We start from the raw sequence: 55,633 nt of genomic DNA on the forward strand, positions 1-55,633 counted from the left end.
GCATCGCGCTCGGGGTCGATGCGCCAGTTGCCTTCCGCGTCCTGCTGCCAGAGGTTCTCCTTGGCGCCGGCTGCGGAGGCGTCGTCTGCGCAGAATTGCCGCATGCCCGCACTGCGGCGGATGTTGCCGGCCACGATCGTGACGGCCGCCTCATCGATCAGCAGGCAGCATTCCACTGAGCTGAGCTGGCGGCCATGGGCCTTGTTGAGGATCTCGGCGACGCGCCCGTAGAGGTCTTTGAGCTTCACCGGGTTGGCCATGCCGCCGAACCCCTTGAGCGTTTCGCCCACAGGACGCACATCGGAGAGGTCAACGCTGACCGTCACCTCACCGTCGAAGCGGACATCGCTGCTGAGCTCCAGCAGGAGCTGGTAGCTGTCCACCCAGCCGCGGCGGGTGTCGCCCACCTTGATCGCCACGTCGTGGCCCGTAATCGTGTGGGTGGTGTGCTCCTGGCGCTGGCCGGCGGGAGTGGCGCCGATGTCGGTGACGGAGGTGATCCGCAGGCGGTTGCGCACCGCAGGCAAGCGATCGATCAGCCGAGGCTCGATGATGGCGCCCGTGCCGCAGCCCATCATCGCCAGGTCCATCATCAGACCGAAGGCTTCCCAGTCGATCAGGTTGGTGGAGGTGCAGTTGTAGGCGCCGGAGAAGTTCTGGGGCTGCTCGATCCAGTCGGTGCCACCGATCCACAGCCAACGCCCTGAGGGCAGAGCCTGCTGCCGTTTATGCATCCGGCGCAACAGGGCCACTTCCTCGGCGTTGAGGTTGCCGAGCCTGCGCAGCCCTTCGAGGTTGCGCTCGCTCACCTCCTGCCAGCTTTCGCGCCCGTTCGGAGTCTTGCGGCTGTAGGTGCGGTAGAAGACCGGGTTCGCCGCCGGCGCCGTGACGGGGAAATCCGCAGCGGCGGCTTCTGGCAGGCCAGCCAGCCGGGTGAGCTCGGCTGCGGTGGCAGGCGTGGCGGAGAGGGTCACGGAAACAGGGGCAGCGTGGCGCGTGGAGAAACCTTAACCCCACCTGTGGGGTGCGCAAGGTTCATCCTGCACCAGCGGCAGTGTCTGTACGGCTCGCCAGGGGCTGACCGCCCCACCAGCGCCGGCTGCCGCCCCGCCGGGGCTGCGCCAGGCTGGCGGCGCTGCGGTGGTGGCCATGGAGCGGATCTGCGAGCCCGAGCTGATGGACGACGCCGAGCAGGCGCGCGCCTATGCCGACGCCGACTTCGCTGCCGGTGACCGCGCCCTGCTCAAGCGCACCGAGGACCTGTTCGGGCCACAGCTGGGGCCGCGGATCATCGATCTGGGTTGCGGACCCGGCAACATCAGCTTCCTGCTGGCGGAGCGTTATCCCACGGCCCGGGTGCTGGGTCTCGATGGCGCCCCCGCCATGCTGGCGATCGCCGCCGCGCGCCTGCAGGCCACGCCGGACCGCTGGCCAGGGCTGAGCTTTCAGCACCTGTTGCTGACGCCGGGGGGTGCCCTGCCGCAGGAGGGCCGCTGGACGGCGGTGGTCAGCAACAGCCTTCTGCACCATCTGCACGATCCGATGGTGCTGTGGCAGGCGGTGCGCCGGCTGGCGGTCCCCGGAGCGGCCATCTGCATCAAGGATCTGCGCCGTCCGTCGGATCCAGCGGCCCTGGAAGAGCTGGTGCAGCGCCATGCCGCCGGTGCTCCGCCCGTGCTGCGGCGTGATTACGCCCAGTCGCTGCGGGCGGCCTTTCGCCGCGTGGAGGTGGAGGCGCAGCTCCAGCAGGCGGGGATCGAGGGGTTGGCGGTGCGGGAGCTCGACGACCGCTACCTGGAGGTCTGGGGACGATTGGCCTGAACGGCGGGGAGCCACCGGCTGCCGCTAAACCAAAGGGGCTCCTTCGTTGCTGCACTTCTCTCCGTGCTGCCCCACGCCCGCCGTTGGCGCCGGCCCTGGAGGCCTGCCCTGGCGCTGGCCCCAGCCACCGGCGCCGCTACCGCGGCTGTTCTTGCCATCGCGGTAGCCGCCATGGGCCTTGTGCCACTGGCGAGCGCGCCGGTGGTGGCACAGGCTCTGCGCCCTCCCGCCTGGTTGCAGGCGCCTCCGGCCAGCATCGGTCCGATCCAGCCCACCTGGGAAGCGCTGCTGTTCGCCCGGCTCGATGCCGGTGATCAGGCCTGGTTGCCCCGCCCGCAACGGTTGCCCGATGGCCGACTCCGCTACGTGTACCGGCAGCGCCGTGGTGAAAGAGATCTCACCATGGCCCAGATCCACGACCTGCTGCGCAATCCGCCCCGCTATACCGCCGAGCGGTCCGCCATCACTTCCCTGCTCGCCCAGCTGTGGGGCCTGGGGGTGCGGGTGGAGCTGACCACCCCGCGGGTGGCGGCGGCGGCCGGCGAATGGGTGCCCCGTGAGGCGGTGATCCGGATCCGGCCGGATGTGCCCGACCGCGGCACCCTTGATTTCGCCGCTGTGCTCAACCACGAGGCCATCCATGTGGCCCAGAGCTGCCGAGCAGGCGGCCTCAGGCGGCCGCCCACCCCCCTGGGCCTGCCGGTACGCCTGTCGCCGGAAGCGCGGGAACTGCTCGCCCAGCCTCTCTACGCCCGCATCCCCCCCCTGGTGCGCCAGCTGGAGCTGGAGGCCTTCAGTCATCAGCGGGATCTGGCCCTCGGTGCCCACCTGCTGCGCAGCCTCTGCCGGCCGGACAGCCGCCTCGGCCTGGCAGGCTGAGACCATGACCAGCGCCTCCCCCCCACCCGTTTCCCCCAGCGACGACATGGCCGGGGTTGCCCTGGCTGAAGCGGTGGCGAAGCGGCGCAACTTCGCGATCATTTCCCACCCGGACGCGGGCAAGACCACCCTCACCGAGAAGCTGCTGCTCTACGGGGGGGCGATTCAGCAGGCCGGTGCGGTGAAGGCCAAGGGAGAGCAGCGCAAGGTCACCTCCGACTGGATGGAGATCGAGAAACAACGCGGCATCTCGATCACCTCCACCGTGCTGCAGTTCGACTACGCCGGCAGCACGGTGAACCTGCTCGACACGCCAGGCCACCAGGATTTCTCGGAAGACACCTACCGCACCCTCGCCGCTGCCGACAACGCAGTGATGCTGGAAGACGCCGCCAAGGGCCTCGAACCACAGACCCGCAAGTTGTTCGAGGTCTGCCGGCTGCGCAAGGTGCCGATCTTCACCTTCATCAACAAGATGGACCGGCCGGGCCGCGAGCCACTCGAGTTGATCGATGAGATTGAAAGTGAGCTGGGCCTCACCTGCTGGCCGGTGAACTGGCCGATCGGCAGCGGTGATCGTTTCCGTGGCGTGATCGATCGCCGCAGCAAGGACGTGATCCTGTTCGAGCGGGCGGAGCGGGGCCGCCAGTCGGCGGAGAAGCGCTTGGCGGCCGGCAGCCCCGAGCTGGCTCGGCTGGTGGAACCGGAACTGCTGGCGGCGGCGCTGGAGGAACTGGAGCTGCTCGATGGTGCCGGCGCCGAGCTCGATCTCGAGCTGGTGCATGCCGGGGAACTGAGCCCGGTGTTCTTCGGTTCGGCGATGACCAACTTCGGCGTGCGTCCCTTCCTGGATGCCTTCCTGGAGCTGGCGCAGCGGCCGGTGGCGCGGCTGAGCAGCGACGGCCCGGTGGATCCGCTGCGGCCGGAGTTCAGCGGCTTCGTGTTCAAGCTGCAGGCCAACATGGACCCGCGCCACCGCGACCGCATTGCCTTCGTGCGGGTCTGCAGCGGCCACTTCGAGAAGGACATGAGCGTGCGGCATGCCCGCAGCGGCCGCACCATCCGCCTCTCTCGTCCCCAGAAGCTGTTCGGGCAGGACCGTGAGGTGGTGGAGGACGCCTATCCCGGTGATGTGATCGGCCTGAACAATCCCGGCATGTTCGCCATCGGCGACACCCTCTATGCCGGCAGCAAGGTGGAATACGAAGGTATCCCCTGCTTCAGCCCTGAACTGTTCGCCTGGCTGCGCAACCCCAACCCGTCGGCGTTCAAGAGCTTCCGCAAGGGGGTGAACGAGCTGCGGGAGGAGGGAGCCGTGCAGATCCTCTATGACACCGATGCCAGCAAGCGCGACCCGATCCTGGCGGCCGTGGGCCAGCTGCAGATGGAGGTGGTGCAATACCGGCTTCAGAACGAATACGGAGTCGAAACGCGCCTCGAGCCCCTCGGCTTCAGCGTGGCCCGTTGGGTGGTGGGCGGCTGGGCGGCGCTGGAGGCGGTGGGGCGCATCTTCAATTGCAAGACCGTGCGCGACGCCTGGGACCGGCCGGTGCTGCTGTTCAAGAACGAGTGGAATCTCAACCAGCTGCGGGAAGACCACCCCGCCTTCGAGCTCAGCGCCGTGGCGCCGGTGGTGAGCGGCGTGGAGCCGATCGCCCTCTGAGCATTTGCTGATGCGGGTGCCCACGGCGCTGCTCCCGGCCCGCCAGAATCTTTGCAACGAAAGATCACAGCCATGGCCGAGCCCTTCTGGCTGGTTCGCCCCCGCCACGACGGAGGTTCCGACTACGTGCGCTTCCTTCCCAGCCAGGAAGCCGTCGAGGTGCGCGAAGGCAGCCACCTCCCGCCCCAGATGCCTTTACTGAAGCGGCGCCAGTGGTTGCCGCTCAAAGAGGCAGAAGCCTGCCGCCGGCATCTTCAGCAGGAAGGCGGTTTCCACTCCAGCGAACCTTTGTTCTGAAGCACTGGTTCGGTGGCAGCGGAGGCCTCCGGATGGGGCGCGCCTCGATACGCTCGTACCACGACCCTGCTCACCGCACCGGAGGCCATGACCAACGGTTCTGCCCTGCCCCCCGGCGCGACCGGCGGCCCCAGCGATGGTTCCAGCCCCTACGAACGGCTCGGCATCGCTTCTGATGCCAGCTTCGACGAAGTTCAGGGAGCGCGTCAGCAGTGCCTTGATGCGGTAGGAGACGACCCCCAGGCCCGCGCCCGCGTGGAAGCCGCCTACGACGCCGTACTGATGGAACGGCTGCGGGAGCGGCAACAGGGCCGGGTCAGCAGCGCCGCCCTCAGTGCCTCGAAGCGGGAAGAGGTGAAGCCGGCCGTGATCGCCCGGGCCCCCTCCAGGCCTGCCTTGCCGGCCATGCCTTCCCTGCCCCAGCTCTCTGGCGGCAAACTCACGCGGCCGAAGTTCTCGATGCCCCGCCTGGCCCTGGCCGAGGGCCGTGAGCGCTGGGTGCCACTGGCCGGTCAAGGAGCGATCCTGCTGCTGCTCCTGGTGTCCCCCCCGTCCTCCGACACGGTGCTGCTCGCCCTCTCCACCCTGCTCACGGTGGTGAACCTGCAGCGGCGCAACGGCCGGTTTCTGGCGGCGGTGGGCTGGAGCTTCGCTCTGCTGGGCCTCGGCCTGCTGATGGGCGGCGTGCTCGCCCAGCTCGTTGATCCGGCCCTGCCGCTCGGGCTGCCGCTGGCGGGCGAACAGCTCCAGAGCCTGCCGGCACTGATCCTGCTGTTGCTGGGGGCCCTGCTGCTGGCCTGACGGCTGCCGAAGGTTTGTGTCGCCCTGGTTGAGTCTGGTGGGGGCACGCCAGTGATGCCCCTAGGGCACGCTCACAGCCCGTGCAGGCTTCCATGCCTGCCGGGTGCAGACTTTGCCTCCGCACGCCCAGTTGAGGGCTGTGAGGCTGCAGTCCGCTTCCGGCTCAGGCGCCTGTGGCCTTCAGACAGCCGCCAGCTCCTCGATCAGTTCCCGCAGCTCGGGCGCCTCCACGCCGTACACCTCGTTGCAGAAATGGCAGGTGAGCTCGGCGCGGCCGTCTTCGCGCAGGATCGTGTCGAGCTCGTCACGCCCCAGCAGCCGCAAGGCATTGACGCTGCGCCTGCGGGTGCAGGGGCAGTGGAAGGTGACGTTCTGGCTGGCCTCCGCATCCTCCAGGAGCTGGGGATCGAGGTCCGGGAAGATGTCTTCCAGCAGGCGTTGCAGATCGCCGCTGCAGTCGGCGAGCCGCTGGCTGAACCCCTGAATCTCGCGGCAGCGCTCCTCCAGCAGGGCCACCAGCGCCGGTTCCCGGGCCGCCTTGGGCAGCACCTGTACCAGCACCCCACCGGCGCAACGCACACCGCTGCTGTCGATCTGCTCACCGACGAACACCGCCGACGGGGTCTGCTCGGAATGGAGCAGGTAAGAGGCCACGTCATCACCGATGCCGCCGCTCACCAGCTCCACCGTGCTGCTGAACGGCTCGCCCTTGCCCTGGTCGCGCACCACGTGCAGATAGCCGGTGCCCGTGGCCTTGCGGAAGTCGAAGCGGTGCAGGCCCTCGGGCGTTTCCACCAGATCGAGCTCCAGGCCCGGCGCCCCCACGTAGCCGCGCACGGTGCCGTCCCGGCCCGCATCCACCATCAGGCCGCGCAGCGGTCCGTCCGACTGGATGCGCAGGTTCACCCGTCCGTGGGCCACCTTCATCGAACTGGCCAGCAGCAGACCGGCGGTCATCGCCCGGCCCAGCACGGCGGTGGTGAGGTACGAGAGGCCGTGGCGACGACGGGCGTAGCGCGTGGTGACGGTCGTGAGGGCCGCCACCATGCGGATGCCGCCATCGGCGGCCGTGGCCCGTACCAATCGATCGGGCATCGTCCCGCCCCAACTCAGGGCATCGTACGGAGCCTCGGCAGGGGCTGAAGCGCCCCGCCCTGCAGCCGCCAGCCTTCCTTCACCCAGCCCTTGAACAGCTCCGGTTCGTGGGTCACCACCAGCAGCACCCGGTCCCGCGCCAGCAGTTGCAGCAGTTGCAGCACCTCTTCCCGCACCGACCAGTCGAGGCCGGCGGTGGGTTCATCCAGCAGCAGCACGGGCGGATCGCGCAGCAACTGCACCGCCAGCGCCAGCCGCCGCTGCTGGCCGCCGCTGAGCCGCTCCGGCGGCTGCTGCAGCGACAGCCCCTGCAGCCCCACCCGGGTGAGCACCTGTTCGACCCGTTCCGACGCCAGCCGCCGCTGACCCAGCTTCAGCTCCTGGCCCACCGTGAGGCCGAGGAAATGGCGCTCGGGAAACTGAAACACCAGGCCGCAGAGCCCGCGCCGCTGCCTGGCGTTCAACGCCTGCCCTTCCCACAGGATCGCGCCGCCATCGGGGTCCGCCAGACCGCAGATCAGCTCCAGCAGGGTGGTCTTGCCTGAGCCGCTCTGCCCGGCCACCAGGGCGGGCCGGCCCGGCTCCAGGCGCAGCTCCACCCCGTCGAGCAGGGCGGCTGGGGTGGTGGCCGGGTGGTAGCGCAGGGATCGAAGCTCGAGCATGGCGGGTTTCGCTTCCCCCAGCTTGCTGGATGCGTGTTTGATGGGGGCAAGCACGCTGCCTTCTCCCATGGACGTCCGCTTTCGGGATGTGGATCCCTTCAACTGCTGGATCTGGGTGCGTTTTGCTGCTCCGCCCGGGCAGGGGGAGCGCGGCTACATTGATACGACCTTCGAGAGCTGGTTCTTTCTCGGCAAGCTGGGCGGCTTCAATGCTGAGAACCTTCAGGTGCATGAGGAGGGCGTCGATCTCAGCTGGATGACCTACGACGGCGACGACGCTGAACGGGCCCTGCCGGCGTTGATGCACAACATGGGCGAACTGGAATACCAGGAGGACTGGGCCCGCTGCTGGGTGGATCTCGGCACCAGCGATGGCGTTGCCCTTGATGTGCTGATCAACGCCCTTCGGCAGCTCGACAACGACGTGGTGGAGATTGAGGAACTGGTGATCGGCGGTCTCAACGACGACTGGCCGGTGGAAGACCAGCCCGATGCGATGTTCGCCCCCGGGGTCAATTGAGCGCGGTGTGACCCGGGAGCTGCGTCGTCTTTTGATCGAGCCCGGGCGCCTTGCCCGGGCGGCGGCTCAGCCGCCAGATTCCTCGGCTGCGGAAGTCGCTGCCAGCGGTCAAGCTGCAGCGCCCGGCTGCGAGGGTGCTCTGCCTATCCTCCGCTTGGAAGACGGCGAAAGCCACTACCTCACGCGGGTGCTCCGCTATGGCCCCGGCGATCGCTTTGCGGTGGTCGACGGCGTCGGCCAGTTGTGGAGCGCGCTGCTGACCGATCGCAGCAGCGCCCGGCTGGAGCAGCCCCTGGCGGCACCCCTTGCGGTCGAGCCCTTGCCCTCGCCCCTGCTGGAGCTGGCGGTGGCAGTGCCCCGCCGCGATTTCGACACCGTGCTGCGCATGAGCTGCGAACTGGGGGTCGACCGCCTTCAGCCGCTGCTGGCCGAGCGCGGCGTGCGGGGGGCGGAAACCGGTGGGCCGGGCCGATGGGAACGCTGGCAGGCGATCGTGCGGGAGGCCTGTGAGCAGTGCGAGCGTCTGTGGCTGCCGCAGCTGCTGGAGCCCATGGCCGCCGCCGCCTGGCTCCAGAATCCGGCTTCGCTGGCCAATGGCGCCGCGTGCCTGGAGCAAGGTCAGTGCCGATGGCTCGCCACCACCCGGGCGGCCGACCTGCCGCTGCTGAGTGAGCTGCTGGGGACGGGAGCCCTGCCTGCTGGCACAGAGCTGCGCGGCGTGGCAGAGCTGGGTGGTGGAGCAGTACAGCGGACCTGGTTAGAGCTGGGTGGCGCTCAAGCCCCGGGTGCGCATTGTGTTGGCATCGCCCGCCTGGCGATCGGGCCTGAGGGGGGGTGGACGCCGGCGGAGGAGAAGGTGGCGGTGGACGCGGGCTGGCAACCGGCGAGCCTGGGCCCGACGATCCTGCGCACCTCGACGGCGGCTGTGGCCGGCCTGAGCCTGCTGAGTGCCTGGCGAGCGGGATCCAGGCGAGCGAGATCAAGCGGCGGCTGAATCGGCGGCTGGATCCCTGGGGCGCAGATTGCCGCGCTCAGCTCTTCATCAGGCTGGCGGCCATCGCCTTGAACGGGCCGATGTTGGCCCCGGCCAGCCGGCGGCGGCGGGAGAGGGCGCCGGCGGGGGTGAGGCACTCGGGCGAGAAGGTGACCAGCGAAGGAGGCGGCAGGTTGTCCTGTTCACGCCGCAGCTCGGCCGCCATCGCTTCTGCGGTGGTGAGCACGCTGCCCGCTGCAGCGACGCCGGCCTCTGCTGCTGGCCCTGCGGTGGCTGCAGAGGGTTCCGCGCTGGTGGGTGGAGCCACAGGAGCCGCCGGAGCCACCGTCACAGGGGCCACGGTCACCGGCTCAGCGGTGGCGTTCTTGTCGAAGTCGATAAAGAACGAGCCCTTGCGCTTGAACAGCATGGTGATCCGAAGACGGGACGTTGGCTGTGATTATCCGCCGGCACCTGCAGGGGACCGACGCCGCTTAGGGGAGTGCAACAGAGAGCGGCAGCCCACGCCACTGCTGAAGAGACTGGGGCCTGTGCGGTCTGCCCCCTTGAGCGTTCTGCTGCTGTCGGCCGTGCCGGTGCCGGTGTCCCCCTTCACGGGCCTTGAGGCGTTGCTGGGGGCGCCACCGCTGCTGCCGGCCCAGACCCTCCAGCACTGGCTGCTGGCGCTGGCGCTGCATGGCCTGTTGATCAGCGCTGTCCAGCGGTTCCCCCTGCTCACCCGCTCCGGCTGGGTACACGCGGGTGTGCTCGGCACACTGCTGTGGGGCGCGCTCGGCTGGCGCGGCTGGTTTGCGGTGGTGGGCTATCTGGTGCTGGGCTCCCTGGTGACCCGGCTGGGCTTTCGCCAGAAGCAGCAGCAGGGGCTGGCCGAAGCGCGGGGTGGCCGTCGGGGGCCGGAGAACGTGTGGGGCTCCGCAGCCACCGGGGCCGTGCTGGCCCTGCTCACCACCGTGCCTGGAGCGCCGGTGCCGCTGCTGCTGCTGGGTTTCGGGGCCAGTTTCGCCGCCAAGCTTGCCGACACCTGCGGCAGTGAGATCGGCAAGCGCTGGGGGCGTCACACCGTGTTGATCACCTCCCTGCGGCCGGTACCCGCCGGTACGGAAGGGGCGGTCAGTCTGGAGGGGACGGGTGCCAGCCTGGTGGGCAGCGCGGTGATGGTGCTGGTGCTGAAGTTGCTGGGGTTGCTGGGATCGCCCCCCGCGCTGCTGTTGGTGTTGCTGGTGGGGGTGCTGGCCACCCTGCTGGAGAGCTGGATCGGCGCCACCCTGCAGGCGCGGCTCGCCTGGCTGACCAACGAGCTCGTGAACGGAATCCAGACGTTGCTGGCGGCGTTGATCGCCATGGGGCTGGCCTGGGGCGCCGTGGCGCTGGGTCTGGCCGCCTGATTCAGGGGCGCTTGACTCAGGCCTGGGCGAACAGATCCCCCCATTCTCTGCTGAGTTCCTGGCGCAGCCGCGCCGCCAGCCGTTCGAAGCGGCGTTGGGCCACCCGCGCCCGGATCCCCAGCTCCTCGCCCAGCTGGCGCCAGGAGGCCCCATCCAGCACCCGCCCTTCCAGCAATCGCCGCTCGCTGACCTCCAGGTCTTGCAGCCGCTGCCTGAGCCAATGCTGCGGTTCCGGCTCGGAGCAGGAGGATTCGCTCAGACGATCGGCGCGGCAGGGATGGGGGGCTTCCCGGGCGCTGAGCTTCTCCACCAGAGGGGTGCTGGAGGCTTCAGCCGTGCCAACCGGCGCATCGAGGCTGGAGCACTGCAGGGCCCAGTGCAGGCTGCAGGCCTCCTGCCACTGGGCGACAGGGCAGCCCAGGGCGGCCGCCAGCTCCGCGTCGCGGAGCGCGGGCTTCTGCTGGTGAAGGCGTTGCTGCTGGAGGGTCTGCCCGCGCTGATGCAGGTCGCGCAGCAGGCGTGAGGCTTTCAACGGCTGTTCGTTGTCGCGCAGGTGGTGCTGCATGGCCCCGCGGATGAAGGGCACGGCGAAGCTGCTGAGGGATGTGCCCTGGGCCGGATCGAAGGCTTCCACCGCGCGGATCAGACCGATCGAGCCCTGTTGCACCAGATCGTCGAACGGCACGGCGGTGTGGGGCCGGAGGCGGTTGGCCACCTGCCGGACCAGGGGCAGGTTGAATTCCACGATCTTGTTGCGATCACGTGGATGGCCGCTGCGCTGGTATTGCGCCAGCAGCTCGGGATTGCGGCGTTGAAAGATGGTGAGCGTCATGGTGGGGAACCGGAGGTGCCAACGGGAAGTCCTTGGAATCACCTTCTCGCCGGGTGGCCCTTCCCCACCATCCCCACTCCCGGTGATTTCGCCTCCCCCGTAGGGGTGAGATCAAGGAGGTTGCCGCTGGCTCTGGCGGGCAGTCAGGCGGGTGATGAGCAGCTCGCTCAGGCAGGGGTGCGGCTCTGTTGTGGCTCCAGTGAGGCCCAGCGCAACAGGGCCGGCCAGTGTTTCAGACGCTCATAGAGACGCCGGTGTCCGGCGCTGTTGAGGTGCAGCCCGTCGCTGTCGAGCAGCCGCAGCCAGTGCGGATCCTCCAGCAGGCCATCGAGAAGCGGTAGGAACGGCACATCCGCTTCGAGGCAGGCTTCCTCCAGCAGGCCCTCGTAGTGGCGCACGGTGGCCAGGTCGTACCAGAGACAGCCGGCGAAGGGCATCACCGCCTCATCCACTGGGGTGAGGCCGATCACCATCACCGGCGCCAGCTGCCCGGCCTGGTGCAGCAGTTGCTGCAGGCCGAACAGGAACGCCTCCGGGGCCAGTTGGTGGCGCCCATCCGGGCGCCCCACGCGGGCCGTGTCGTTCAGCCCGATGCCCAGCAGGATCCCCTGGGGCCCCTGGCGCCGCAGCTCACCGCGGCAGCGCACTTCCGCCTCCAACCGTGCCGCCAGCCGCTCCAGGCCGTCGCCTCGCACGCCGAGGTTGTAGAGCACGGGCCCGCCCGGGATCTCCATCCAGTGGCGCCGCAGCTGCTCGCACCAGCCGCCCCCATCGGGGTCTCCCCAGCCGTACACCCCGCTGTCGCCCAGCACGATCAGCTTGCGGGGCGGGGGTGAGGCCGCAGTGCCGGGTGCCGGGAGAGTCAGAGACGGTTCAGGAAACGGCTGAGGCGCTGCAGGCCGTCGTCGATGGTGGCTGGAGAGGCTGCACACGAGAGGCGGATGCAGCGGTCGTCGCCGAAGGCCACCCCGGGAACCACCGCCAGCCCCTGGTCCTCCAGCAGCCGGTTGGAGAAGGTCATGGAATCAAGCCCATGGCCGCTGATGTCCGGGAAGGCGTAGAAGGCCCCTTCTGGCTGCTGCAGAGTGAGGCCGGGCAGAGCCATCAGGCCGGCACTCAGCAGCGCCCGGCGCTGGTTGAACTCCTGGGCCATGGCATGAACGCAGTCACGCGGGGCGGTGATCGCCGCCAGCGCGCCGTACTGGGCGAAGGTGCAGACGTTGCTCGTGCTCTGGCTCTGCAGGGCGCTGGCGGCGGCGATCACATCCTTGCGGCCGGCGAGGTAACCCACCCGCCAGCCGGTCATCGCCCAGCCCTTGGCAAAGCCGTTGACGATGAAGATGCGGTCGGCGAGGTCGGGGGCCAGGGCCGCCAGGCTGTGGTGCTCCAGGCCAGGTGCCAACAGGAATTCGTAGATCTCATCGCTCACCACCGCCACCTGCGGATGGCGGCGCAGCACGGCAGCGAGCTGCTCCAGCTCCTGCCGGCTGAGCACCAGACCCGAGGGGTTGGAGGGGCTGTTGATCACCAGCAGCTTGCTGTTGGCCGTGATGGCGGCCTCGAGCTGGTCGGGTTGGAGCCGGAAGCCCTGAGCGGGTGCGGTGGGCAGCACGCGCACCGTGGCGCCTGCCAGGTGCGCCATCTCCGGATAGCTGAGCCAGTAGGGGGCCGGCAGCAGCACCTCGTCGCCGGGGTCGAGCAGCACCTGGAAGAGGTTGTAGAGCGCCTGCTTGCCGCCGTTGGTGACCAGCACCTGATCGGCCGCGGTGGGCACACCGTTTTCCTCGCTCAGCTTCTGGGCCAGGGCTTGCCGCAGCAGGGGTTCGCCGGCGGCGGGTCCATAGCGCGTGGCACCTTCCTCCAGCGCCCGGCTGGCGGCCTGGCGGATGAAGGCGGGCGTTTCGAAATCCGGTTCACCCGCGCTGAGGCTGCAGATGTCATGGCCGTCGGCCCGCAACTCGCGCGCACGGGCGGTGATCGCCAGGGTGAGGGACGGCTGCAGGGCCCGGGCCCGGGCTGAAAGTGCCAACGGGCTGGTCATCAGCGGAGGCGGTGCGATCGGCCGCGACATGGGCGCCGGGGCACTCCAGCGTTGGAATGCCTTCGATAAGGGGATTAGACATCCTGCCTGACGTAGTGGCCGCTTGGCTTCGTCCCCGCGCAGGTTGTCATCAGCGGCCCCTGGATCCGTTCCATAGGATTCCTTTCACGCTGGGGTGAGGCGGGGATGGAACAGAGCGAACCCCTGCCCGGAGTTGTGGTGCAACCCAGCCTGTTCGGAGGCAGGGCGGTGGATGCCGGAGCGCAGGCGTCCGGCGGGATGCCGTTGGTTGAGGCCGTGATCGCCAGCGCCCCCCGTCATGCAGCCGCTGAGCCCCCCGATCCAACGGCGGCCCTGGCCGCTCTGCACGGCGCCTGCGAAGCCTGCCGCCGTTGCGGGTTGGCTCTGGGACGGCAGCAGGTGGTGGTGAGCCGCGGCAATCCGGCCGCCTCGCTGATGGTGATCGGCGAGGGTCCCGGCGCCCAGGAAGATGCCAGCGGCTCGCCCTTCGTGGGCCGCGCCGGCCAGTTGCTCGATCAGATGTTTGCCAGCGTGGCGATCGACACCCGCCAGGACGCCTACATCTGCAACGTGGTGAAGTGCCGTCCACCCGAGAACCGCAAGCCGACGCCGGAGGAAATGGCCGCCTGCCTGCCCTGGCTGCTGAAGCAGATCGAGCTTGTGCAGCCCAAGGTGCTGGTATTGGCCGGTGCCACGGCGATGGAGGGGGTGCTGGGCCTGAAGGGGGGGATCACCAAGCTGCGCGGCCAGTGGCGGCAGTGGCGGGGGCTGTGGTGCCTGCCGATCTTTCATCCTTCCTATCTGCTGCGCAACCCATCGCGCGAGCGCGGCACCCCCAAATGGCTTACCTGGCAGGACCTCCAGGACGTGCGCCGCCGTCTCAATCAGCTGGAGGCAGGCTCTCCCTATCTGGATGCAGACGGGGCCTCAGCTGGGGCGACCCCCGCGACCACACCAGCGACCACTCCGGTAGCGGACATCTCCGCCGACTGAGCACGCCGCTTGCACGCCTGTCTGTGGCAGTGTTGGGGCCAGTTCCCCGGCTTCCAGCTCCGATGACCGGCACCGTGGCCCGGCCCCAGACCGCCCCGGCAGGTCTGCCCACTGACTGGGCCAGCAACCCGCGCTACGACACGGTGATCCGCCGCCGCAAGACCCGCAGCGTGCGGGTGGGCGATGTGTGGGTGGGCAGCGACCACCCGGTGGTGGTGCAGTCGATGATCAACGAGGACACCCTCGACATCGCGGGTGCCACCGCCGGCATCCGTCGCCTCCATGAATCCGGCTGCGAGATCGTGCGGCTCACGGTGCCGAGCCTGGCCCACGCCAAGGCGGTGGGAGAGATCCGCAAGCGCCTCGAAGACAGCTACCGCCCCGTGCCGCTGGTGGCTGACGTGCACCACAACGGTATGAAGATCGCCCTTGAGGTGGCCCAGCATGTCGACAAGGTGCGCATCAACCCCGGGTTGTATGTGTTCGACAAACCCGACCCCAACCGCACGGAGTTCACCCCCGAGGAGGTGGCCGCGATCGGTGAGCGCATCCAGGCCACGCTCGAACCGCTGGTGAGCCTGCTGAAAGAGCAGGACAAGGGCCTGCGCATCGGCGTGAATCACGGCTCCCTGGCGGAGCGGATGTTGTTCACCTACGGCGACACCCCGCTGGGGATGGTGGAGAGCGCCATGGAGTTCATCCACATCTGCGACCGCCTCGACTTCCACAACATCGTGGTGTCGATGAAGGCTTCGCGGGCGCCGGTGATGCTGGCGGCCTACCGGATGATGGCCGACCGCATGGACGCCGAAGGCTTCCACTACCCGCTGCATCTGGGCGTCACCGAGGCGGGTGACGGCGACTACGGCCGCATCAAGAGCACGGCCGGCATCGCCACCCTGCTGGCCGAGGGCCTGGGGGACACGATCAGGGTGTCCCTCACCGAGGCCCCAGAGAAGGAGATCCCAGTCTGCTACTCGATCCTGCAGGCGCTGGGCCTGCGCAAGACGATGGTGGAGTACGTGGCCTGCCCCAGCTGCGGCCGCACCCTGTTCAACCTGGAGGAGGTGCTGCACGTGGTGCGCAACGCCACCGCCCACCTCACCGGCCTCGACATCGCCGTAATGGGCTGCATCGTCAACGGCCCCGGCGAGATGGCCGACGCCGACTACGGCTACGTGGGCAAAACCCCCGGCACCATCTCTCTCTACCGCGGCCGCGAAGAGATCCGCCGTGTGCCGGAAGCGGAGGGTGTGGAAGCGCTGATCGCTCTGATCAAGGAAGACGGCCGCTGGGTCGACCCCTGAGGCCTTGGCCGCCTGACGCCACGCTGCCAGTCACATTCGGAAGCCCCTGGATCCCTGACCCACCCTGTCCTGTGCCCCCTGGCACGGGCTAGTTTGAACACAGCACAAACGCTCACGAGGCCGAGAGCATGTCCAGGGGTAGCACCAGCATTCTCGTCCTGGCTGGGCTCGGCGCCTGTGCGGCCGCAGCCGTGGTGGGTGGCGAATGGCTGATGGCGCCCAGTGCTGCCTCCCTGATCACCGACAGCCCCAAGGAGGTGATGGATCAGGCCTGGCAGATCGTCTTCCGCGATTATCTCGACACCACCGGCAAATACACCCCGGAGCAGTGGCGCAAGCTGCGCCGCGACCTCCTCGCCAAAACCTACGGCAATACCAAAGAGAGCTACGAGGCCATCCGGGGCATGCTCGGCACCCTCGATGATCCCTACACCCGCTTCATGGATCCGCGGGAGTTCAAGGAGATGCAGATCGACACCTCGGGGGAACTCTCCGGTGTCGGCATCCAGCTGAGCCTCGACAAGGACACCAAGGAACTGGTGGTGGTGTCCCCGATTGACGGCTCCCCAGCTTCGCGGGCCGGCGTGATGCCGAAGGACGTGATCATCTCGATCGACGGCAAGAGCACCAAGGGGATGAGCACGGAAGACGCGGTGAAGCTGATCCGCGGCCAGGCTGGCACCAAGGTGACCCTGCAGGTGCGGCGCAAGAATCAGGTGCTCGAGATGCCGCTCACCCGCGATCGCATCGAGCTGCACGCGGTGGAACATCAGGTGAACACCACCCCTGATGGCTTCAAGGTGGGCTACATCCGCCTCAAGCAGTTCAACGCCAATGCCTCCAAGGACATGCGTGCCGCTCTGCGCGACTTGGAGAGCAAGGGGGTGCAGGGGTATGTGCTGGATCTGCGCAGCAACCCCGGTGGCCTGCTGGTGGCGAGCATCGAGATCGCCCGCCAGTGGCTCGATGAAGGCATCATCGTGTCCACCAAAACCCGCGACGGCATCCAGGACGTGCGGCGCGCCAACGGCCGGGCACTCACCAAGGCTCCTCTGGTGATCCTGGTGAATGAGGGTTCCGCCAGTGCCAGCGAAATCCTCTCCGGTGCCCTGCAGGACAACAAGCGAGGGGTGCTGGTGGGTCAGAAGACCTTCGGCAAGGGGTTGGTGCAGTCAGTGCGGGGGCTCTCCGATGGCTCCGGCATGACCGTGACCATCGCCAAATACCTCACCCCCAGCGGCCGCGACATCCACAAGCACGGCATCAAACCCGATGTGTCGGTGAAGCTGAGCGAACAGGAGGCCCGATCACTCAAGCTCGAAGAGATCGGCACCCGCAACGATCCTCAGTACCGGGTGGCTGAAAACACCTTGGTGAAGCAACTGCGCACGGTGGGCAAGGCACCCGGCAAGCCCTACAACCCCTCAAGTGCCAACCTGCCGGCTGCTCTCGGACCCACTAACTGATCAGGGGGGTTATCCCCTGAGCGCGCCATCCTTCCAAGGGGCACTGTTTCCGGCGCTCATTTCACGGGCAAACAGTTGCGCACCCCTTCTACGGGCCAAGGTTTATAGGGAAAGTCTTAACTGGCAAGGTTTATGGGTAAGTCTTAGGTGGCAACGTTTATTGGACAAGTCTTGCGGAGCAACGGCTGAAGACCAACTTGTGTGCGCCATTCGCGCGCACCAATCAATCCATGGAATAAAGCCCTGCTGCGGGAATTCTCGCAACAGGGCTTTTGCCTTCTCTGAGGCCGGTAAGCGCTGTGGATCGGAGCTTCAGGCCACCGGCTGCATGAGGCCGCCGCCGGGGTTGGAGTCGTCATCGTCGTTGTTCTGGTTTTCGTCCTGGAACAGGGCGAACAAGCCCAGAGCGATCACGCTGATCAGGGCCGAAACAAGGCCCACACCGCTCTGCAGCCCTGCCGAAACCCCACCGGAAGCAACGAATTCGCCCATTTAGCCCAAACCTTTCCGGAACTGTAACGAAGTTTTGCGGGGATGAGGGTGAAGAGAATCGGAAGCTTGTCGGGGGGTGGCCAAGCAACACGTCCCCCCCCTCAAACCACCAACACCGCCGCATTCCTGGCGGCTGCTTGGTCCTGGCGCTGGGCGTCGGTGAGGCCATCAGCGGCGGGGATCTGGCCGGCCATGGCGGTGAGCCACTCCATCAGGGTGTCGAGCTGCTTCTCGGCGGGGAGCACGCTGAGGCCGCGGGCCAGCACTTTTGCGGTGCTGCCGGCGCCGCCCTGATACACCAACCGGCCGTGCAGGTGCTGGGGCAGGCCCTGGCGCAGCAGCCGGAAGGCGGGCTCCTCCATCGGGGTTTCCAGCACGATGTTGGGCTTTTCGGGCTTGAGGCGTGAGAAGCCGCAGCGTTTGGCCAGCAGTTTGAGTTCCATCAACTGCAGCAGGCTCTGCACCGGCGCCGGCAGGGCCCCGTAGCGATCCACCCAGTCGGCAGCCAGCTGGAGCAGTTCGCTCTTGGCGGTGCAGCCGGCAGCAGCCCGGTAGGCGGCCATCTTTTCGTCCGCTTCGGTGATCCAGTCGGCGGGGATGAAGGCGGTGATCGGCAGATCGATCTGGGTGTCTTCCACCACGGGGATGTCCTGGCCCTGGATCTCCGCCAGGCTTTCCTGCAGCATCTCCATATAGAGGTCGAAGCCGATCGCTTCGAGCTGGCCGCTCTGCTCCACCCCCAGCAGGTTGCCCACGCCGCGGATCTCCATGTCGCGCATCGCCAGCTGGTAGCCGCTGCCCAGTTGCGCGAACTCCTGGATCGCCCGCAGCCGCTGCCGTGCCGCCTCACTGAGGGCGCCATCACCGGGATAGAACAACCAGGCATGGGCCTGGATGCCGCTGCGGCCCACCCGACCGCGCAGTTGATACAGCTGGGCGAGGCCGAATCTGTGGGCGTCTTCCACCAGAATTGTGTTCACCCGTGGGATATCCAGGCCGCTTTCGATGATCGTGGTGCAGAGCATCACATCGGCTTCGCCGGCATTGAAGGCCACCATCGCGCTCTCCAGTTCCCCTTCGGCCATCTGGCCGTGGGCCACCAGCAACTTCAGGCCCGGCAGCATCTCGCGCAACTGGCCCGCCACCTCCTCGATTCCCTCCACCCGCGGCACCACGTAGAACACCTGGCCGCCACGATCCAGTTCCTGGCGGATGGCGCTGCGCACCGCCTCATCGTCGCGGGCGGCCAGGTGGGTCTTGATCGGGCGGCGCAGCGGTGGCGGCGTGGTGATCAGGCTCATCTCCCGCACCCCCGACAGGCTCATGTAGAGCGTGCGTGGAATCGGCGTGGCGGAAAGCGTCAGCACGTCGACGTCTTTTCGCAGCGCCTTGATCTTCTCTTTCTGGTTCACACCGAAGCGCTGCTCCTCGTCCACCACCAGCAGCCCCAGTTGCTTGAAGCTGGTGCCCTTGCCCAGCAGCTGGTGGGTGCCCACCACGATGTCGATCGTGCCGGCGGCCAGCCCTTCCTGAATCGCCTTGCGCTCCAGCGTTGTGCGGAAGCGATTGAGCAGCGCCACCTTGAGCGGGTAGGGCGCAAAGCGTTCGCTCAAGGTGCGCCAGTGCTGCTGGGCCAGCACCGTGGTGGGGGCCAGCAGCGCCGCCTGGCGTCCGGCGGTCACCGCCTTGAACAACGCCCGGATCGCCACCTCGGTCTTGCCGAAGCCCACATCGCCGCACACCAGCCGGTCCATCGGCTTGGCGGTCTCCATGTCGCGTTTCACTTCCGCGATCGCCTTCAGCTGATCCGGCGTGGGCTCATAGGGGAAGGAATCCTCCAGCTCGCTTTGCCACGGGCCATCGGGCGGAAACACGATGCCGGGGGCCTGATGGCGCTCTGCGTACAGCTTCACCAGGTCGAGCGCCACCTTGCGCACCGCCTTGAGCGCTCTCTCCTTGGCCCGCGCCCAGGCCACGCCCCCCATGCGGTTGAGCTCCGGCGGCGTGTCGGTGCTGGCGCGGTAGCGGCCCAGGCTGCCCAGCTGGTCGGCGGCCACCCGCAGGGTGCCGTCGGCGTACTGCACCACCAGGTAATCGCGGCTTTCGCCGCTGATCGCCAGCTTCTCCAGCTTGAGGAAGCGGCCGATGCCGTGATTGCGGTGCACCACGAAATCGCCGGGTTGCATCTTGCCCGGATCCACCGTGCGGCTGGCCGCCTTGCGGCGCCGCCGCACATAGCCGCTGGCGGCCAGGCTGTGCTGGCCGAAGAACTCCCGGTCGGTGAGCAGCACCAGCTTCCAGGCCGGCAGTTGCAGCCCTTCCAGCTCGGCGGTGCCCTTGAGCTTGAGCGCCACAGGTGTGTTCTGCTCCACCAACCGCTCGATCGCCGGGAAGTCGTGCGGGTTGGGCACGAAGCGGGCGATGCAGTCGTGCTCCTCCAGCAGCGCCACCGCCCGTGACGGCTGGGCCGAAAGCAGCCACACCTTCGCCTTTTCCTGTTGGTAGCCCTTCACCAGCGCCGCTAGGCGGCCGAAGGCGTTCGGATGGGCCGGCACCGGACGGCTGGAGAGATCGAAGGCGTTGGGGTGGCGGTCGGTTTCCGCCAGTTCAGCCAGATCGAAACCGGCGAACGCCTCGACATCCTCAAGGGCCTGCTCGGGCGGCCGGTGCAGCAGGGCGGGCAGTAGCACCGGCTGGCCGCAGGCTGCCGCCAGCTCCGCCTGCACCTCGCCGTGGTGGCTGTCGGCGTGATCGAACCACTGCTGGCCGTGGGCGCGACAATGGCGCCGCTCATCCACCGCAATCAACGTCCTGGCGGGCAGGTAATCGAGCAGGGAGGCGGGCCGCGCCCAGGCCAGACCCATCAGCCGCCGCATCCCCTCGGGCGTGCCGCCCTCCAGCAGCTGATCGAGCGCTTCCGGCTGCAACAGCCCCTCGAGCCCCACCGGCATCGTTTCCCGCAGGGCATCCGCCACCAGCGGGCCGTAGCCACTGGGGGTGAGCCGCACCGCCTCGGTGGCATCGAGCGAACGCTGGGTGGCGGGGTCGAATTCCTTGAGCTTCTCCAGCTCCTCGCCGAAGAACTCCAGCCGCACCGGCAGCTCGGCGCTCACCGGAAACACGTCGACGATGTCGCCGCGGCGGCTCCAGCTGCCCTCCTGCTCGATCGTGGGCACCCGCTCGTAGCCGAGGCGGCTGAGGGTGTCGGCCAGCTGCTCCAGGTCCACCGTGTCGCCCTTGCGCAGGCACAGGCAGCGGGCGGCCAGGGCCGCGGGCGGCGGCAGGTGGGGTTGCAGGGCCCGCTCGGTGGCCACCACGGCCCCCTGCCACGGGTGGCTGTTGCCGTCGGCGCTTCCCGCATCCACCAGCTCGGCGAGTACCTGCAGTTGCCCCCAGGTGATCTCGGTGGTGGGATCGAAGGGTTCGTAGGGCGAGCCCTCACTGGTGGGATAAAGCTGGGCCGTGGGCCAGCCCATCAGTTCCAGCAGCGCCGCCCAGCGGCCCGCCTCTTCCAGCGTGGGCACGATCACCAGCAGAGGCGTCTGCCGCTGCCGGGCCAGGGCACTGGCGATCAGAGCACGACCGGCCCGGGAGGCGCCCCGCAGGCTCAGCCGTTCTTGGCGCTCGATCCGTTGCAGCACCTCACCGGTGAGGGGCACCTGCTCGAGCTGGCGCACCAGGGCGGTGAGGGGCATTGGGTCGTGTGGCGCAGGGATCCCGATCCTGGCAGTTGCACTCCTGCCGCTGCTTTGCTGGTGCAGATCGACCATCATGAAGGTCACGTTGATCTCTGGGAGTGAGCCGGCACCATCCCCCGCGTGGATCGGGCGCTCCCGTGCTGCCGCTGACGCTGTTGGCCGCTGGTCTGCTGCTGGCGGGCCTGGCGGTGGCGCCGCCCGAGCGCAGGGGCGAAACCCTCGGCGCACTGGAAGCGCTGCCGTTTCAGGTGTCGGACACGCTGTTCGCCCGGCCCCCGGCCCCCCTGCGGCCGGGCGATGTGGCCGTTGATGCCTTCATGGCCGGCGATCTGATGGCGCGGCTGGAGCAGGCCGATGTCGACTGGCAGCCGCAGGCCGAGGTGCTGCCTGACGGCGGTGTGCGTTACCGCTACCGCCGCCGCGAGGGAGACCCCAAGCTCTCGATCGAGCAGATCCGCGCGCTGATGCTCGATCCGCCGCGCTTCGAGCGCGAGCGACAGGCGATCCGCGATCTGCTCGATCAGCTGCAGCGGGTGGGGGTAAGGGTGGTGCTGGGCCCGCCCCGCAAGGCCGGCGCCGCCGGTGAGTGGGACCCTGCCGCCCGCACAATCCGCATCAAGCCGGAGGTGGTGGACCAGGGCAGCGCCACCTTTGCTCTGGTGCTGAACCATGAGGCCATCCATGTGGCGCAGAGCTGCCGCCGCGGGGGGGTGTCGGCCCCGCCCAAGCAGCTTGGGCTCTCCATTACCGCCAGGCCCCAGGCCCAGGGGCAGCTCAACGACCCGATCTACGCCAATCTCTCGCCCCTGGAGCGCCAGCTCGAGCAGGAGGCCTATGCCAACCAGGACCAGCTGGAGAAGGGGGCCGGCCTGATCAGCCAGGAATGCCGCCCACCGGTGGGTTGGTCAACTGCCTGGCCCAGCTGAGCGGCCGGCAGCGGTTTCACCGAGCTTGGGGCTGCCGGTTCTGGATTCAGTTGGAAGGGATCCGCACTGCAGCGGGGCACCCACTGCAGTGGCGCTCTGGCTCCTGCCAAGCAGGGAGTATCGCCGGGAACGGTGTTCAAGGTGAAGCCCGTGCAACCGAGCCCATCCGCAGGAGAGCTCTCCCGCTGGCGACCCGCCAGGCGAGAGAGCCTGATGACAAGCGCTTTGTCATCTCCAGCGCCGGCCTCCGCTCGCTGTATCTCTGGAATCCAGAGCCCGCAGCACCGCGGGGCCGCGGTGTGCCCGTGCCTATCGCCGGACCGGGTTAGGCGTTCATGCTCTGGTGGCCAGTTGATCTTCCAGCAGCATGTTGAACTGCAGCAGCTGCTGATCATTGAGCTGCTGGCGGCTGTTGAGCTGAAAATGCCGCTCCAGGAAGAGGCGCCCCTCTGCCGCTCCCCACTGCAGCTGGCCGAGCAGCTGGTCGCTCTGATCCAGCAGGTCGCGGCGACGCAGGGGTGTGGCGGCCTGCTCCGGCCTGCTGCCGGGTGCCAGTTGCTGCAGGGCATTCAGATAGCCCATCAGATCCAGGTAGCGCACCAGGCGGCTGCGGCTCGGATGGTTGAAGGCCCGCGCCAGGTACGCCGCTTCCTCCTCCCGGCCCCATCCCAGTCGCTTGAGTTCCAGCTCTACCTGCGCCAGTTCATCGCTCCAGTCTTCGGGATCGGCTGTGACCTCCGGCTCCGATGGGGAAAGGCCCTGGGGCGTGGGCGCCGCAGAGGCATGGGCTGGCGCTGCTGGTGTGGCCGGCGAGGCGCAAGCCTGATCGGGTGCCGGGGACGCCTCCATGGGCACAGGAGCCTGGGCGGGTGGCGCTGGAAGCGGAGCGTGTGAAACCACAGGCATCACTGCCGCCTGCGCCGGCACACCCCCACGGCTCAGCGCCAACAGCGGCTGCTCTGCCTCAACCGCGCTGATGGCTGGCTTCTGGGGTGGCGCTTTCGCCGCACCCACCGGCTCCGGCCTGGCGAGGGCAGCGGCGCCGCTTGGGGACCATCGCCTCTGCAGGCGCTCGATGGCGCGGTCTTCCGCCAGTTCCGCCGTGGCGGCCTCGCCCAGAGCGCTGCCGATCAGGGCGCCCTGGTCCCAGGCGCTCACCTTCACCACCCGCTGTCCGGGTTCGGCGTGCACCAGTTCCGCCTGCAGCTGCATCCCGGCTCGGGCTTGGTTTGGCTTTCCTAGAGTGACCGATTCGCGCGCCGCCACTGCCTATGGAAGCGGAGTCGATCGAGTCACTCACACCGCTGCTGCAATCGGCAGACCAGTGGGGGGAGATTCTGCTGCTGCTTCCCCTGCTGGTGGCGATGGAGGCCGTGCTCTCCGCGGACAACGCCATCGCCCTGGCCGCCATCGCGCGTCACCTCGACGATCCGGCCCGCCAGCGCCGCGCCCTCAACCTCGGCCTGCTGCTGGCCTTGGTGTTCCGGATGGCCCTGATCGTGGCGGCCCGCTGGGTGCTGGTCTTCTGGCCGCTGCAGTTGCTGGCGGCGGTCTACCTGCTCTGGCTGTGCATCACCAACCTGGCCGGATCCAGCGAGGCCGGCGGTGAAGCGGCAGGCGCTGCAGCCATCAGCCACGTGGAACCGGCGGTCCAGCGGCTCCACGGTCAGACCCTGGGCTCCGTGGTGGCCACGCTGGCGGTCACCGATCTGGCCTTCTCGCTCGATAGCGTCGCGGCGGCGGTGGCGGTCAGCGACCGGCTCTGGCTGGTGATGACCGGCGGCGTGATCGGTGTGGTGGCCCTGCGCCTCACGGCCGGTCTGTTCATCCGCTGGTTGGAGGAGTACCGGCATCTGGAGCGGGCCGGCTATCTTGCCGTGGGTCTGGTGGGGGTGCGCCTGCTGCTGCGCCTGGCCCTGCCCCAGATCGTCCCCCCCGAATGGGCGCTGCTGCTGGTGGTGGCCTGCCTGTTCGTCTGGGGGTTCTCGCAGCGCAGTGAGCAGCAGACCGGGGAGGTCAGCCCCTGACGCCCCTGCACGTGGATCTGCGCCAGGCCGGCACCGAGCGGTTGCTGGAACGCTTTGAGGTGGCCCACCTCGGCGAGGTGCCCCAGCCGGGCCGTTGGATCGAGCGGGGTGAGCGTTCGTTTCTGGTGCTGCAACGCCACCACCGCTACCAGCTCCGCAACGGACGCTACGAGCTCACCGAGGTGGCGCTGCAGGTCAAACCACAACGGCAACCGGCGGATGCCACCTGGTGGAACAACCACTGGGTGATCGGCGACCCCAGCTGCCGCTTCAATGCCCGCTCCCCGCTGCTGCGCTGCGCCGTCTTGCCTGAAGGCCCCTGCGAGCGCTGCCTGCATCGTGCGCCTGTCTGAGCCGCTTCATGGGAGCACAGTCAGCGGGATGAAGCGCTGCACCACTGCCATGTAAAGCGGGATCCCCACGACGATGTTGAAGGGGAAGGTGACACCCAGGGCGCTGGAGATGTAGAGGCTTGGGTTTGCTTCTGGCACGGTCATCCGCATGGCGGCGGGAACGGCGATGTAGGAGGCGCTGGCGCACAGCACCATGAACAGCAGCGCATTTCCCTGCGGCAGGCCCAGCCAACGGGACAGCAGCAGGCCCACCGCGGCATTGAAGAGCGGCATCAGCACGGCGAAGGCGATCAGGTAGCTGCCGGCACGCCGCAGATCGCCGAGCCGCTGTGCCGCCACGATGCCCATGTCGAGCAGAAAGAAGCTGAGGGCGCCGTAAAACAGCTTGCCGGTGAAGGGCTCCATTGTTTCCACCCCCAAGGGGCTGAAGGCCGCCACCAGCAGGCCGATCACCAGACTGCCGATCAACAGCAGCACCGAACTGTTCAGGAAGGCTTCATGCAGCAAGCTGCCCCAGGCCACGCCCGTGCCGATGCCGCCGGCGTGGCGTTGATGACTGGTGAGTTTCACCAACAGCAACCCCACGATGATGGCCGGTGATTCCATCAGCGCCAGGGCCGCCACCATGAAGCCGTCATGGGGGATGTCAGACACCACCAGAAATGTTTCGGCGGTGATGAAGGTGACGGCGCTGATCGAGCCGTAGGTGGCGGCCACAGCGGCCGCATTGGAGGCGTCGAACTGCCGCCTGAGCACCAGGAAGCTGTAGAGCGGCACCACGGCCGACATCACCACAGCGGCGGCGATCGTGGCGATCACCTGCATGCCCAGGCCGCTGTGTTGCAGCTCCACCCCTCCTTTGAAGCCGATCGCCAGCAGCAGATACAGCGAGAAGAGCTTGGGCAGGGGGGCGGGAATCTCCAGATCCGATCGCACCAGCACCGCAATCACCCCAAGAGCGAAGAAAAGAACCGGCGGAGAGAGCAGATTCTGCAGAATCAGTCCGGTCTGCATCGAGGTTCCCGTGATCGATCAATGGCGCACCGGCAGGCTACAGGTCTGGGCCTGGGCGCCGGGATCCTGGCGACCGGGGATGGTGGGGGATCGAATTGTGAGCGCCGTAATCGTGAGCGAAGGGACAGCGAGTGCCGGAAAAGCGAGCGCTGGATTCAACCCTTCACACCATCGCCGCTGGAGCTGGGAAGGATATAACGTTGAAGCACAATGAACAGCACCAAAACTGGCAGGATCGACACCACTGAACCCGCAGCCACAAGCCGCCAGTCGAGGGAGAAGCTGCTGGCAAGCTGCTGCAATCCGAGCGGCAGTGTATAGAGATTCGGATCATCGAGGATGATCAAGGGCCAGAGAAAATCACTCCAGGTGCCGATGAACACGAACATCGCCAGGGTGATCAGATCGGCCCGGGCCGCGGGAATCATCACGTTCCACCATTCACCCAGCGGCGTGCAGCCGTCGATGCGGGCGGCCTCTTCCAGCTCCACGGGCACTCCGATGAAGCTTTGCCGCAGCAGAAAGATGCCGAAGGCGGTGGCGGCCTGGGGAATGATCAAGGCCAGCAGGGTGTTGCGCAGGCCCAGCTGCACCATCAACAGGTAGAGCGGGATCATCACCACCTGGAACGGAATCAGGATCGTGGCCACCACCAGCGCCAGCACCAGGCCACGGCCGGCGAAGCGCATCCGCGCCAGCGGGTAGGCCGCCAGGGAGCAGAACAGCAGGTTGCCCACCACTGCCAGCAGGCTCACCACCGTGCTGTTGAACAGGTAAAGGCCCAGCGGATGTTCAGCGAACAGGCGCCCATAGGCCGCCAGGCTGGGCTGCGCTGGAAACAACGACGGAGGCGAGGCGAAGATGTCTTCGGCCGGACCCTTCAAGGACGTGCTGACCAGCCAAAGCAGCGGCACCAGCACCATCAGGGCCACCAGCAGCAGCAGCCCGAGCTGCAGGGCCGGCAGCCACGGGGTCCGCTGGGGCTGCAGCCTGCGGGGAGAGCGGCTCACAGGCGGGGGCGTTCCGCCACCGGCAGCGGTGCGCGCTGGGGGTGAAGAGGCAGCCGTTCGGTGCCCTGCACCAGCCGGTTGAGCGCGTGGATGAAGGCCTGGGCGGCAGCCACCACGATGTCGGTGTCGGCGGCGTGGCCCGAATAGAGCACCCCTTGGTGGCGCAGCCGGATGGTGACCTCCCCCATCGCATCGATGCCCTCGGTGACCGACTTGACGCTGAACTCCACCAGCTCGTTGGGCACGCGTGCCAGCGCATTGAGCGCCTGGCAGACCGCGTCCACCGGGCCTGTGCCGATGGCGGCGCCGGTCAGCTCGGCGCCATCGGCCGTCACCAGGGTGACCGTGGCGGTGGGCTGCAGGTTGGTGCCGGTGCTCACCTGCACCAACTTCAGCGTGTACTGGGCGTCAGGCTGCTGGGCCTGCTCGCTGACGATCGCCTCAAGATCCCGGTCGGTGATCTCGCGCTTGCGGTCGGCCAGCTCCTTGAAGCGGGCGAAGGCGTCGTCGAGGTCTTCGCGCTCGAGGCCGTAGCCGAGCTCCTCCAGCCGGGCGCGGAAGGCACTGCGGCCGCTCAGCTTGCCGAGCGACAGCCGGGTGCTGCTCAGACCGATCGTGCGGGCGTCGATGATTTCGTAGGTGAGGCGGTTCTTGAGAACACCGTCCTGGTGGATGCCGGATTCGTGCGCGAAGGCGTTGGCCCCCACGATTGCCTTGTTGGGTTGCACCGCCATGCCGGTGAGGTTGGACACCAGCCGGGAGGTCTTGGCGATCTCCTCGGTGCGCACGCCGGTGAGCGGCTCGGTGCTGGCGGGGTCGTGGCCGAGGAAGGGGTTGAAGTAGGCGCGGCGCACATGCAGCGCCATCACCAGTTCCTCGAGTGAAGCATTGCCGGCCCGTTCACCGATGCCGTTGATCGTGCATTCGAGCTGGCGGGCGCCGTTCTTGACCGCCTCAAGGAAATTGGCCACGGCCAGCCCCAGGTCGTTGTGGCCGTGCACAGAGATCACCGCCTGAGCGATGTTGGGAACGTGGCGATCAATGCCGGCGATCAGGGCACCGAATTCCGCCGGAGTGGCATAGCCCACGGTGTCGGGGATGTTGATCGTGGTGGCCCCGGCGGCGATGGCGGCTTCGATCACTTCGTAGAGGAACTCCGGGTCGCTGCGGCCGGCGTCTTCGCAGGAGAACTCCACGTCCTCCACCAGGGAGCGGGCATAGGCCACCATCTCGGCGGCGATGTCCACGACCTCGGGCCGGCTCTTGCGCAGCTTGTGCTCCAGGTGGATGTCGCTGGTGGCGATGAAGGTGTGGATGCGCCGTCGCGCCGCCGGCGCCACCGCATCCGCGCAGGCCTTGATGTCGCCGCGCGTGGCCCGGGCAAGCCCGCAGATCACCGGGCCGTCGGCGGTGCCGACGGTTTCGGCGATGCGGTGCACGGCGTTGAAATCGCCCGTGCTGGCGAAGGGGAAGCCCGCTTCGATGATGTCGACCCGTAGGCGCGCCAGCTGCTGGGCGATGGCCACCTTTTCCTCGAGGTTGAGGCTGGCCCCTGGCGATTGCTCACCATCCCGCAGGGTGGTGTCAAAAATCAGAACCCGGCCGGGATCCTTGGCCATGGCCGCTGCAGGTCGAAGTGAGTACGTGTTAGGGGGGATCCTAGACCGAGGGTCCGATCACCACTTCCCGAGGTGAGGGCTCAAGGGAGGCAGCGTCCGGGCGGATCACCTGGTGGCGCACCGGTTCCGATCGCGGAGAAGCCTCCGGGATGCTGCGCTGGAACACCGGTGCCTGGACGGCTTCCATCTTCTCGAGCTGGGGCTTGAGCTTGCCCAGGTCGATGAAGCGATCCACCGCATTGCGCAGCTCGCGCGGCACCATGCCATCGGCGTTGATCAAGGTGATCTTCAGGCCTTGGGCGCGGAGCATCTCCACCAGCCGTTCAAGGTCGCGGCTTCCGCTCATCAGCCACAGCTCATCGGTGCGGTGGGCCACGGCCATCAGGTCGAGGCAGATCTCCACATCAAGGTTGGCGCGCGCGAACTGCCGCTGGTCGGGGTCGGTGCCGAACTCCCGCAGCGGTTTGGTTCGCACGGTGAAGCCCAGGCTGGTGAGTGCGTCCCGGAAGGGGCGTTGGTCAGTGGGATCCTTCAGCCCCGTGTACCAGAAGGCGCTGCCAAGATCCGTGACGCCTTCCGCGGCCAGCTCCAGCAGGCGGCGTGGATCGAAGAACCAGCCGAGCTTCTGCTGGGCGTAGAACATGCCGTGCCCGTCAACTGCCAGACAGCGACGCATCACTCGTTTCGTTAAACAAAAACTGTAGAGACCGCCCTCTGCCAGCTGTGCCCCCGCCGACCCCGACCGCGCCGCTGACCATTTTCATGGCGAAGCTCGTGGCGGAGGGCGTCGTGGTGGAACCGTCCCCGTACACTCCCGTTAACGGCTGGAATGGCAATGGCCACAGGCGAACTGGCCCTGGTCCTCCATGCCCATCTCCCATACGTCCGCAGCAGCCAGCCCGGCTCGCTGGAGGAAGACTGGTTCTTCCAGGCACTGCTGGAGAGCTACCTGCCGCTGCTCGAGTTGCTCGAAGCTGCCTCTGAGGATCCCGCCCAGGCGCCCCGTCTCACCCTCGGCCTTTCCCCCACGCTTCTGTCGCTGCTGAGCGCGCCCGACCTGCAGGCCCGTTTCCCCGCCTGGCTTGATCAACGCCTGGCGTTGTTGCCATTGGCGCTGCCCCCGCATCTGGAGGCGGCCGAGGCTCTGGAGGCCCAGCTCACCCACACCCGCCAGCAGTGGCAGGCCTGCGGCGGTGATCTGCTGGCTCGTTTCCAGCGGCTCTGGCAGCTGGGGGTGGTCGACCTGCTCACCTGTGCCGCCACCCACGGCTACCTGCCGCTGCTGCGGGCCACCCCCGAGGCGGTGCGAGCCCAGCTGCTCACCGCCATCCGGGAACATGAGCGGCTGCTGGGCGCACGCCCGCAGGGGATCTGGCTGCCGGAGTGCGCCTACTTCGAAGGGCTCGATCAGCAGCTGGTGGCCTGCGGTCTGCGCTACGCGGTGCTCGATGCCCATGGGCTGCTGCACGCCCTGCCCCGTCCGCGCTATGGCGTGTATGCCCCGATCTGTTCGCCCGCTGGGGTGGCCTTCTTCGCTCGTGATGGGGCCTCCACCCTGCCGGTGTGGTCGGCCTCGGAGGGATACCCAGGCGATGGCGCCTACCGGGAATTCCACCGGGATCTGGGCTGGGATCTCTCCAGCGAGGCCCTCACCGCGGTGGGAATCGAGACCCCCCGGCCGCTCGGTCTCAAGCTGCACCGGGTGTCAGCCAGGGGCACGCCACTGGAGCGGAAGCTGCCCTACCTGCCGGGGCCGGCCGAGCAGCGGGCCGATGAGCACGCCGCCACCTATCTGCGCGGGCGCGCCGGGGAGCTTGACCATCTGAGCAGCGCCATGGACCGGCCACCGCTGCTGGTGGCGCCGTTCGATGCGGAGCTGTTCGGCCACTGGTGGTACGAGGGGCCCCGCTTCCTGGCCCAGCTTTTCCTGCAGGCGGCTGCCCTCGGCATCGGTTTCACCACCCTGCGCGATGTGCTGCGCCGCGGAGACGGGCTGCAGATCTGCCGCCCCTCCCCCTCCAGCTGGGGCCAGGGGGGGTACCACCACTACTGGCTCAACGAAAGCAATGCCTGGGTGGTGCCCGAGTGGAACCGGGCCTCGGCGGCCATGGTGGAGCGGGTGAACCGGGGGGTGGGCAGTGCCTCCCAGCTCCAGCGCCTCAACCAGGCGGGCCGTGAGCTGCTGCTGGCCCAGTCCTCCGACTGGAGCTTCATTCTCAGGGCCGGCACCACCACCGAACTGGCGAAGGAGCGGATCCGCACGCACCTGGATCGCTTCTGGCGCCTGCTGGCGGCGATCGACAGCGGCAACGATCCCCCCGGTGGCTGGCTGGCGGCGGTGGAACGGGAAGATCCGCTGTTCCCGCTCATCAACGCCGCCGACTGGGCCACACGGCCGCCGCGTTAGCCCGGCCAACGGCCCGAGGCTCGCAGAACACAGCCGACACCCGTCACCGCCGCCCGAGGGCTAGCGCTCGCAGCTCAGAGGCCAGAACGCACAGCCCGCAGCCCACTGACCAGGGCCCACAACCCGTGCTCGAATCAGAGCGGAGCCGTTCCGCTCTGCGTGGAGTTTGGCCATGTTTCAGCATCTGCTCGTTCCCACCGACGGCTCCCGGCTTTCGCTGGCCGCCGCTGCTGCCGCCTGCCGTTTCGCCCGTGAGGCCGGAGCCCGCCTCACCGTCCTCAACGTGCGGGCCAATGCGCCGCTTGGGCTCACCTACGGCGCCGGTGAATGGATCCAGCCCAGCACCCTGCAGGAAATCGAGGACGTGGGCAGGGAGGCTTCCCAGCGGGCCCTGGCGGAGGTGATGAGCCTCGCCGCAGAGGAAGGCGTGGAGGCGGCGAGCGAAAGCGTGGTCAACGACTCGCCGTCGGAGGCGATCCTGGCGGCGGCGGACCGCCACGGCTGTGACCTGATCTTCATGGCCTCGCATGGGCGGCGCGGCCTCACCGGGCTGCTGATCGGCAGTCAGACGCAGCGTGTGCTCGCCCAGGCCAAGCAGCCAGTGCTGGTGTTCCGCTGATCCCGTCAGGGTCAGCCCAAAGTCTCGGCTCGGGAGTGTCAGCCCAGCAGTTTCAGCCCGCCAGCGCCCGCCAGGCCAGGGCGAGCTCCTTGCCCTGCGGCAGCATCAGGCCGAGCCGAACATCGCTGGGGGCCTGCCCGAACAGGCCCAGCATCGCCTGCACCAGCTGCGGCACGGTGAGGGTGTTGGCCAGAAAACCGGTCCACTGCGGCTGGGGCAGATGGAAGAAGGTGTCGAAGAAGTGGCAGAGCTCCGCGTGCGAGAAGCGCATCAGCTTTTCGAGCCCGAAACGGTAGATCGCCTGCTTGCGCACCAGCTCGGCAGACCAGAGCGTCTGCCAGGCCTGCTGCGCCACTTCGCGTGAGGAGGTGGTCTGGTTGGCCAGGCCGGCGGCAATCGCGGCCGCCAGGCCGGGGGCGCGGCGCAGCAGCCCCCCCACCATGTAGCCCGAGGCGGGGTGCACCATGCTGGCGGCCCCACCGAAACCCACCACCTGCTGGGTCAGATCCGGCAGCGGCAGAGTCATCGGGAACAGGCAACGCTCCGTTTCCCGCACCTGCTCTACCCGGATGCCCCGGTGGGCCAGCCGTTGGTGCAGACGCCGCTCCAGCAGGTCGAACGAGAGCGGCGGGGCGAGGGCGAGGGAGGTTTCCTCCACGAAGAACTCCCCCTGCCCCAGGTCCATCGCGTAGAGGAAGGTGGGCGGCTCCAGCCGCTCCTCTGCCTTGAGGTGATCGTTGCGGTAATCCATCAGCACGAACTGCCCTTCCGCCACAGGGTCAGCGGAGAAGCGGCCCACGAGGCCGAAGGCGGCCTGCTGGGCGACCGGGCCGCGCTCGGGGCGGCGGACGAACACCGGCGCATGGCCACTGGCATCCACCACCAGCCGGGCCGTCAGACTGGTGCCCTCGGCGGTGGTGACCACCGAGCTGTGGGACTCATGGCGGATGGCCGTCGCCTGGCCGCGATGCCAGCGGAGTTGTCCGGCGCAGGCCTCGAGCCAGTGCCGCTGCAGCCGCTGGCGATCGAAGAGGCCGTAGTCGTGATGCAGGGCCAGGGGGCCCGCCCCGAAATCGGCCACGCAATCCGACCAGCGATGCCCGAGCAGATCGCCGAGGCCGAGGGCATCGAGTTCCCGGCCCCAGATGCCATAGGTGTTCTGCCAGGGGCTGAGCGGATCGGTGGCGGCCAGGGCCTCCACCTCCAGCCCCTGGCGGCACAGTTCGGCGCCGATGGCCAGAGCGGCCGGGCCGGAGCCGATCAGCAGGACGTCGGCGCTCAGCTGTCTTCCTCGCCGGTCAGTTCCGCGGCTTCATCGGTGCGTTCCATGGGTTCGCCGGTGGGCGCCACGCTTTCGGCGGTGAGGGCCAGGGTGTCGCTGACAGGCTCCAGCGTTTCGCTGCCGTCGTCTTCGGCGGCAGGCGGCACCAGCACCACTTCCGTGAGCCGGTCGCCGGCATCGAGCCGCTGCAGCTTCACCCCCGTGGCGGCCCGTGACTGCTGCGGAATGGCGTCGGAGGGCATCCGCACGATCACCCCCTTTTCGCTGACCAGCATCAGCTCTTCGCCGGAGCCGAGCACCTTCAGCCCCACGAGTACATCACCATCGCGACGGAACTTGATCGCGCGCAGCCCCAGACCGGCGCGCCGCTGCAGGCGGAACTGGTTCACCGGGACCCGCTTGCCCAGGCCACTGGCGGAGGCCACCAGCACCCAGGGTCCTTCGCTCACCGCCACTTCGGCGTCGGCATCCCCATCGGCTTCGTCGCCGTCCTCCTCCGCGCTGCTGCTGGCGATGCGGTCGGCCAGCTCGGCCGGCAGCACATCCATGCTCACCAGTTCGTCGCCGGCGCGCAGTGCCATCGCCCGCACGCCGCGGGCGGTGCGGCCCAGCGGACGCAGTTCCCCGTCGGTGAGGCGGAAGTGGATCGTCATGCCCCTGAGCGAGCCGATCAGCACGCTGTCGCCCGGCAGGGCCAGACGCACCCAGCGCAGGGCGTCGCCTTCCTCCAGCCCGATCGCGATCAAGCCATTGGATCGGATGTTGGCGAAGGCCGAAAGACGGGTGCGCTTGATATAGCCGCCGCTGGTGAGCATCAGCAGCTGCACGTTGTCTTCGAAGGCGCTGACCGCGAGCAGCGTGGTGATCTGCTCTTCCCGTGGAATCGGCAGCAACTGCACCACGGGGGTTCCCTTGGCAGCGCGGCTGCCCACCGGGATGCGATAGGCGGGCACGGCATACACCACGCCCCGGTCGCTGAACAGCAGCAGGGTGTCATGGTCGTTGCAACTGATGAACAGCCGCACCGCTTCTTCTCCCTGACTGCGGGTGCCGGCCTTGCCACGGGTGCCGCGGCTGGTGGCCTCGAATTCGCTCACCGGCATGCGCTTGAGGTAGCCGTTCTCGGTGAGTAACACCACCGAGCGCTCATTGGCGATCAGGTCGATGTCCTCGAGGCCGCCTTCGAGATCGAGGATCTCGGTGCGACGGGGGGAGTCGTAGCGGGCGCGGATCTTGCCGATCTCCTCCCGGATCAGGCCCAGCACCCGTTCACGCCGGCCAAGGATGTCCTTGTAGTCGGTGATCTTGGCCACCAGATCCTCGTGCTCGAGCCGGATCTTGTCGGCTTCCAGCGCGGTGAGCCGGCGCAGCTGCATCTGCAGGATGGCGTCCGCCTGGATCTCGCTGAGGCCGTGGCGCTCCTGCAGCTGTTGCCGTGCTGTGGCGGTGTCGGCGGCGGCGCGGATCAGGGCGATGATCGGATCGAGCTGCTCGAGCGCCAGCAGCAGGCCCAGCAGGATGTGGTCGCGCTCTTCGGCCTTGCGCAGCAGATAACGGGTGCGCCGCTCGATCGTTTCGATGCGGAAATCGAGGAACACCTGCAGCATCCGCCGCAGGGTGAGCAGGATCGGCTCCCCATTCACCAGCGCCAGCATGTGAGCGGAGAAATTGCACTGCAGCGGCGTGAGCTTGAACAGGTTGTTCAACACCACCTGCGGATAGGCATCACGCCGCAGTTCGATCACGATGCGCATGCCATCGCGATCGCTTTCGTCGCGGATGTCGGAGATTCCTTCGAGCTTCTTGTCGTTCACCATCTCGGCGATGCGCTCGATCATCGCCGCCTTGTTGGTTTGATAAGGAAGCTCAGTGATGATCACCGCATCCCGATCTGGCCGACCGGGGACTTCAAGTGTTTCGATCGCCGCGACACCGCGCATGGTGATCGATCCTCGGCCTGTGAGATAGGTTTCACGGATTCCGCTGCGGCCGAGAATCTGGCCGCCGGTGGGGAAATCCGGGCCGGGAATGATCGCCATCAGCGAGCGATCGTCCACCTCGGGATTGTCGATCAGGGCCAGCAGCCCATCGATCAATTCCGTGAGGTTGTGGGGCGGAATGTTGGTGGCCATGCCCACCGCGATCCCTGAGGACCCATTGAGCAGCAGATGAGGAACCCGCGCCGGCATCACGGTGGGTTCCTGCTGTGATCCATCGAAGTTGTCGATGAAATCGACCGTTTCCGCCTCGATGTCCTCCAGCAGGCTGTCAGTGGTGAGGGCCTGCAGCCGCGATTCCGTGTACCGCATGGCCGCCGGTGGGTCGTTGTCGACCGAACCGAAGTTGCCGTGCCCATCAATCAGGGGCATGCGCATGGAGAAGTCCTGGGCCATGCGCACCAGGGCGTCGTACACGGCGGTGTCGCCGTGGGGGTGGTATTTGCCGAGCACTTCGCCCACCACACGGGCGCATTTCCGGTAAGGCCTGTCGCTGGTGAGGCCGAGTTCGTACATCGCATAGAGAATGCGTCGATGCACCGGCTTGAGGCCATCGCGGGCATCGGGCAACGCCCGGCCCACGATCACGCTCATCGCATACTCCAGATAGGAGCGCGACATTTCGTTTCGCAGGTCGGTTTGGATGATCCGCCCGTCGGACTCGCCGGGTCCTGTTGGGTCCGCCATCTCTCACCACTTATCCGTGAGCCACTTTAATCGAGGCCCAGCCGCCTTGTTCGGTTCCGGTTTCCGACGCCCTCCTCAGCCTTGATCCGGCCACCGATGTCCCTGGCTCCCCGCAGCGAAGCCGATCTCCAGCAGCGCCAGCGCAGCGGTGATCTGCGCGTGCTTGCTGCCGCCGATTTCCGGGTGCTGGTGGCGACAGGCGGCCTGGAAGCGGCCTACGCCGCCACCGACGTGGTGGTGGCCGCCAATGCGGAGTTCACCGACCAGGCCACGTTGCAGCTCAGCCTCGGGCCGGTGGATCCGCCTCTGCGCATTCGAGAGGCCCGGCTCGACGGGGTGCTCGCCCAGGGGGCGGGTGGCACCGCGGGCCTGTGTCTGCCGATCGGCGGCGGGCTGGGCGAACCGCTGCGCCAGGGGGGCGCCCAGGTGCTGGATGCTCTGCTGGCCGGCCTTGAACTGGAGCTGACACTCACCGGTGAGGCCACCGCCTCCCACCCGCGCCGCGAATACCGGGGCCGCCTCTCGCTGGAGCGCCTGGGCGGCGCACGCCTGCTCCTGCATCGTGCCATCGCCGAAAACGGGGTGGTGGCGGTGAGCAGCGCAGAGGGAGTGGTGCGCAGCCCGTACGGACCCCTGCTCGGTCCTTACGGCAACGCCCTGTACAGCAGTTCGGGAAGCAGCAGTATCGGGCTCACCATGCCCTCACTGGCCTGGCTCGGTCCGGGGTCGCCCGTGCTGGTGGCTGGGGCGGTGGGCTGGGTGATCGGGGCCGGCCATGGGCATCAGCCCGGAACGCGGCGGCTGCCCAGCGGGCATGCGCGCACTCCCGGGGCGGTCGCGGCCGTGAGCGTCGACCTGCACGGGCTGCGGCCCGAATGGATCCGCGCCTGTTTCTTCGAGGGACACGGCAGTGCCCTGATGGTGCCGATCGCCGTTCCCGTGCCCCTGCTCGATCTCGCCGTGGCCCGCCGGGCGTCGATCGGCGACGACCAGCTGGAAGCGCCCGTGCTCGATTTCTCGATCCCGCGCCGTATTCGCCCCGGGTTCGGTTTTGTGCCCTACAGCCACTTGCTGGCGGGCAAGATCCAGGTGGATGGTCGCCGCATCCCCTGCGCGCCGGCCCACAGCCCGCGCCTGGCCCGGGAGATCGGCACCTGCCTGATCGAGCTGCTGCGGCAGGGACGCTTCCCGCTGCGCGGCCCGCTGGAGCCGCTGTCGGCGCGCCCGGGCCTGATCCCTCTGGAGGGCTGATCGCCCTGCCAGGGGCTGCTGTGCCGGCCTGCTGCAACGGTCTGCCGAAGCGAGGCCTCGCCCTGCCGGAAGCGCCGTAGGCTCCCGGTGCGGTTTTTCTGGCAGTCGATGACCGAGCCTTCCGCTTCCTCCAACGCGCCGTTCCTTCCCGGTGAGCAACCGTCGGCGCACGAGCCCGTCGGGGAGGTCGCCGCTCCCATGCCCACCAGCGGGGAGCACGGCGTTGCCGACCCCGCTGATCTGCCCCCAGCCGACCCCGCCGCTGTCGTTGGCGCGGATGCTGATGCCGCGCCCATGTGGCACTCGGCCCCGGAGCCGATGCTGCAGCCTGAACCGCTGACCCAGCCTGTGGCGGCAGTGGAAGCTGAAGTCTCTCCTCTCCTGCCCACGGGCGCGCCCGTGGATTCGGAGGTTGGCTCCCAGCCGGCTCCGGTTGATGCGTCGCTAGCTGCAGACCCGGTGAACGCTGCCGCGTTTGCTGCAGCACCTACTGGAGCAGGTGGCCAAGCCTCTGCCGAACCGCCTGCCACGCCCGCCGAGCTCCTGCCGGAGCCCACACCAGTCCCCACCCCTGAACCCGCTGTGGCGGCCACCGTGCATGTGCCGGCCGCACCGGACACCGCTGAGGGCGGTGGCGAATGGGACCTGCTGCTGGCCAAGCTGCGCGAATGGATCGGCAGCGGACGCCTCCAGCAGATGCTGGTGCAGTACCAGGGGCCCTTGCGTGCGGTTGCTCTGGCGCTTGCCCTGGTGCTGGTGCTGCGCCTCTACGGCGCCGTGATCGGCGCGATCGACAGCCTGCCCCTGCTGCCGGGTCTGCTGGAGCTGGCCGGGGTGATCTGGCTGAGCCGCTTTGCGGCCACCCGCCTGGTGCGCAGCAGCGACCGTCAGGAACTGATCGCGTCGCTGGAGCAGCGTTGGCGGGCATTCCGCGGCAACAACTGAGGCCGCCCGTCGGGCTGGGCCGTGCCGGATCGGGAGGCTGACAGGCCTGTTGATAGCTTGGCCCGACTGCGACGACCATCCACCGGTGACCATTCAGTTAGGCGGGAAGCGCACCGTCCGTCGTGCCTACGGGATCGACGAGATCGCTCTGGTTCCCGGAGGTCGCACGGTCGACCCGGAGGTCACCGACAGCCGCTGGAGCCTCGGAGGCATCGACCGCGAGATTCCGATCATCGCCAGCGCGATGGACGGGGTGGTGGATGTGGCGATGGCCGTTGAGCTCTCCCGCCTCGGCTCACTGGGGGTGCTCAACCTCGAAGGCGTCCAGACCCGCTACGAAGACCCCAACCCTGCGCTCGACCGCATTGCGGCGGTGGGCAAAGAGGATTTCGTTCCCCTGATGCAGGAGCTGTACAGCCAGCCCGTGCAGGAAGAGTTGATCCGTCGGCGCATCGCCGAGATCCGCGAACAGGGCGGTATCGCCGCAGTCAGTGCCACCCCTGCGGCAGCGCTGCGCTTCGGCAAGGCTGTGGCGGAAGCCGGTGCTGATCTCTTCTTCGTGCAGGCCACGGTGGTGTCCACCGAGCACATCGGCCCGGAGGGCCGCGAGCGGCTCGATCTCGCCACCCTCTGCCGCGACATGGGCGTGCCGGTGGTGATCGGCAACTGCGTCACCTACGACGTGGCCCTGGAGCTGATGCGCGCCGGTGCCGCCGGGGTGCTGGTGGGCATCGGCCCCGGTGCCGCCTGCACCTCCCGCGGGGTGCTCGGTGTGGGCATCCCCCAGGCCACCGCTGTCGCCGACTGCGCCGCTGCCCGCGACGATTACGAGCGGGAAACCGGCCGCCGTGTGCCGGTGATCGCCGACGGCGGCATCGTCACGGGCGGCGACATCTGCAAGTGCATCGCCTGCGGAGCCGATGCCGTGATGATCGGCTCGCCGATCGCGAGGGCGGCCGAAGCACCGGGTCGCGGCTTCCATTGGGGCATGGCCACACCGAGCCCGGTGCTGCCCCGCGGCACCCGCATCAGCGTCGGCACCACGGGCAGCCTCGAGAAGATCCTGCGTGGCCCCGCCAGCCTCGATGACGGCACCCAGAATCTGCTGGGCGCGCTCAAGACATCGATGGGCACCCTGGGCGCCCGCACCCTGCGTGAGATGCAGCAGGTGGAGGTGGTGGTCGCCCCTTCCCTGCTCACCGAAGGCAAGGTGTACCAGAAGGCCCAGCAGCTGGGCATGGGCAAGTAGAGCCCTTTTAGAGCCCTTTCGCATTGCCCGATTCGCTGCGGACTTTCCGGCGGTTTTCCAGCAATGAGACGCCGCTGGACAGGCCGAGACGGGGGCTAGTCTCGTGCCGTGGGGGCTACGGCTCGCACACTCCTCACACCACCCCGCCCGGCGCGTCCGGGCATTTTCTCTTCCAACGTTCGGTGGCGGTTCCGGGAATGATGCCAAGGCCGTTGCTACATTGGCAAAACCTTGTCCCTCCCTCGAATGTCCAGCGCCACTGCCGTCACCGACGCCTCTTTTGAGCTGGATGTGCTCAAGAGTGATGTGCCCGTGCTGGTGGACTTCTGGGCTCCCTGGTGTGGTCCCTGCCGCATGGTCGCCCCGATCGTCGATGAAATCGCCAAGGAATTCGAGGGCCGTATCAAGGTCTTCAAGCTCAACACCGACGAAAACCCCAACGTCGCCAGCCAGTACGGCATTCGCAGCATTCCCACCCTGATGGTCTTCAAGGGTGGTGTGAAAGTCGACACCGTCGTTGGTGCCGTGCCGAAGAACACCCTCTCCGGCACCATCACCAAATACCTCTGAGTTCTTCCCTCGCCCCTCCCGGCGTGTTGTCGCAGCCTGCCTCCGCCGCCACGCCGGATCCACGTCCTTCGCTCTCCACGGCGGCGGAACCCTCAGTCGGCTCCACTCCGCCGCCCTTTAGTGTCGGCCAGCCAGAGGCAGAGAGAGCGTGGGAGCATCAAGCCCCAGAGCTCAGCAACCACCCCCAGCGGCTGCTGATCGATCGGTCGATCGCCACCTTGATGCGGATCGCCGGTAGCGGCGCCGATGGGGAAGATTGGGGGCTGATCAGTGGCACGCTTCAGGACATCCAGCAGGCGCTGCAGATGTTCGACCAGCACCGGCGCACCCGCAAGGTCACGGTCTTCGGCTCAGCCCGCACCGCCCCGGGCACCCCTTGCTACAGGCTCAGCGAAGCATTGGCCGGCCGTGCCATCGCGGCAGGTTTCGATGTGATCACCGGCGCTGGTGCCGGTGTGATGGAGGCGGCCAATCGTGGTGCCGGCAGCGAGCACGGTTTCGGCCTGAACGTGCAGTTGCCGTTCGAGCAGCAGCCCAATCCCTACATCGCCGGTCGTAGCGATCGCCTGGTCGACTTCCGCTACTTCTTCACCCGCAAGCTTTTCTTCCTGCGCGAGTGCGATGCGCTGGTGGTGCTGCCGGGAGGTTTCGGCACGCTTGATGAATTGTTCGAGTCGCTGACGCTCATCCAGACCGGCCGCATTGCTCCGATTCCCGTGGTGCTGCTGGCCCCTCCCGGTGATCCCTTCTGGACCAACTGGCAGCACACGGTCCGCCACGACCTGATCGATCGTGGGCTGGTGAGTGAGGCGGATGCTGCCCTCTTCTGCGAAGCCAGCAGCGCCGCCGAGGCGATGGCGCAGATTTGCCGTTTCTACCGCGTGTTTCATACAGCCAGGCTGGTGGATGATCGCCTTGAGCTGCTGCTGCACGCCCCGCTCACGCCTGCGCAGCTGGCCGTGCTGAACCAGCGTTTCGCCGATCTGCTGGACAGCGGGCAGATCGAGCACGATGAAGTCTGCGATCTTTCCGATCAGCTCCGCCCTTCGCTGCGCTTCGATTTCAACGACCGCAAGGTGGGCCGGCTCTATCAGCTGATCGAGCATCTCAACGGTCTCGACATTCAGGGCGCGCCGGAACCGCACCACCCAGAACAACGTCGCTGTACCTTCACTTCCTGATGGCCCTTCTTCTCTTTCTTCCTCCCCCGGTTCTTCTGCCGGGGGCACATCGGCTGCTGACTGATCCCCTGCAGCTTCTGCTGCTCAGGACACAGCTGCCGGCGTTTCGCTCGCCTTCACTGGAGAGTCCGCTGCCATGAGCCGGATCGGATTGATCGATTACGGCATGGGCAACCTCCATTCCGTGCGCCGCGCGATCGAGCGCCTCGGTGCCGAGGTGGTGCCCGTACAGGACGCTGCCGCGATGCAGGCCTGCCATGCCTTGATCCTGCCGGGCGTTGGCGCGTTCGACCCCGCCATGCAGCGGCTGGAGCAGGCGGATCTGATCGAACCGCTCAAAGGTTGGTGTGCCTCCGGTGGACGCCTGCTGGGGATCTGTCTGGGGCTGCAGTTGCTGTTCGAGAGCAGTGAGGAGGGGGAGCGCGAGGGCCTGGGTCTGCTGGCCGGACGGGTGCGGGCCCTGCCGCGCACGCCCGATCACCCGATTCCTCACATGGGCTGGGCGCCGCTGATGCCGGGCGCGCCATCACCGCTGCTGCCAGCGGACCAGCCGCCTGCCTGGGTCTACTTCGTGCATTCCTTCGCCGCCGATCCCTCGGAGGCCGCCTGCATCACCGCCCAGGTGGACTACGGCGATGCCCGGGTCACGGCCGCGGTCTGGCAGCAGAACGTGGCGGCCTGTCAGTTCCACCCGGAGAAATCCGGGCCGGTGGGTCAGCGTATGTTGCGCCGCTGGCTGGGCTGGGTGGAGAACGCCGCCGCATGACCCTGCGGATCAGTGGCGGCCGCCGGCTGATCAGCCCAGCGGGCTTGGCGGCCAGACCCACCACCTCGCGGGTGCGGCTGGCGGTGATGAATCTGCTCAGCGCCAGGCTGGAGGGGGCGCGCTGGCTCGATCTCTGCTGCGGCAGTGGGGTGATGAGCTGCGAGGCGCTGCAGCGCGGTGTGGCGGCGGTGGTGGCGGTGGATCAGGACCGGGCGATGGCGGCCACGGCCCGGACCAACCTGGAAACGGTGCGTGCGGGGCTGAGGCGGCCGGTGACGGTGGAGGTGCTCTGCCGGCCGTTGCCGCGCTGGCTGGAGGGTGGTGGCGCCTGCCGTACGGCTGGCGGGCCGTTCGATCTGATCTATGTGGATCCGCCCTACGGCGCGGGGCTGCACCAGCCGATCGCGGCAGCCGTGCTTCAGCACGGTTGGATGGCCGCTGGCGGGTTGTTGGTCTGGGAGTGCGGTAGCGGCCGTGTGCCTGAAGCACCGCCCGGCTGGGAGCTGAGCCAGCAACGCCGCTACGGCAGCTCGGAAGTGGTGGTGCTGAGGCCCCTTAGCCAGCAAGAGAGCCCCGCAGAATCCTCAATGGAACAGGGTCCAGCGGAGCGCCTTTGAGGGGCTGCGAGTGATGGCCTGGGAGTCCCGGACCCGGTGGCCTCCTGAGCCAGTGGTCTGATCACCTGCTGGCCTCATGACCAGCTTGGCCTCATGACCAGCTTGAAGGATGTTCAGGCAGGCCAGTCGCTTGGTTCAGGCAAGCAGCGCCGGTTCAGCCGCCGAGGGCGCTGCCACGGCGGTACTGGTTCCAGGCCGCCACGAACAACCCCAACAGGGTGACGGGAATCAGGCCCAGCACGATGCCGCAGAGCAGGGGTTCGATCATGGAGAGCAAGCCACACAGAAGTGACGCAATTGTTTCACGTCTGCGGCAGTGTGGTGGGAGCAGCGTGGCGTTCCTTGACAGGTGATCTGACCCCGACAACGGCTCCTGAGGGGGCAGCGGAGGCCACCTTTCGCCGTCAGGGTCTGATCACAGCGATGGCGCTGATGGCGGCTGCTGCCTGCGCGCTGCTGGCCCTGGGGCTGCTCCCCTCCATCCAGGGCGACCCCTACACCCGCCAGACCCTGGATCTGGTCGGCTCGGCCGATCGCGGCAGCCGGCTGTTCCTGATCAACTGCGCCGGTTGTCATGGCATTGCCGGCCAGGGGCTGGTGGGCCCGAGCCTGCATGGCGTCACCCAGCGCAAGAACGACCGCCGGCTCGTGCAGCAGGTGGTGAGCGGCCGCACTCCGCCCATGCCCCGTTTTCAGCCTGATCCCCAGGCCATGGCCGACCTGATCGCCCATCTCCACGCACTGGCGTGACGGCCCCTGCGCCCGCTCCCTGCCCACCGGTGGTGGTGTTGGTGGAACCTGCTGGGCCTCTGAATGTGGGCAGCGCTGCCCGCCTCTGCGCCAATTTCGGCATCGTCGAGCTGCGCCTGGTGGCGCCCCGCTGCGATCACCTCGGCGATGAAGCCCGCCGCATGGCCGTGCATGCCCAGCCGCTGCTGGAGCGGGCCGTTGTGTTTCCCGCTCTGGCCGCCGCCATCGCCGATTGTCGCCGCGTCGTGGCCGCCAGTGGCCGGCCGGAGGCGGCACCGGTGGCCGTGGTGGACCCGCCCGAGGCTTTTGCCTGGCTGGCGGCGGGTGACGGAGAAGGCGATGGCGACGGGGCCTCAAGTGCGGCCCGCGGCCCCGGCGGCTCCCGTGGTCCCGACAGCCCTGGCCGCCCCCACAGCCCTGCGGATGCCCCTGGCCCGGCGACGGTGCCGAAGGTGGCTGCCCTCGTGTTCGGCCGCGAAGACCGGGGACTGAGCAATGACGAACTCCTGCAGGCCGGACGGGTGCTGCGCATCGCCGCCGATCCCGGCTACAGCTCGCTCAACCTGTCCCATGCGCTGGCCATCGTGTTGCACGAGTGGCACCGGTTCCACGCCCGCCCGCCTGGTCCAGGCCCCGGGCCCATCACGGTGCTGCCCACACCGGCGCGCCGCGCCGATCTGGAGGCTGCGCTGGCTGATGCCCAGGCGCTGCTGCTGGAGGTGGGCTTTCTGCTGCCGCACACGGCCCATGCCCGCATGGCCAAGGTGCGAGGCCTGCTGCAGCGGGCCCAGATCGATGCCGATGAAGTGGCCATGGTGCGCGGCATGGTCCGGCAGCTGCGCTGGGCCACCGATCGCCGGACCCCTTAACGTCCTGCCAACCCTTTTCGTTTGTCTGTGCGCTCGGGCCGCCCCCCCCGATCCGGATCTACCGGCTGGTTCCAGCCCCTGGCTCTGGTGCTGCGATTGCTGGTGATGGGCGTCGGTCTCGGCGTCATCACCGGCACGGTGCTGAAACAGCTCGCCCCCCGGATGGCCCAGGGAGCGATGGACACGCCGCGCATGGGAGCTGCCACCACGCCGGTGTCGCCCCTGCAGCAGGGCATCCCGCTGGGCAGTTTTGAACCGCGCAAGGAGCTCACGGCTCTCAGCGCCCGCTGGAAGGCCCTGGCGGCGGCCCAGAAGGATCTAAAGGTGGGAGGGTTCCTGCTGGTGCTTGATGACGGCCGCTTCGCCCAGCTGAATCCCGACACGCCTCTGCCTGCCGCCAGCTCGATCAAGACCCCGATCCTGCTGGCGGCGCTTGAGGACCTCGACCGCGGCAAGTTGCGCTGGGGCGAACCCCTGCCACTCACCAAGGAGGTGGTGGGCGGTGGTGCCGGCTGGATGGCCAATCGTCCGCTCGGCACCCGTTTCCCCTTCTACGAAGCGGCCACCGAGATGATCCGCGTCAGCGATAACAGCGCCACCAACCTGCTGATCAAACGGGTGGGCGGGAAGCTGGCCATCAATGCCCGCTTCCAGGCGCTGGGCCTTCCTGCCACCGTGGTGAACAACTGGCTTCCCGATCTGGAGGGCACCAACACCACGAGCCCCCACGACCTCGCCCGTTCCATCGCCCTGGTGGATACCGGTGCCAAGCTCAGTCCACGGGCACGGGATCACTTCCGCACGATTCTGGGCACCTCCCGCACCAATACCCTCCTGCCCGCCGGGGTGCTCAAGGGGATCGGTGGCGATTCCAGCGACCCCGACAGCGAACTGCTCGCCCGCGGCATCACCGTGCTCAACAAGACCGGCGACATCGGCATCGCCTACTCCGATGCCGGACTGATCGAACTCCCCAACGGTCAGCGGGCCGTGGCGGCCTTCATGGTCAAGGGCCCTTTCAACGATCCCCGCTCCACCGATCTGATCCGGGCGATGGCCGCGGCCATGAGCGAAACCCTGATCGGCCGTTCCCCTGCTCCCACCCCGCGATGAATCCGCAAGCTCCCCGCAACCGCCGCTGTCGGTGGCTGAGCTCCCTGCTGCCAGCTGTTGCCGGTGGCCTCCTGGCGCTGGGCGCGAGTGGCGGGGCCGCCGCCGCCGATCCGCTGACCACTCTGGCGGTCACTCCCGCGGCCAAGCCGGCAGCGAATCCAGCGGCCGCTGCGGGGCCCACCAAGCCAGCTGCGGCGCCTGCCCCTGCTCCCGCCCCCGCTGCGGCTCCCACCACCGTGCTGCGGCCCCAGCAGGTGCGGCCGCTGCCCGGAAAGCTGGATCAGGTGCCGTTGATCAATGACAACAACCCCGAGCTGATCACGGCGCCCGGCATCCTGCTCTCCACCTTCGATGGGGCCGCCACCCTGGGCGGGCAGCCTCTCGGTGTGCCGGCGGCTCACCTCAACCGTCCCCTGAAGGGCCGCTTCGACCTGTTCAGCCACCACGTCTACGCAGGGCGGCCCGAAACCGTGGATTCCACCCTCTGGCTGGGGGTGGTGGCGGCACCCAGCGGCCCGCGGCCGGTGCGGCTGCAGTTGATCAGCGGTTCCACGGCGCTGTCGCAGGCCACCGACCCGAAGCAGGCGGACGCCCCCTTCCTGCCCCTGCCGGCTCTGGTTCCCCACGACGGCACCTCCGCGTTTTCCGGCCCGGGCAGCCGGGTGGCGGCTGAACTGCTGCAGCAGCGCCGCAGCCCTGAGATTCCGGCCCAATGGCAGCTGCCGGCCGGAGAACTCACCACCCTGGTGGCAGTGCCGATCCCGGTGCGCGGCCTCGACCCCCTGCTCAACGGCCGCAACCTGCAGCTGCGGCTGGTGAGCGACGGGCCGGTGCAGGTCGCCACCCTGGCCGCCTTCGGCGGTGACCAGCCCCCATCGGACGCCACCTGGCTGGAGCTGTTGCGGGGCGGGCTCAGCCCCAAGGAGCACCAGCCCACTCCGCGCGGCGCCAAGGGGCGGATCATCTATTCACGGGTCAGTGGCGTGCAGCTGGGCAGCCGTTGGACCGGCACGCTCACCGATCCCGGCAGCCCGGTGCTGTCGGTGCGCAGCGCCCCGGTGTCGTGGCCGATCGCCGGGCTGGAGCTGGGCACCCTTGGCACCGGCCAGGTGCAGACCGCCGAGCTCGATCCCTTCTATCCCGGCACTGCCTGGGCCGCCCACGGCAACTACGGCGTCGAGTACGACCTGCGCCTGCCGCTGCGGAACGACAGCGACCAGCCGAGCGTGCTTTCGCTGGCGCTGGAGTCGCCCCGCAAGACGGACAAGCCGCTGGGGGGGTTGAGCTTCAACGCCACCGAGGCCCGGCCGGTGATGTTCCGCGGCACCGTGGAGGTGAGTGGCCTCGACGATCCTCAGGGCCGGCGGATGGGCCGGCGCTGGTTCCACCTGGTGCAGCGCCAGGGGCAGCAGGGGCCTGAGCTGGGCCGCGTTCGGCTCCAACCTGGAGAGCGGCGGGAGCTGCGCGTGCGCTTGGTCTACCCGGCTGATGCCACCCCACCCCAGGTGCTCACCCTGCTGCCGGTGCCCGCCGCTCCGGCGGAAACCTCAGCTGTGAAACAATCCGAACCCGTGCCGAGCTGTCGTCCGTGAGTCAGACCCGCAAGCGCAGGGTGTTCCCCTTCACCGCCATCGTCGGCCAGGAGGAGATGAAGCTCGCCCTGCTGCTGAACGTGATCGATCCCCGCATCGGCGGCGTGATGATCATGGGCGACCGGGGCACGGGCAAGTCGACCACCATCCGCGCTCTGGCCGATCTGCTGCCAGCCATCCCGGTGGTGGCCGGCGACCCCTACAACAGCTCTCCCACCGACCCCGACCTGCAGAGCAGCGAGGTGCGCGCGCGGGCCGAATCCGGCGAGACCCTGCCGGTGGAACCTCGCCAGGTGCCGATGGTGGACCTGCCGCTGGGTGCCACCGAAGACCGTCTCTGCGGCACGATCGACATCGAGAAAGCCCTCAGCGAGGGCATCCGGGCGTTTGAGCCGGGCCTGCTGGCCAAGGCCAACCGCGGTCTGCTCTACGTCGATGAGGTGAACCTGCTCGACGACCACCTGGTGGACGTGCTGCTCGACTCGGCCGCCTCGGGCTGGAACACGGTGGAACGGGAAGGCGTGAGCGTGCGGCACCCGGCGCGTTTCGTGCTGATCGGCTCCGGCAACCCGGAGGAAGGGGAGCTGCGGCCCCAGCTGCTCGATCGCTTCGGCATGAGCGTGGAGGTGCGCACCGTGCGCGATCCCGAGCTACGCGTGCAGGTGGTCGACCAACGCACCGGCTTTGATGCCGACCCCGAGGCCTTCAGTGCCCAGGTGCAGGACGTTCAGGAGGCCCTGCAGGCCAGGGTGGTGGAGGCCCAGAACCGGTTGCCGTCGGTGGTGATCGACGACGACCTGCGGGTGCGCATCTCGGCGGTGTGCGGCGAACTGGATGTGGATGGTCTGCGCGGCGACATCGTCACCAACCGGGCGGCCCGGGCCCTGGCCGCCTTTGAGCACCGCAACGAGGTCACCGACGACGATGTGGCCCGGGTGGTGGCCTGCTGCCTGCGCCATCGCCTGCGCAAGGATCCACTGGAGCAGATCGACACAGGCGATCGGGTGATCAAGGTGTTCTGCAAGGTGTTTGAGCGGCCTGAGCCAAGCGACCGCAACGGTTTCGAACTGGCCCTGGCGGCCTGAGCCGGTCGGCTGCTCAACTCCCGCAGGGCGCGGATAATTCGCCCCATGCGCATCCTCGGTATCGATCCTGGTCTCGCCCGTGTCGGCTACGGCGTGATCGAGTCCGGCCCGCCCCAGCGGATGCTCGACTGCGGCATGATCCAGACCCTTCCTGGCCGCTCCGATGGCGCGCGGATGGTGGAGATCGCCCGTGACCTGCGCTGGCTGGTGCGGCGCTGGCGCCCGGAGCTGGCGTCGGTGGAGAAATTCTTCTTCTACCGCTCCAGCACCACGATTTCGGTGGTACAGGCCCGGGGCGTGGTGATCATGACCCTGGCGCGGCTGCAGGTGCCGGTGGTGGAGTTTCCGCCGATGCAGGTGAAGCTGGCGCTCACCGGTTCGGGCCATGCCGGCAAGGAGGAGGTGCTCGACGCCGTGATGCGCGAACTGTCGCTGGATCACCCCCCACGCCCCGACGACGCTGCCGATGCCCTGGCTGTGGCGCTCACTGGCTGGTTTCAGCGGTGAAGCAGCCCGCTGCCGGTGGTGCTGCTCCCGGTGACGCTGCGGCCAGTGGGGCAGGTGCCGACAAGGCAGCCCTGCGGAGCCACTGGCGGCAGCAGCGCTTGGCCCTGCTGATGGAGGCGCACCCTGCCCTGCAACAACAGGCCGTTGCGGCGCTGGCTCCCTGGCTGGATCGCCCGCAGCGGTTGGGGCTCTACTGGCCCCTCCGCGGCGAAGCTGACCTGAGGCCGCTTCAGGAGCTGGGATCGGCTTCGCTCGCCCTGCCGGGGGTGCGGCCGGCAGCGGGCCTGGAAGGAGACCCGGCCGCAGGAGCGTCGGGGAGGGGCGCCGCCGCACTTCATTACGTCGCCTGGAACCCGGGCGCGCCGCTGCTCCCTGATCACTGCGGCATCCCGGCCCCACAGGGGCCCAGCCTCGAGCCCAGCGCCCTGGGCCTGCTGCTGGTGCCGGCGCTGGCCTTCGACCGCCGCGGCTTCCGGCTGGGTTCGGGCGGCGGCTGGTACGACCGCTTGCGGCAGCACCCGGCCTGGCGCTCCGTGCCGGCTGTGATCGTGGCGCCCTACGGCTGTCTGGTGGAGGCCCTGCCCACCGACCCCTGGGACATTCCCTTCGACGGATGGCTGAGCGAGCGGGGCCTGGAATGGTTGCAACCTGTTGAGTGATGACCACCCCAGCCCGCCTGACGGGGCTGCATTTGCCAGGATCCCCGCAGTTGAAGCCTTCCTGTGGTGCTCTCCTCGGATTCGTCCGCTCAACCGCCAATGGGCCTGATGCAGCCTGCGGTGGCCCGGATGGATGCCGATGGCACCAGTGGTCGGCGCCTTTCCCCAGCGCTGCGCGCCGGAACCGCCGCAGCGGCAGGCCGCACCGTGGCCGATCGCGTGATGGCCGCCGAGCTCGGTCACCGCTCCGAGCCCAGCGAGGCCCTCTCGATGATGGTGAGCTCGATGGTGCGGATGGTGCAGGCGGGCAAGGCCCATGCCGCCGGCAACCGCTGGTCGGCCTCCTGAACCCCACTTACGCTGGAATGCCTGGCCCTCCTGAAGCGCGGCCGGCCCTCCGCTGTTTGCTCAATCGCCCGTGACCTCCTGCCAACGCCTGGTCGTGCCATGCCTGGGAGCGGTGGCCCTGGCCCTGCTGCCGGTGGCAGCCCGGGCCCATGCCATCGAGAGCAGCCTCGATCAGCTCCGCTCCCTCAACGACTCCCTGCTGCTGGAGAGCCGCTTCTCCTCCGGTGAACCGGCGGCCGGAGCACAGGTGCGCGTGGTGCCGCCAGGAGGCGGCACGCCGGTGACGGTGGGCCAGCTGGATGCCGACGGCAAGCTGTCCTTCGTGCTGCCGAGCGGCGCCGATGGCACGTGGGAGCTCCAGGTCGACGACGGCCCCGGCCATCGCGACTTCCTCGACCTGACGGTGAAGAGCGGCCGCCCTCTGATCGACAGCCTCAGCGGCCGCCCGGCCGAGCCGACGGCGTCCTGGACCTCCCCCTGGCTGATCGGCACCGTGGTGCTGGGCGGCCTCGGCAGCGTCGGCGGGGTGATCGCCGGTCTGAGCGGCTGGTCCGCTGCGCGCCGTCGCCTTCGATGAGCGCCGGCACCGAAGCGCTCGATCGGATCGTTGAGCGACTGCGCGGCACCACTGACCCCAAGCGCCGCTACGCCTACGTGCTCTGGCTGGCCCAGAAGCTGGAGCCGCTGCCGGATGAGTTCCGCGTCGACCCCTTCAAGGTGAAGGGCTGCGTGTCGCAGGTGTACGTGGTGGGCGAGCTTCAGCAGGGGCGGCTGCACTGGCGTGGGGATTCCGATGCCCAGATCACCAAAGGGCTGCTGGCCCTGCTGATCGAAGCGCTCGAAGGCCTGACGCCCGAGCAGGCTGCTGCCGTGGATCCTTCCTTCCTGGCGGACACGGGCCTGCAGGCCAGCCTCACCCCATCGCGGGCCAACGGCTTCCTCAACATCTTCAAGATGATGCAGGCGCAGGCCCGCAGTCTCGCCGGCGGCGCGCCCAGCGCCGGTGCAGCGTCCGGCGCCCCCTCCTGATGACCAGCGGCGTCGGCCTGCAGGAGCAGCCGCGCTGCAGCCAGGTTTCTAGGCTCGGACGTTTCCAGGCGAGACAGGCATGACCATCGGCATCGGCTTGCTGGGTCTGGGCACGGTGGGAGCGGGTGTGGCCGCCATCCTGTCCGCCCCGGCGGGTCGCCATCCGCTGGTGGACCAGCTGCGGCTGCAACGGGTGGCCGTCAGGGATCTGAGCCGCCCGCGCCCGCTGGAGCTGGATCCAGCCCTGCTCACCACCGACGCCGAAGCGGTGGTGCAGGACCCGGCCGTCGACATCGTGGTGGAGGTGATGGGGGGCCTCGAACCCGCCCGCAGCCTGATCCTCAGCGCCATCGCCGCCGGGAAATCGGTGGTCACGGCCAACAAGGCGGTGATCGCCCGCCACGGCCAGGAGATCGCCGCGGCGGCCGCGGCGCGGGGCGTGTACGTGCTGATCGAGGCCGCGGTGGGCGGCGGCATTCCGATCATCGAGCCGCTGAAGCAGTCGCTGGGTGCCAACCGCATCCAGCGGGTGAGCGGCATCATCAACGGCACCACCAACTACATCCTCACCCGCATGGCGGATGAGGGGGCCCTTTACGGCACGGTGCTGGCCGATGCCCAGGCCCTCGGCTACGCCGAAGCCGATCCGGCCGCCGATGTGGAAGGCGGCGATGCTGCCGACAAGATCGCCATCCTGGCGGGACTGGCCTACGGCGGTGGCGTCGAACGCTCCGCCATCCCTACGGAAGGCATCAGCGGCCTGCAGGCCAGAGATGTGAGCTACGCCGACCAGCTGGGATTCCGCGTCAAGTTGCTGGCGGTGGCGCAGAGCGAGGGCACTGATCCCGACGGCACCGAGCAGCTCGATGTGCGGGTGCATCCCACCCTGGTGCCGAAGGATCACCCACTGGCGGGGGTCAACGGCGTCAACAACGCCATCCTCGTGGAGGGGGATCCGGTGGGGCGGGTGATGTTCTACGGGCCTGGTGCCGGGGCCGGGCCCACCGCTTCGGCTGTGGTGGCCGACATCCTCAACATCGCCGGCATCCGCCAGGTGGGCGGCCCTTCCGCCGGGCTTGATCCGCTGCTGGCGGCCGGCAGCTGGCGCCGTTGCCGCCTGGTGGATCCCGCCGTCACCCGCCACCGCAACTACCTGCGCCTGCAGACCACCGACCAGGCGGGCGTGATCGGGCGGATCGGCAGTTGCTTCGGCCAGGAGGAGGTGTCGATCCAGTCGATCGTGCAGTTCCAGGCCTCCGGCGGGGAGGCTGAGATCGTGGTGATCACCCATGACGTGCAGGAGGCCCGTTTCCGTGCGGCGCTCACGGCGATCGCCGCCCTGCCCGACGTCAAGGCGGTGGCGGCCTGCCTGCGAACCCTCTGAGGCAATGATCCGCAAACCCTCTGCCGGGACATGCTGAGCGGCCTCACCTGATGGGAGTGATCAGCAGCACCGATCCTTCGGTCGCGATCCCCTCACCGGGATTTCTTAAGGTTCATAGCGAACGCCTTCCCCTCTCCAGCCCCGAAATGCTGTCGACACACGCCCCCACCACGGGCGACCCGCAGCGCCGTCAGGCCCCATCCCCCCTCGCCACCCCCCTCCCTACGGACACCCCTTCAATCCGCACCAGCCCGATGAGCCTCCACCAGGGTGATTGCATTCACCTCGCCTCGGATTCGAACCTGTACCAGGTGATCGCCGTGGATCCGCCCCACGACCGCTGCTGGGTGCGCCGCTGGCCCTTGGCGCGGGGGGGCTCCCCAGTGTTCGAGGTGTCCTTGCAGCAGGTTCACAACAGGCCGCCTTCCCTGGCCCTGAATGGCCAGCCGAGCCTTTGAATGGCCGCAGCGAGCGTCACCGCCCCCCATCGCCCCCTTTCCTGATCTGAAGCGCTGGCTGACGCTTCCCCTGGTGGGAATGCTGAGCCTGGGCCTGCTGTCCGCCTGCCAGCCCGTCCGTCCGGTGGACCGGCTGGTGGTGGCGGGGCGCAGCCGCATTGATTCGGTGGATCCGGCCGCCACCTTCAGCATCGGCGCGATGCAACTGCTGAGCGCTCTGGGCGATCCCCTCTACGCGATCAGCCCCGACGGCGAGCTGCAGCCGCGCCTGGCCGTGGCGCCGCCCCGGCTCAGCGCCGATCGCCTCACCGCCTGGGTGACGCTGCGTCAGGGCGTGCGCTTCCACGACGGCAGCCGCTTCGATGCCGCCGCCATGGTGTTCACGCTGGAGCGCTTCCTGGCAATCGGCAAGCTGAGTTACCTGCTGGGCGACCGGATCGTCTCGGTGCGGGCCAGTGGGCCCTACGAACTGGAGCTGCGCCTGCGGCGCCCGTTCACGGCCCTGCCCCAGCTGCTCACGGCGGTGAATCTCACGCCGCTGTCCCCCACGGCCTACCGGGCCCACGGCCGCCGCTTTCTGAACGAGCGCTTCGTGGGCACCGGGCCCTACCGGCTCACCTTCTTCAACGATCAGCAGCAGCGGCTGGAGCCCTTCGCCGACTACTGGGGGCCGAAGCCAGCCAATGGCGGCATCGATCTGGTGAACCTGAGCAACTCCACAGCCCTCTACGGCGCCCTTCGCAGCGGTGAGGTGGATGTGCTGCTCTCCACCAGCCTGGAGGGCGACCAGCAGCTGTCGCTGCATCGTCTGGCCGAGGCCGGCGCCCTGCGCGAAGGCAGGGGGCCGGCCCTGGAGATCGGCTATCTCACGCTGCTCAGCGACCAGCCGCCCCTGAAGGATCCACGCCTGCGCCGCGCCCTGGCGTTCGGCCTCGATCGGGAGCTGATCAGCCAGCGGGTCAGCCACGGGCTGCGCCCGTCCCTGCGGGAGCTGGTGCCCCCGACGATCCCCGGCTCCGATCCGCAGGCCTGGCCTGCCTTCGATCCGGCCCAGGCCCGTGCGCTGTTTCGCCAGGCCGGCTACTGCAGCGGCCGGCGGTTGCGCGTGCCCCTCACCTTCCGCTCCAACATCCCCTCCGACCGCCTGTTCGCGCTCACCTGGAAGGAGCAGCTGGCCCGTGACCTCGGCGACTGCGTGCAGCTGGAGATCAGCGGGATGGAATCCACCACGGCCTACCGGCAGCTCGGCGAGGGCGCCTTCACGGCGATCCTGCTGGAGTGGATGGGGGATTTCCCCGATGCCGACAACTACCTGATTCCCCTGTTGGGGTGCGAGCAGGCAGAGGGCAACCGCTGCCTCAAGGGGGCCAGCGCCGCCAGCGGCAGCTTCTGGACCCAGCCGGGTCTTGAGCAGGATCTCAAGCGCAGCGAAAGCCTGGAGGGCGAGGAGCGCGTCGCCCTGCTGCGCCGCCTGCAGCAACAGGTGGCCCAGGCTTCCCCCTACATCCCGGTCTGGCTGGTGGCCCCGCGCGCCTGGGCCCGCCCCAACCTGCAGACGCCCCGCTTCGATGGGGCCGGCCGGGTGGTGTTCAGCCGGCTGCAGAAGGAGCGCCACCCATGAGCCGCCGTTCCCAGCTGTTGCGCTACGGCGCCAGCCGCCTGCTGCTTGGCCCGGTGATGCTCTGGCTGATCGCCTCCCTGGTGTTCCTGCTGCTGCGGCTGGCTCCGGGTGACCCGATCGATGCCCTGCTCGGCATCCGCGCTCCAGAGGAGGCCCGCGCCGCCCTGCGCCAGCAACTCGGGCTTGATCTGCCGCTGCTCACCCAGTACGGCCAGTTCCTGCTGGGTTTGCTGCGCGGGGATCTGGGCGCCTCGCTCACCAATCAGACACCGGTGGCCCAGGTGATCGGCCAGAGCCTGCCGGCCAGCCTGGAGCTGGGCGTGTGCGCGCTGTCGATCGCCGCCGTGCTGGGGCTGGCGGTGGGGTTCTCAGGCATCGCCCGTCCCGACGGCAAGCTCGATCTGGCCGGCCGCCTCTACGGCATCGGTACCTACGCCCTGCCGCCGTTCTGGGCGGCGATGGTGGTGCAGCTGGTGTTCGCCGTCTGGCTCGGCTGGTTGCCGGTGGGTGGGCGCTTCCCGGTCACGCTGCTGCCGCCCACCGGCTCCGGCTTCTACCTGTTCGACAGCCTGCTTGCCGGCAACTGGCAGCAGTTCAGCGGCACGGTGCGGCATCTGGTGCTGCCCGCCACCACGCTCGGCGTGCTGCTCAGCGGCATCTTCGATAACGCGCTGCGGCTCAACCTGCGCCGGGCGCTCCGCTCCGACTACGTGGAAGCGGCCCGCAGCCGCGGCCTGAGCGAACCAAGGGTCGTGCTGCGCCACGCCCTGCCGAATGCCCTGTTGCCCGTGCTCACGATCACCGGGATCACCGTGGCGTCCCTGATCGGTGGCGCCCTGCTGATTGAGGTCACCTATTCGTGGCCGGGCATCGCCTTCCGGCTGCAGGAAGCGATCGCCCAGCGCGACTACCCCCTGGTGCAGGGGATCGTGGTGGTGGTGGCGGCGCTGGTGGTGGTGGTGAGCGTGGTGGTGGATCTGCTGGTGGCCCTGCTGGATCCGCGGATTCGTTTCTGACGCTTGCTGCTGAAGCCGGTGCTGAACGCTGCCGCTGGTGCCTTTTTGCGCCCTGCTGTGGGAGCGGATGGTCTGCCCCGTCCCGCTGTTGCCGTTCAGCCGTCGAGGCGCCGGTGCCAGTGGCGAGCTGCCTCCCGGTCCAGCACGTAGGCCCGCACGGTGCCCTGCAGGCGCTGCTGGCTGGCCAGGGCAGCGGACCCGTCGAGGGAGCCGAGGAAGTCGGCGGTGAGGTTGAGCAGCAGCTCCTGCACCTGATGCGGTTCCACCCCGACCAGCTCCTCGCCTAGCTGCAGCAGCGCGGGGTTGTCGTCACCGAGGCGCACCACCGAGAAGTGGCTGCCTCCCTCCACCATCACCAGCCGGCTGCGGGGGTTGTGCTGCTGCAGGAACAGCTCCAGCTGCTCGCCCACCGGCGGCGTGACCAGATCAAGGCCGCCACCCACCATCAGCAGCGGCGTGCCGTTGAGGCGATCGAGGCCGCGGCCTGGCCAGAGCAGGCTTCCGAAGGGATTGAAGCTCACCACCGCCGCCACCGGGTCGCGCCCGTCGCCGCTGCCCACCTTCGGCAAGGGCACCTCCGGCAGCTGGCATTGCAACAGCCGCGAGAGGTTGTTGAGCGGGATCCCTCTCATCGCCTGCTTGCAGCGCTGGTCGAGGCCCGCCACGGGTCGGGCGCCTCCGGCCATCAGAGCCGACAGCCCACCGAGCGAATGGCCCAGCAGCACCGCGGAGGAGCCCAGGGGCGGCAGCCGGCCGTCCTGCTCGGCTTTCAGCACCGCCTCCACATCCGCCAGGCGGGCGGGGAGCGTCTCGGCGCCGGGGGGCGGGCGCTGCCCATCGAGCAGTTGCCGCACGACGTGTTCGTCGCTGCTGGGGTCATCGATCAGCAGCACCGGGTAGCCGCGCTCCGCCAGCCCGCGGGCCAGCCAGTTCAGCTGGGCGCCGCTGCTGCCCAGCCCCGGCATCACCAGCAGGTAGGTGCCACGAGCGGGCCCCACTGCCTCCCACAGCTCGATCTTGAGGGGGTCGGGCCGGTGGGTCACCGCCAGTTCCAGCAGGCGGGGCATGGGAACGGCGCCGGTGGGCTGCAGGGCCGGCGCCCGTGCGGTGCTGGGGGTGGCGGTCAGGGGCAGTCGCAGCTGACGCAACTGCCTCAGGGCCTGGCCCTGCAGTTCCACCTGCCGGCGCCATTGCTGCGCCAGCTTCAGCACCTCATCCACCTCCAGGGTGAGCCGGGGGGTGGGCACGGCCCGCAGCAGGCTCAGCGGGGTGACCGGTTCCGGGCGTTGCAGCAGGCCGCGGAGTGTGTTCACCAGCAGAGGGCCGCTGCCGCTCTGGTCGGTGCTCAGCAGTGCCCCCATCTCCTCGACCACCTGCCGGCCCGCCCAGCTCTGGATCAACTGCAGAGCCAGGTCGCGCTCCTCCAGGATCGGCGTGAGCAACAGGCGCCGCAGATCCTCGCGGCTGCGGGGGTCGAGCAACTCGAACCACACGCCCAGGTCGTTGCCCCGGGAGCCGGGATCACGGCTCCAAGCCTCCAGCTGGCCGATGTCGATCGGCAGCGAGAACCCGTCGAGCCGAACGATCAGTTGATCTGCGGCCTTGGCCGGACTGCCCCCCCCGACCAGCAGACTGGTGAGAAGCACGAACAGCGGTCGGAACCGGTTTGACACGACGTCGCGCAGGGGCAAGCGGCCTCGGCTGGTTCCTCCAGT

At 68.5% G+C, this 55,633-nt stretch carries 56 protein-coding genes (2 of these 56 running past the window's edge); 38 read left to right on the top strand and 18 right to left on the bottom strand.

What is annotated here, in order from left to right:
* Positions 1-929: the start of a ribonucleoside-triphosphate reductase, adenosylcobalamin-dependent gene (gene nrdJ / locus CJZ80_RS01085; protein WP_233132734.1), read on the bottom strand. Its footprint begins 1,375 nt before the window's first position; 929 of the gene's 2,304 nt are visible here — the first part of the coding sequence; it begins with the start codon at positions 927-929; its stop codon lies off the left edge, out of view.
* Positions 930-1,149: 220 nt separating this feature from the next.
* On the opposite strand from nrdJ, the gene CJZ80_RS01090 reads away from it, so the two are divergent.
* The 5 genes from CJZ80_RS01090 (at position 1,150) to CJZ80_RS01110 (ending at position 5,461) form a co-directional block, all read left to right on the top strand.
* Entirely contained in the window at positions 1,150-1,821 is a 672-nt protein-coding gene (locus CJZ80_RS01090) for a class I SAM-dependent methyltransferase (protein ID WP_094510236.1), read from the top strand.
* 63 nt (positions 1,822-1,884) lie between these two features.
* Positions 1,885-2,700 (top strand): hypothetical protein, encoded by an 816-nt coding sequence (locus CJZ80_RS01095; RefSeq protein WP_144036864.1) that lies wholly within the window; start codon positions 1,885-1,887, stop codon positions 2,698-2,700.
* 4 nt (positions 2,701-2,704) lie between these two features.
* Positions 2,705-4,363, top strand: a complete 1,659-nt coding sequence (locus tag CJZ80_RS01100) for a peptide chain release factor 3 (RefSeq protein WP_233132691.1) — start codon at positions 2,705-2,707, stop codon at positions 4,361-4,363.
* A 72-nt stretch (positions 4,364-4,435) separates the two neighbouring features.
* Positions 4,436-4,660, top strand: a complete 225-nt coding sequence (locus CJZ80_RS01105; protein WP_094510238.1) for a hypothetical protein — start codon at positions 4,436-4,438, stop codon at positions 4,658-4,660.
* 87 nt (positions 4,661-4,747) lie between these two features.
* The gene (locus tag CJZ80_RS01110) at positions 4,748-5,461 is read left to right on the top strand and encodes a CPP1-like family protein (protein WP_094510239.1); all 714 of its coding nucleotides are present in this window, start codon (positions 4,748-4,750) and stop codon (positions 5,459-5,461) included.
* A gap of 180 nt (positions 5,462-5,641) precedes the next feature.
* Here CJZ80_RS01110 and hslO read toward each other — a convergent pair whose 3' ends face one another.
* On the bottom strand, positions 5,642-6,556 hold the full coding sequence (gene hslO / locus CJZ80_RS01115; protein WP_094510240.1) for an Hsp33 family molecular chaperone HslO: 915 nt from the start codon (positions 6,554-6,556) through the stop codon (positions 5,642-5,644).
* A 14-nt stretch (positions 6,557-6,570) separates the two neighbouring features.
* A complete protein-coding gene (locus tag CJZ80_RS01120; protein WP_094510433.1) occupies positions 6,571-7,218 on the bottom strand; it encodes an ABC transporter ATP-binding protein in 648 nt (215 codons plus the stop codon).
* A 67-nt stretch (positions 7,219-7,285) separates the two neighbouring features.
* Between CJZ80_RS01120 and CJZ80_RS01125 the strand changes: the two genes are divergently transcribed.
* The gene (locus CJZ80_RS01125; protein WP_094510241.1) at positions 7,286-7,738 is read left to right on the top strand and encodes a DUF3531 family protein; all 453 of its coding nucleotides are present in this window, start codon (positions 7,286-7,288) and stop codon (positions 7,736-7,738) included.
* A gap of 154 nt (positions 7,739-7,892) precedes the next feature.
* Positions 7,893-8,732 (top strand): 16S rRNA (uracil(1498)-N(3))-methyltransferase, encoded by an 840-nt coding sequence (locus CJZ80_RS01130; RefSeq protein WP_233132692.1) that lies wholly within the window; start codon positions 7,893-7,895, stop codon positions 8,730-8,732.
* Between the two features lie 37 nt (positions 8,733-8,769).
* Here CJZ80_RS01130 and CJZ80_RS01135 read toward each other — a convergent pair whose 3' ends face one another.
* On the bottom strand, positions 8,770-9,141 hold the full coding sequence (locus CJZ80_RS01135) for a hypothetical protein (protein WP_094510243.1): 372 nt from the start codon (positions 9,139-9,141) through the stop codon (positions 8,770-8,772).
* Positions 9,142-9,340: 199 nt separating this feature from the next.
* On the opposite strand from CJZ80_RS01135, the gene CJZ80_RS01140 reads away from it, so the two are divergent.
* Positions 9,341-10,117: a TIGR00297 family protein gene (locus CJZ80_RS01140; protein ID WP_369802973.1), complete on the top strand. Its 777-nt coding sequence runs from the start codon at positions 9,341-9,343 to the stop codon at positions 10,115-10,117.
* Between the two features lie 16 nt (positions 10,118-10,133).
* Here CJZ80_RS01140 and CJZ80_RS01145 read toward each other — a convergent pair whose 3' ends face one another.
* From CJZ80_RS01145 to CJZ80_RS01155, 3 genes are all read right to left on the bottom strand, one after another.
* Entirely contained in the window at positions 10,134-10,949 is an 816-nt protein-coding gene (locus tag CJZ80_RS01145) for a sigma-70 family RNA polymerase sigma factor (protein ID WP_094510245.1), read from the bottom strand.
* A gap of 167 nt (positions 10,950-11,116) precedes the next feature.
* Complete coding sequence (locus tag CJZ80_RS01150; RefSeq protein ID WP_233132693.1) at positions 11,117-11,761, bottom strand: GDSL-type esterase/lipase family protein; 645 nt, start codon at positions 11,759-11,761, stop codon at positions 11,117-11,119.
* Between the two features lie 50 nt (positions 11,762-11,811).
* A complete protein-coding gene (locus CJZ80_RS01155; protein WP_094510246.1) occupies positions 11,812-12,990 on the bottom strand; it encodes a pyridoxal phosphate-dependent aminotransferase in 1,179 nt (392 codons plus the stop codon).
* Positions 12,991-13,176: 186 nt separating this feature from the next.
* Here CJZ80_RS01155 and CJZ80_RS01160 point away from each other — a divergent pair, with 186 nt between their 5' ends.
* From CJZ80_RS01160 to CJZ80_RS01170, 3 genes are all read left to right on the top strand, one after another.
* On the top strand, positions 13,177-14,004 hold the full coding sequence (locus CJZ80_RS01160) for a uracil-DNA glycosylase family protein (RefSeq protein WP_233132694.1): 828 nt from the start codon (positions 13,177-13,179) through the stop codon (positions 14,002-14,004).
* A gap of 62 nt (positions 14,005-14,066) precedes the next feature.
* Positions 14,067-15,311, top strand: a complete 1,245-nt coding sequence (gene ispG / locus CJZ80_RS01165) for a (E)-4-hydroxy-3-methylbut-2-enyl-diphosphate synthase (RefSeq protein ID WP_094510247.1) — start codon at positions 14,067-14,069, stop codon at positions 15,309-15,311.
* A gap of 128 nt (positions 15,312-15,439) precedes the next feature.
* The gene (locus tag CJZ80_RS01170; RefSeq protein WP_094510248.1) at positions 15,440-16,777 is read left to right on the top strand and encodes a S41 family peptidase; all 1,338 of its coding nucleotides are present in this window, start codon (positions 15,440-15,442) and stop codon (positions 16,775-16,777) included.
* Between the two features lie 312 nt (positions 16,778-17,089).
* Here CJZ80_RS01170 and CJZ80_RS01175 read toward each other — a convergent pair whose 3' ends face one another.
* Positions 17,090-17,269, bottom strand: coding sequence for a hypothetical protein (locus CJZ80_RS01175; protein ID WP_094510249.1), 180 nt, complete (start codon positions 17,267-17,269; stop codon positions 17,090-17,092).
* A 101-nt stretch (positions 17,270-17,370) separates the two neighbouring features.
* Entirely contained in the window at positions 17,371-20,964 is a 3,594-nt protein-coding gene (mfd, locus tag CJZ80_RS01180) for a transcription-repair coupling factor (RefSeq protein WP_094510250.1), read from the bottom strand.
* Between the two features lie 140 nt (positions 20,965-21,104).
* On the opposite strand from mfd, the gene CJZ80_RS01185 reads away from it, so the two are divergent.
* Positions 21,105-21,893: a hypothetical protein gene (locus tag CJZ80_RS01185; RefSeq protein WP_094510251.1), complete on the top strand. Its 789-nt coding sequence runs from the start codon at positions 21,105-21,107 to the stop codon at positions 21,891-21,893.
* A 333-nt stretch (positions 21,894-22,226) separates the two neighbouring features.
* On the opposite strand, the gene CJZ80_RS01190 is transcribed toward CJZ80_RS01185, so the two are convergent.
* Positions 22,227-23,105, bottom strand: a complete 879-nt coding sequence (locus CJZ80_RS01190; RefSeq protein ID WP_094510252.1) for a hypothetical protein — start codon at positions 23,103-23,105, stop codon at positions 22,227-22,229.
* Between the two features lie 59 nt (positions 23,106-23,164).
* On the opposite strand from CJZ80_RS01190, the gene CJZ80_RS01195 reads away from it, so the two are divergent.
* Entirely contained in the window at positions 23,165-23,920 is a 756-nt protein-coding gene (locus CJZ80_RS01195) for a DUF475 domain-containing protein (RefSeq protein ID WP_094510253.1), read from the top strand.
* A 5-nt stretch (positions 23,921-23,925) separates the two neighbouring features.
* Complete coding sequence (locus tag CJZ80_RS01200; protein ID WP_094510254.1) at positions 23,926-24,273, top strand: DUF6464 family protein; 348 nt, start codon at positions 23,926-23,928, stop codon at positions 24,271-24,273.
* A gap of 6 nt (positions 24,274-24,279) precedes the next feature.
* On the opposite strand, the gene CJZ80_RS01205 is transcribed toward CJZ80_RS01200, so the two are convergent.
* From CJZ80_RS01205 to CJZ80_RS01220, 4 genes are all read right to left on the bottom strand, one after another.
* Positions 24,280-25,287: a sodium-dependent bicarbonate transport family permease gene (locus tag CJZ80_RS01205; RefSeq protein WP_094510255.1), complete on the bottom strand. Its 1,008-nt coding sequence runs from the start codon at positions 25,285-25,287 to the stop codon at positions 24,280-24,282.
* A gap of 155 nt (positions 25,288-25,442) precedes the next feature.
* Positions 25,443-26,297, bottom strand: coding sequence for a carbohydrate ABC transporter permease (locus tag CJZ80_RS01210; protein WP_233132695.1), 855 nt, complete (start codon positions 26,295-26,297; stop codon positions 25,443-25,445).
* Positions 26,294-27,916, bottom strand: a complete 1,623-nt coding sequence (locus CJZ80_RS01215) for a 2-isopropylmalate synthase (RefSeq protein WP_094510256.1) — start codon at positions 27,914-27,916, stop codon at positions 26,294-26,296. The genes CJZ80_RS01210 and CJZ80_RS01215 overlap by 4 nt, the downstream gene beginning before the upstream one ends.
* A gap of 40 nt (positions 27,917-27,956) precedes the next feature.
* Entirely contained in the window at positions 27,957-28,592 is a 636-nt protein-coding gene (locus CJZ80_RS01220; protein ID WP_094510257.1) for an NYN domain-containing protein, read from the bottom strand.
* A gap of 159 nt (positions 28,593-28,751) precedes the next feature.
* Between CJZ80_RS01220 and CJZ80_RS01225 the strand changes: the two genes are divergently transcribed.
* Both CJZ80_RS01225 and CJZ80_RS01230 read left to right on the top strand, forming a co-directional pair.
* A complete protein-coding gene (locus CJZ80_RS01225) occupies positions 28,752-30,323 on the top strand; it encodes a 1,4-alpha-glucan branching protein domain-containing protein (protein ID WP_094510258.1) in 1,572 nt (523 codons plus the stop codon).
* A 172-nt stretch (positions 30,324-30,495) separates the two neighbouring features.
* Positions 30,496-30,942, top strand: a complete 447-nt coding sequence (locus tag CJZ80_RS01230; protein ID WP_094510259.1) for a universal stress protein — start codon at positions 30,496-30,498, stop codon at positions 30,940-30,942.
* A gap of 52 nt (positions 30,943-30,994) precedes the next feature.
* Here the strand turns inward: CJZ80_RS01230 and crtL are convergent, their stop codons facing one another.
* Both crtL and gyrA read right to left on the bottom strand, forming a co-directional pair.
* Positions 30,995-32,224, bottom strand: a complete 1,230-nt coding sequence (gene crtL / locus CJZ80_RS01235; RefSeq protein ID WP_094510260.1) for a lycopene beta cyclase — start codon at positions 32,222-32,224, stop codon at positions 30,995-30,997.
* Positions 32,221-34,908: a DNA gyrase subunit A gene (gene gyrA / locus CJZ80_RS01240; protein ID WP_094510261.1), complete on the bottom strand. Its 2,688-nt coding sequence runs from the start codon at positions 34,906-34,908 to the stop codon at positions 32,221-32,223. Before gyrA ends, crtL begins: the two co-directional genes overlap by 4 nt.
* A gap of 96 nt (positions 34,909-35,004) precedes the next feature.
* On the opposite strand from gyrA, the gene CJZ80_RS01245 reads away from it, so the two are divergent.
* The 7 genes from CJZ80_RS01245 (at position 35,005) to rsmD (ending at position 41,487) form a co-directional block, all read left to right on the top strand.
* A complete protein-coding gene (locus tag CJZ80_RS01245) occupies positions 35,005-36,159 on the top strand; it encodes a homocysteine biosynthesis protein (RefSeq protein WP_094510262.1) in 1,155 nt (384 codons plus the stop codon).
* Between the two features lie 108 nt (positions 36,160-36,267).
* The gene (locus CJZ80_RS01250) at positions 36,268-37,104 is read left to right on the top strand and encodes a CAAD domain-containing protein (protein WP_094510263.1); all 837 of its coding nucleotides are present in this window, start codon (positions 36,268-36,270) and stop codon (positions 37,102-37,104) included.
* 85 nt (positions 37,105-37,189) lie between these two features.
* Positions 37,190-38,353, top strand: a complete 1,164-nt coding sequence (locus CJZ80_RS01255) for a GuaB3 family IMP dehydrogenase-related protein (RefSeq protein WP_094510264.1) — start codon at positions 37,190-37,192, stop codon at positions 38,351-38,353.
* A gap of 246 nt (positions 38,354-38,599) precedes the next feature.
* Entirely contained in the window at positions 38,600-38,923 is a 324-nt protein-coding gene (trxA, locus tag CJZ80_RS01260; protein WP_094510265.1) for a thioredoxin, read from the top strand.
* Positions 38,924-38,949: 26 nt separating this feature from the next.
* Positions 38,950-40,104, top strand: a complete 1,155-nt coding sequence (locus CJZ80_RS01265; RefSeq protein ID WP_233132696.1) for an LOG family protein — start codon at positions 38,950-38,952, stop codon at positions 40,102-40,104.
* A gap of 136 nt (positions 40,105-40,240) precedes the next feature.
* The gene (gene hisH / locus CJZ80_RS01270; protein ID WP_094510267.1) at positions 40,241-40,870 is read left to right on the top strand and encodes an imidazole glycerol phosphate synthase subunit HisH; all 630 of its coding nucleotides are present in this window, start codon (positions 40,241-40,243) and stop codon (positions 40,868-40,870) included.
* Complete coding sequence (gene rsmD, locus CJZ80_RS01275; RefSeq protein ID WP_094510268.1) at positions 40,867-41,487, top strand: 16S rRNA (guanine(966)-N(2))-methyltransferase RsmD; 621 nt, start codon at positions 40,867-40,869, stop codon at positions 41,485-41,487. The genes hisH and rsmD overlap by 4 nt, the downstream gene beginning before the upstream one ends.
* Before the next feature lie 154 nt (positions 41,488-41,641).
* Here the strand turns inward: rsmD and petG are convergent, their stop codons facing one another.
* Complete coding sequence (petG, locus tag CJZ80_RS01280; RefSeq protein WP_006041770.1) at positions 41,642-41,755, bottom strand: cytochrome b6-f complex subunit V; 114 nt, start codon at positions 41,753-41,755, stop codon at positions 41,642-41,644.
* A gap of 74 nt (positions 41,756-41,829) precedes the next feature.
* Between petG and CJZ80_RS01285 the strand changes: the two genes are divergently transcribed.
* The 14 genes from CJZ80_RS01285 (at position 41,830) to CJZ80_RS01350 (ending at position 53,918) form a co-directional block, all read left to right on the top strand.
* Entirely contained in the window at positions 41,830-42,237 is a 408-nt protein-coding gene (locus tag CJZ80_RS01285) for a cytochrome c (RefSeq protein WP_233132697.1), read from the top strand.
* A complete protein-coding gene (locus CJZ80_RS01290) occupies positions 42,234-43,106 on the top strand; it encodes an RNA methyltransferase (RefSeq protein WP_233132698.1) in 873 nt (290 codons plus the stop codon). Before CJZ80_RS01285 ends, CJZ80_RS01290 begins: the two co-directional genes overlap by 4 nt.
* Positions 43,107-43,133: 27 nt before the next feature.
* Positions 43,134-44,219 (top strand): serine hydrolase, encoded by a 1,086-nt coding sequence (locus CJZ80_RS01295; RefSeq protein ID WP_094510438.1) that lies wholly within the window; start codon positions 43,134-43,136, stop codon positions 44,217-44,219.
* Positions 44,216-45,811: a DUF3370 domain-containing protein gene (locus tag CJZ80_RS01300; protein WP_094510270.1), complete on the top strand. Its 1,596-nt coding sequence runs from the start codon at positions 44,216-44,218 to the stop codon at positions 45,809-45,811. The genes CJZ80_RS01295 and CJZ80_RS01300 overlap by 4 nt, the downstream gene beginning before the upstream one ends.
* A complete protein-coding gene (bchI, locus tag CJZ80_RS01305) occupies positions 45,808-46,896 on the top strand; it encodes a magnesium chelatase ATPase subunit I (protein WP_094510271.1) in 1,089 nt (362 codons plus the stop codon). Before CJZ80_RS01300 ends, bchI begins: the two co-directional genes overlap by 4 nt.
* Before the next feature lie 45 nt (positions 46,897-46,941).
* Positions 46,942-47,403 (top strand): crossover junction endodeoxyribonuclease RuvC, encoded by a 462-nt coding sequence (gene ruvC, locus CJZ80_RS01310; protein ID WP_094510272.1) that lies wholly within the window; start codon positions 46,942-46,944, stop codon positions 47,401-47,403.
* On the top strand, positions 47,400-48,062 hold the full coding sequence (locus CJZ80_RS01315) for a 5-formyltetrahydrofolate cyclo-ligase (protein ID WP_233132699.1): 663 nt from the start codon (positions 47,400-47,402) through the stop codon (positions 48,060-48,062). The genes ruvC and CJZ80_RS01315 overlap by 4 nt, the downstream gene beginning before the upstream one ends.
* A gap of 108 nt (positions 48,063-48,170) precedes the next feature.
* Positions 48,171-48,410: a hypothetical protein gene (locus CJZ80_RS01320; protein WP_144036865.1), complete on the top strand. Its 240-nt coding sequence runs from the start codon at positions 48,171-48,173 to the stop codon at positions 48,408-48,410.
* A gap of 70 nt (positions 48,411-48,480) precedes the next feature.
* Positions 48,481-48,987, top strand: coding sequence for a hypothetical protein (locus CJZ80_RS01325; protein ID WP_233132700.1), 507 nt, complete (start codon positions 48,481-48,483; stop codon positions 48,985-48,987).
* Positions 48,984-49,439: a SufE family protein gene (locus CJZ80_RS01330; RefSeq protein WP_094510274.1), complete on the top strand. Its 456-nt coding sequence runs from the start codon at positions 48,984-48,986 to the stop codon at positions 49,437-49,439. The genes CJZ80_RS01325 and CJZ80_RS01330 overlap by 4 nt, the downstream gene beginning before the upstream one ends.
* Before the next feature lie 79 nt (positions 49,440-49,518).
* Entirely contained in the window at positions 49,519-50,823 is a 1,305-nt protein-coding gene (locus CJZ80_RS01335; protein WP_094510275.1) for a homoserine dehydrogenase, read from the top strand.
* 50 nt (positions 50,824-50,873) lie between these two features.
* Positions 50,874-51,281: a hypothetical protein gene (locus CJZ80_RS15870; protein ID WP_369802962.1), complete on the top strand. Its 408-nt coding sequence runs from the start codon at positions 50,874-50,876 to the stop codon at positions 51,279-51,281.
* Complete coding sequence (locus CJZ80_RS01345; protein ID WP_369802963.1) at positions 51,262-52,902, top strand: ABC transporter substrate-binding protein; 1,641 nt, start codon at positions 51,262-51,264, stop codon at positions 52,900-52,902. The genes CJZ80_RS15870 and CJZ80_RS01345 overlap by 20 nt, the downstream gene beginning before the upstream one ends.
* Positions 52,899-53,918, top strand: coding sequence for an ABC transporter permease (locus CJZ80_RS01350; protein WP_094510277.1), 1,020 nt, complete (start codon positions 52,899-52,901; stop codon positions 53,916-53,918). The genes CJZ80_RS01345 and CJZ80_RS01350 overlap by 4 nt, the downstream gene beginning before the upstream one ends.
* A 95-nt stretch (positions 53,919-54,013) precedes the next feature.
* Here the strand turns inward: CJZ80_RS01350 and CJZ80_RS01355 are convergent, their stop codons facing one another.
* Entirely contained in the window at positions 54,014-55,564 is a 1,551-nt protein-coding gene (locus CJZ80_RS01355; protein ID WP_233132701.1) for an alpha/beta hydrolase, read from the bottom strand.
* 20 nt (positions 55,565-55,584) lie between these two features.
* On the opposite strand from CJZ80_RS01355, the gene CJZ80_RS01360 reads away from it, so the two are divergent.
* Positions 55,585-55,633, top strand: the 5' portion of a protein-coding gene (locus CJZ80_RS01360; protein ID WP_233132702.1) for an MFS transporter. The gene runs 1,193 nt beyond the window's last position; only the first 49 of its 1,242 coding nucleotides appear in the window; it begins with the start codon at positions 55,585-55,587; its stop codon lies beyond the right edge, outside the window.

It is taken from the genome of Synechococcus sp. MW101C3 (genome assembly GCF_002252635.1).
Lineage (GTDB): Bacteria > Cyanobacteriota > Cyanobacteriia > PCC-6307 > Cyanobiaceae > MW101C3.

Bases quoted from the DNA above. Each gene is read 5' to 3' on its own strand.
- CJZ80_RS01090 (WP_094510236.1), top strand. From the start codon at position 1,150: ATGGAGCGGATCTGCGAGCCCGAGCTGATGGACGACGCCGAGCAGGCG.
- CJZ80_RS01100 (WP_233132691.1), top strand. From the start codon at position 2,705: ATGACCAGCGCCTCCCCCCCACCCGTTTCCCCCAGCGACGACATGGCC.
- CJZ80_RS01105 (WP_094510238.1), top strand. From the start codon at position 4,436: ATGGCCGAGCCCTTCTGGCTGGTTCGCCCCCGCCACGACGGAGGTTCC.
- CJZ80_RS01110 (WP_094510239.1), top strand. From the start codon at position 4,748: ATGACCAACGGTTCTGCCCTGCCCCCCGGCGCGACCGGCGGCCCCAGC.
- hslO (WP_094510240.1), bottom strand. From the start codon at position 6,556: ATGCCCGATCGATTGGTACGGGCCACGGCCGCCGATGGCGGCATCCGC.
- CJZ80_RS01120 (WP_094510433.1), bottom strand. From the start codon at position 7,218: ATGCTCGAGCTTCGATCCCTGCGCTACCACCCGGCCACCACCCCAGCC.
- CJZ80_RS01125 (WP_094510241.1), top strand. From the start codon at position 7,286: ATGGACGTCCGCTTTCGGGATGTGGATCCCTTCAACTGCTGGATCTGG.
- CJZ80_RS01135 (WP_094510243.1), bottom strand. From the start codon at position 9,141: ATGCTGTTCAAGCGCAAGGGCTCGTTCTTTATCGACTTCGACAAGAAC.
- CJZ80_RS01145 (WP_094510245.1), bottom strand. From the start codon at position 10,949: ATGACGCTCACCATCTTTCAACGCCGCAATCCCGAGCTGCTGGCGCAA.
- CJZ80_RS01155 (WP_094510246.1), bottom strand. From the start codon at position 12,990: ATGACCAGCCCGTTGGCACTTTCAGCCCGGGCCCGGGCCCTGCAGCCG.
- CJZ80_RS01160 (WP_233132694.1), top strand. From the start codon at position 13,177: ATGGAACAGAGCGAACCCCTGCCCGGAGTTGTGGTGCAACCCAGCCTG.
- ispG (WP_094510247.1), top strand. From the start codon at position 14,067: ATGACCGGCACCGTGGCCCGGCCCCAGACCGCCCCGGCAGGTCTGCCC.
- CJZ80_RS01170 (WP_094510248.1), top strand. From the start codon at position 15,440: ATGTCCAGGGGTAGCACCAGCATTCTCGTCCTGGCTGGGCTCGGCGCC.
- CJZ80_RS01175 (WP_094510249.1), bottom strand. From the start codon at position 17,269: ATGGGCGAATTCGTTGCTTCCGGTGGGGTTTCGGCAGGGCTGCAGAGC.
- mfd (WP_094510250.1), bottom strand. From the start codon at position 20,964: ATGCCCCTCACCGCCCTGGTGCGCCAGCTCGAGCAGGTGCCCCTCACC.
- CJZ80_RS01190 (WP_094510252.1), bottom strand. From the start codon at position 23,105: ATGCAGCTGCAGGCGGAACTGGTGCACGCCGAACCCGGACAGCGGGTG.
- CJZ80_RS01195 (WP_094510253.1), top strand. From the start codon at position 23,165: ATGGAAGCGGAGTCGATCGAGTCACTCACACCGCTGCTGCAATCGGCA.
- CJZ80_RS01205 (WP_094510255.1), bottom strand. From the start codon at position 25,287: ATGCAGACCGGACTGATTCTGCAGAATCTGCTCTCTCCGCCGGTTCTT.
- CJZ80_RS01215 (WP_094510256.1), bottom strand. From the start codon at position 27,916: ATGGCCAAGGATCCCGGCCGGGTTCTGATTTTTGACACCACCCTGCGG.
- CJZ80_RS01220 (WP_094510257.1), bottom strand. From the start codon at position 28,592: ATGCGTCGCTGTCTGGCAGTTGACGGGCACGGCATGTTCTACGCCCAG.
- CJZ80_RS01225 (WP_094510258.1), top strand. From the start codon at position 28,752: ATGGCCACAGGCGAACTGGCCCTGGTCCTCCATGCCCATCTCCCATAC.
- CJZ80_RS01230 (WP_094510259.1), top strand. From the start codon at position 30,496: ATGTTTCAGCATCTGCTCGTTCCCACCGACGGCTCCCGGCTTTCGCTG.
- gyrA (WP_094510261.1), bottom strand. From the start codon at position 34,908: ATGGCGGACCCAACAGGACCCGGCGAGTCCGACGGGCGGATCATCCAA.
- CJZ80_RS01245 (WP_094510262.1), top strand. From the start codon at position 35,005: ATGTCCCTGGCTCCCCGCAGCGAAGCCGATCTCCAGCAGCGCCAGCGC.
- CJZ80_RS01250 (WP_094510263.1), top strand. From the start codon at position 36,268: ATGACCGAGCCTTCCGCTTCCTCCAACGCGCCGTTCCTTCCCGGTGAG.
- trxA (WP_094510265.1), top strand. From the start codon at position 38,600: ATGTCCAGCGCCACTGCCGTCACCGACGCCTCTTTTGAGCTGGATGTG.
- hisH (WP_094510267.1), top strand. From the start codon at position 40,241: ATGAGCCGGATCGGATTGATCGATTACGGCATGGGCAACCTCCATTCC.
- rsmD (WP_094510268.1), top strand. From the start codon at position 40,867: ATGACCCTGCGGATCAGTGGCGGCCGCCGGCTGATCAGCCCAGCGGGC.
- petG (WP_006041770.1), bottom strand. From the start codon at position 41,755: ATGATCGAACCCCTGCTCTGCGGCATCGTGCTGGGCCTGATTCCCGTC.
- CJZ80_RS01300 (WP_094510270.1), top strand. From the start codon at position 44,216: ATGAATCCGCAAGCTCCCCGCAACCGCCGCTGTCGGTGGCTGAGCTCC.
- ruvC (WP_094510272.1), top strand. From the start codon at position 46,942: ATGCGCATCCTCGGTATCGATCCTGGTCTCGCCCGTGTCGGCTACGGC.
- CJZ80_RS01320 (WP_144036865.1), top strand. From the start codon at position 48,171: ATGCAGCCTGCGGTGGCCCGGATGGATGCCGATGGCACCAGTGGTCGG.
- CJZ80_RS01330 (WP_094510274.1), top strand. From the start codon at position 48,984: ATGAGCGCCGGCACCGAAGCGCTCGATCGGATCGTTGAGCGACTGCGC.
- CJZ80_RS01335 (WP_094510275.1), top strand. From the start codon at position 49,519: ATGACCATCGGCATCGGCTTGCTGGGTCTGGGCACGGTGGGAGCGGGT.
- CJZ80_RS15870 (WP_369802962.1), top strand. From the start codon at position 50,874: ATGGGAGTGATCAGCAGCACCGATCCTTCGGTCGCGATCCCCTCACCG.
- CJZ80_RS01345 (WP_369802963.1), top strand. From the start codon at position 51,262: ATGGCCAGCCGAGCCTTTGAATGGCCGCAGCGAGCGTCACCGCCCCCC.
- CJZ80_RS01350 (WP_094510277.1), top strand. From the start codon at position 52,899: ATGAGCCGCCGTTCCCAGCTGTTGCGCTACGGCGCCAGCCGCCTGCTG.